49 protein-coding genes are annotated in these 51,330 nt (G+C 73.4%); 26 read left to right on the top strand and 23 right to left on the bottom strand.

All coding sequences use genetic code 11. From position 1 onward, the window contains the following. Positions 1-521 precede the first annotated feature (521 nt). Entirely contained in the window at positions 522-686 is a 165-nt protein-coding gene (locus tag ACF073_RS14305) for a hypothetical protein (RefSeq protein WP_392069679.1), read from the top strand. A gap of 59 nt (positions 687-745) precedes the next feature. On the opposite strand, the gene ACF073_RS14300 is transcribed toward ACF073_RS14305, so the two are convergent. The 3 genes from ACF073_RS14300 to ACF073_RS14290 are packed head-to-tail and all read right to left on the bottom strand — an operon-like array spanning position 746 to position 3,699. Continuing rightward, a complete protein-coding gene (locus ACF073_RS14300) occupies positions 746-1,684 on the bottom strand; it encodes a 3-oxoacyl-ACP reductase (RefSeq protein WP_392069999.1) in 939 nt (312 codons plus the stop codon). Positions 1,685-1,709: 25 nt separating this feature from the next. Further along, positions 1,710-2,786: a Zn-dependent alcohol dehydrogenase gene (locus tag ACF073_RS14295; protein WP_392069677.1), complete on the bottom strand. Its 1,077-nt coding sequence runs from the start codon at positions 2,784-2,786 to the stop codon at positions 1,710-1,712. Between the two features lie 37 nt (positions 2,787-2,823). Beyond that, positions 2,824-3,699, bottom strand: a complete 876-nt coding sequence (locus ACF073_RS14290; RefSeq protein WP_392069676.1) for a MaoC/PaaZ C-terminal domain-containing protein — start codon at positions 3,697-3,699, stop codon at positions 2,824-2,826. A 405-nt stretch (positions 3,700-4,104) separates the two neighbouring features. Here ACF073_RS14290 and ACF073_RS14285 point away from each other — a divergent pair, with 405 nt between their 5' ends. Beyond that, positions 4,105-5,382, top strand: a complete 1,278-nt coding sequence (locus tag ACF073_RS14285; RefSeq protein WP_392069675.1) for a sensor histidine kinase — start codon at positions 4,105-4,107, stop codon at positions 5,380-5,382. Positions 5,383-5,495: 113 nt separating this feature from the next. After that, positions 5,496-6,137 carry a response regulator gene (locus ACF073_RS14280; protein ID WP_392069673.1) on the top strand — a complete coding sequence of 214 codons (642 nt, stop codon included), beginning with the start codon at positions 5,496-5,498 and terminating at the stop codon, positions 6,135-6,137. 1 nt (position 6,138) lies between these two features. Here ACF073_RS14280 and ACF073_RS14275 read toward each other — a convergent pair whose 3' ends face one another. The 3 genes from ACF073_RS14275 to ACF073_RS14265 all read right to left on the bottom strand — a co-directional run bounded on the left by ACF073_RS14275 (position 6,139) and on the right by ACF073_RS14265 (position 8,860). Beyond that, positions 6,139-6,903, bottom strand: coding sequence for a hypothetical protein (locus ACF073_RS14275; RefSeq protein WP_392069671.1), 765 nt, complete (start codon positions 6,901-6,903; stop codon positions 6,139-6,141). After that, the gene (locus ACF073_RS14270) at positions 6,903-7,442 is read right to left on the bottom strand and encodes a SigE family RNA polymerase sigma factor (RefSeq protein WP_392069670.1); all 540 of its coding nucleotides are present in this window, start codon (positions 7,440-7,442) and stop codon (positions 6,903-6,905) included. The genes ACF073_RS14275 and ACF073_RS14270 overlap by 1 nt, the downstream gene beginning before the upstream one ends. A 230-nt stretch (positions 7,443-7,672) precedes the next feature. Further along, positions 7,673-8,860: a beta-ketoacyl synthase N-terminal-like domain-containing protein gene (locus ACF073_RS14265; protein WP_392069668.1), complete on the bottom strand. Its 1,188-nt coding sequence runs from the start codon at positions 8,858-8,860 to the stop codon at positions 7,673-7,675. A 185-nt stretch (positions 8,861-9,045) separates the two neighbouring features. Between ACF073_RS14265 and ACF073_RS14260 the strand changes: the two genes are divergently transcribed. The 5 genes from ACF073_RS14260 (at position 9,046) to ACF073_RS14240 (ending at position 14,958) form a co-directional block, all read left to right on the top strand. Further along, complete coding sequence (locus tag ACF073_RS14260) at positions 9,046-10,788, top strand: MFS transporter (protein WP_392069666.1); 1,743 nt, start codon at positions 9,046-9,048, stop codon at positions 10,786-10,788. Positions 10,789-10,939: 151 nt separating this feature from the next. Beyond that, positions 10,940-11,593, top strand: coding sequence for a class I SAM-dependent methyltransferase (locus ACF073_RS14255; protein WP_392069664.1), 654 nt, complete (start codon positions 10,940-10,942; stop codon positions 11,591-11,593). Between the two features lie 440 nt (positions 11,594-12,033). Next, complete coding sequence (locus ACF073_RS14250; protein ID WP_392069662.1) at positions 12,034-12,963, top strand: N-acetylmuramoyl-L-alanine amidase; 930 nt, start codon at positions 12,034-12,036, stop codon at positions 12,961-12,963. A 115-nt stretch (positions 12,964-13,078) separates the two neighbouring features. Beyond that, positions 13,079-13,843 (top strand): DUF5336 domain-containing protein, encoded by a 765-nt coding sequence (locus ACF073_RS14245; protein WP_392069660.1) that lies wholly within the window; start codon positions 13,079-13,081, stop codon positions 13,841-13,843. Positions 13,844-13,947: 104 nt separating this feature from the next. Further along, complete coding sequence (locus ACF073_RS14240) at positions 13,948-14,958, top strand: LLM class F420-dependent oxidoreductase (RefSeq protein WP_392069658.1); 1,011 nt, start codon at positions 13,948-13,950, stop codon at positions 14,956-14,958. Here ACF073_RS14240 and ACF073_RS14235 read toward each other — a convergent pair. Then, positions 14,955-15,527, bottom strand: coding sequence for a hypothetical protein (locus ACF073_RS14235; protein ID WP_392069657.1), 573 nt, complete (start codon positions 15,525-15,527; stop codon positions 14,955-14,957). The genes ACF073_RS14240 and ACF073_RS14235 overlap by 4 nt on opposite strands. Before the next feature lie 140 nt (positions 15,528-15,667). On the opposite strand from ACF073_RS14235, the gene ACF073_RS14230 reads away from it, so the two are divergent. Then, on the top strand, positions 15,668-15,958 hold the full coding sequence (locus tag ACF073_RS14230; protein ID WP_392069655.1) for a hypothetical protein: 291 nt from the start codon (positions 15,668-15,670) through the stop codon (positions 15,956-15,958). 20 nt (positions 15,959-15,978) lie between these two features. Here the strand turns inward: ACF073_RS14230 and ACF073_RS14225 are convergent, their stop codons facing one another. From ACF073_RS14225 to ACF073_RS14215, 3 genes are read right to left on the bottom strand one after another with little or no spacing between them, the layout of a single operon-like run. Then, positions 15,979-17,049: a prenyltransferase gene (locus ACF073_RS14225; protein ID WP_392069653.1), complete on the bottom strand. Its 1,071-nt coding sequence runs from the start codon at positions 17,047-17,049 to the stop codon at positions 15,979-15,981. Further along, the gene (locus ACF073_RS14220; RefSeq protein WP_392069651.1) at positions 17,046-17,792 is read right to left on the bottom strand and encodes a class I SAM-dependent methyltransferase; all 747 of its coding nucleotides are present in this window, start codon (positions 17,790-17,792) and stop codon (positions 17,046-17,048) included. The genes ACF073_RS14225 and ACF073_RS14220 overlap by 4 nt, the downstream gene beginning before the upstream one ends. Beyond that, positions 17,786-19,168 (bottom strand): glycosyltransferase family 4 protein, encoded by a 1,383-nt coding sequence (locus ACF073_RS14215; RefSeq protein ID WP_392069649.1) that lies wholly within the window; start codon positions 19,166-19,168, stop codon positions 17,786-17,788. Before ACF073_RS14215 ends, ACF073_RS14220 begins: the two co-directional genes overlap by 7 nt. Positions 19,169-19,389: 221 nt before the next feature. On the opposite strand from ACF073_RS14215, the gene ACF073_RS14210 reads away from it, so the two are divergent. Continuing rightward, positions 19,390-20,019, top strand: a complete 630-nt coding sequence (locus ACF073_RS14210) for a TetR family transcriptional regulator (RefSeq protein ID WP_392069648.1) — start codon at positions 19,390-19,392, stop codon at positions 20,017-20,019. A gap of 286 nt (positions 20,020-20,305) precedes the next feature. On the opposite strand, the gene ACF073_RS14205 is transcribed toward ACF073_RS14210, so the two are convergent. After that, the gene (locus tag ACF073_RS14205; protein ID WP_392069646.1) at positions 20,306-20,539 is read right to left on the bottom strand and encodes a ferredoxin; all 234 of its coding nucleotides are present in this window, start codon (positions 20,537-20,539) and stop codon (positions 20,306-20,308) included. Between the two features lie 3 nt (positions 20,540-20,542). Beyond that, a complete protein-coding gene (locus tag ACF073_RS14200; protein ID WP_392069644.1) occupies positions 20,543-21,994 on the bottom strand; it encodes an aldehyde dehydrogenase in 1,452 nt (483 codons plus the stop codon). A gap of 128 nt (positions 21,995-22,122) precedes the next feature. Here ACF073_RS14200 and ACF073_RS14195 point away from each other — a divergent pair, with 128 nt between their 5' ends. Continuing rightward, positions 22,123-23,148, top strand: a complete 1,026-nt coding sequence (locus tag ACF073_RS14195) for an MBL fold metallo-hydrolase (RefSeq protein ID WP_392069642.1) — start codon at positions 22,123-22,125, stop codon at positions 23,146-23,148. Between the two features lie 66 nt (positions 23,149-23,214). On the opposite strand, the gene ACF073_RS14190 is transcribed toward ACF073_RS14195, so the two are convergent. The 3 genes from ACF073_RS14190 to ACF073_RS14180 all read right to left on the bottom strand — a co-directional run bounded on the left by ACF073_RS14190 (position 23,215) and on the right by ACF073_RS14180 (position 25,644). Continuing rightward, entirely contained in the window at positions 23,215-24,423 is a 1,209-nt protein-coding gene (locus ACF073_RS14190) for an MAB_1171c family putative transporter (protein ID WP_392069641.1), read from the bottom strand. Further along, positions 24,423-24,950, bottom strand: a complete 528-nt coding sequence (locus ACF073_RS14185) for a hypothetical protein (protein WP_392069640.1) — start codon at positions 24,948-24,950, stop codon at positions 24,423-24,425. Before ACF073_RS14185 ends, ACF073_RS14190 begins: the two co-directional genes overlap by 1 nt. A 100-nt stretch (positions 24,951-25,050) precedes the next feature. Then, positions 25,051-25,644 carry an XRE family transcriptional regulator gene (locus tag ACF073_RS14180; protein ID WP_392069639.1) on the bottom strand — a complete coding sequence of 198 codons (594 nt, stop codon included), beginning with the start codon at positions 25,642-25,644 and terminating at the stop codon, positions 25,051-25,053. Positions 25,645-25,890: 246 nt separating this feature from the next. On the opposite strand from ACF073_RS14180, the gene ACF073_RS14175 reads away from it, so the two are divergent. From ACF073_RS14175 to ACF073_RS14145, 7 genes are all read left to right on the top strand, one after another. Then, positions 25,891-26,946: a hypothetical protein gene (locus tag ACF073_RS14175; RefSeq protein ID WP_392069638.1), complete on the top strand. Its 1,056-nt coding sequence runs from the start codon at positions 25,891-25,893 to the stop codon at positions 26,944-26,946. Positions 26,947-27,968: 1,022 nt separating this feature from the next. After that, the gene (locus tag ACF073_RS14170; protein ID WP_392069997.1) at positions 27,969-29,180 is read left to right on the top strand and encodes a prenyltransferase/squalene oxidase repeat-containing protein; all 1,212 of its coding nucleotides are present in this window, start codon (positions 27,969-27,971) and stop codon (positions 29,178-29,180) included. Continuing rightward, positions 29,177-29,857, top strand: coding sequence for an SCO2322 family protein (locus ACF073_RS14165; RefSeq protein ID WP_392069637.1), 681 nt, complete (start codon positions 29,177-29,179; stop codon positions 29,855-29,857). The genes ACF073_RS14170 and ACF073_RS14165 overlap by 4 nt, the downstream gene beginning before the upstream one ends. A gap of 319 nt (positions 29,858-30,176) precedes the next feature. Further along, the gene (locus ACF073_RS14160) at positions 30,177-31,265 is read left to right on the top strand and encodes an energy-coupling factor transporter transmembrane component T (RefSeq protein WP_392069636.1); all 1,089 of its coding nucleotides are present in this window, start codon (positions 30,177-30,179) and stop codon (positions 31,263-31,265) included. Then, positions 31,262-32,971: an ABC transporter ATP-binding protein gene (locus ACF073_RS14155; protein WP_392069635.1), complete on the top strand. Its 1,710-nt coding sequence runs from the start codon at positions 31,262-31,264 to the stop codon at positions 32,969-32,971. Before ACF073_RS14160 ends, ACF073_RS14155 begins: the two co-directional genes overlap by 4 nt. Then, a complete protein-coding gene (locus ACF073_RS14150) occupies positions 32,968-33,795 on the top strand; it encodes an ECF transporter S component (RefSeq protein WP_392069634.1) in 828 nt (275 codons plus the stop codon). Before ACF073_RS14155 ends, ACF073_RS14150 begins: the two co-directional genes overlap by 4 nt. A 333-nt stretch (positions 33,796-34,128) precedes the next feature. Continuing rightward, positions 34,129-34,536 (top strand): transglycosylase SLT domain-containing protein, encoded by a 408-nt coding sequence (locus ACF073_RS14145; protein WP_392069633.1) that lies wholly within the window; start codon positions 34,129-34,131, stop codon positions 34,534-34,536. Between the two features lie 5 nt (positions 34,537-34,541). On the opposite strand, the gene ACF073_RS14140 is transcribed toward ACF073_RS14145, so the two are convergent. Next, complete coding sequence (locus ACF073_RS14140; protein WP_392069632.1) at positions 34,542-35,798, bottom strand: alpha/beta hydrolase; 1,257 nt, start codon at positions 35,796-35,798, stop codon at positions 34,542-34,544. Between the two features lie 158 nt (positions 35,799-35,956). On the opposite strand from ACF073_RS14140, the gene ACF073_RS14135 reads away from it, so the two are divergent. Then, positions 35,957-36,658, top strand: a complete 702-nt coding sequence (locus ACF073_RS14135; RefSeq protein WP_392069631.1) for a YoaK family protein — start codon at positions 35,957-35,959, stop codon at positions 36,656-36,658. A gap of 27 nt (positions 36,659-36,685) precedes the next feature. Here ACF073_RS14135 and ACF073_RS14130 read toward each other — a convergent pair whose 3' ends face one another. After that, positions 36,686-37,921, bottom strand: a complete 1,236-nt coding sequence (locus ACF073_RS14130; RefSeq protein WP_392069629.1) for a cytochrome P450 — start codon at positions 37,919-37,921, stop codon at positions 36,686-36,688. A gap of 230 nt (positions 37,922-38,151) precedes the next feature. On the opposite strand from ACF073_RS14130, the gene ACF073_RS14125 reads away from it, so the two are divergent. Continuing rightward, a complete protein-coding gene (locus tag ACF073_RS14125) occupies positions 38,152-39,321 on the top strand; it encodes a steroid 3-ketoacyl-CoA thiolase (RefSeq protein ID WP_392069627.1) in 1,170 nt (389 codons plus the stop codon). Here the strand turns inward: ACF073_RS14125 and ACF073_RS14120 are convergent. Further along, positions 39,305-39,565 (bottom strand): DUF397 domain-containing protein, encoded by a 261-nt coding sequence (locus tag ACF073_RS14120; RefSeq protein ID WP_392069625.1) that lies wholly within the window; start codon positions 39,563-39,565, stop codon positions 39,305-39,307. The two genes, ACF073_RS14125 and ACF073_RS14120, sit on opposite strands and share 17 nt — an antisense overlap. Continuing rightward, on the bottom strand, positions 39,546-40,373 hold the full coding sequence (locus ACF073_RS14115) for a helix-turn-helix domain-containing protein (protein WP_392069623.1): 828 nt from the start codon (positions 40,371-40,373) through the stop codon (positions 39,546-39,548). The genes ACF073_RS14120 and ACF073_RS14115 overlap by 20 nt, the downstream gene beginning before the upstream one ends. A 108-nt stretch (positions 40,374-40,481) precedes the next feature. Here ACF073_RS14115 and ACF073_RS14110 point away from each other — a divergent pair, with 108 nt between their 5' ends. Continuing rightward, positions 40,482-40,847: an ATP-binding protein gene (locus ACF073_RS14110; RefSeq protein WP_392069995.1), complete on the top strand. Its 366-nt coding sequence runs from the start codon at positions 40,482-40,484 to the stop codon at positions 40,845-40,847. Here ACF073_RS14110 and ACF073_RS14105 read toward each other — a convergent pair. Next, positions 40,794-42,833: a bifunctional glycosyltransferase 87/phosphatase PAP2 family protein gene (locus tag ACF073_RS14105; protein ID WP_392069621.1), complete on the bottom strand. Its 2,040-nt coding sequence runs from the start codon at positions 42,831-42,833 to the stop codon at positions 40,794-40,796. The two genes, ACF073_RS14110 and ACF073_RS14105, sit on opposite strands and share 54 nt — an antisense overlap. A gap of 392 nt (positions 42,834-43,225) precedes the next feature. On the opposite strand from ACF073_RS14105, the gene proP reads away from it, so the two are divergent. From proP to ACF073_RS14090, 3 genes are all read left to right on the top strand, one after another. Continuing rightward, the gene (gene proP, locus ACF073_RS14100) at positions 43,226-44,602 is read left to right on the top strand and encodes a glycine betaine/L-proline transporter ProP (RefSeq protein ID WP_392069619.1); all 1,377 of its coding nucleotides are present in this window, start codon (positions 43,226-43,228) and stop codon (positions 44,600-44,602) included. 222 nt (positions 44,603-44,824) lie between these two features. Beyond that, positions 44,825-45,865 (top strand): DUF2330 domain-containing protein, encoded by a 1,041-nt coding sequence (locus tag ACF073_RS14095; protein ID WP_392069617.1) that lies wholly within the window; start codon positions 44,825-44,827, stop codon positions 45,863-45,865. A 49-nt stretch (positions 45,866-45,914) separates the two neighbouring features. Continuing rightward, a complete protein-coding gene (locus ACF073_RS14090) occupies positions 45,915-46,589 on the top strand; it encodes an O-methyltransferase (protein WP_392069615.1) in 675 nt (224 codons plus the stop codon). A 14-nt stretch (positions 46,590-46,603) separates the two neighbouring features. On the opposite strand, the gene ACF073_RS14085 is transcribed toward ACF073_RS14090, so the two are convergent. Next, positions 46,604-46,996: a hypothetical protein gene (locus ACF073_RS14085; protein ID WP_392069613.1), complete on the bottom strand. Its 393-nt coding sequence runs from the start codon at positions 46,994-46,996 to the stop codon at positions 46,604-46,606. A gap of 114 nt (positions 46,997-47,110) precedes the next feature. Here ACF073_RS14085 and ACF073_RS14080 point away from each other — a divergent pair, with 114 nt between their 5' ends. Beyond that, positions 47,111-47,545: a DUF1992 domain-containing protein gene (locus ACF073_RS14080; protein ID WP_392069611.1), complete on the top strand. Its 435-nt coding sequence runs from the start codon at positions 47,111-47,113 to the stop codon at positions 47,543-47,545. A 9-nt stretch (positions 47,546-47,554) separates the two neighbouring features. On the opposite strand, the gene ACF073_RS14075 is transcribed toward ACF073_RS14080, so the two are convergent. After that, positions 47,555-48,091 carry a hypothetical protein gene (locus ACF073_RS14075; protein ID WP_392069609.1) on the bottom strand — a complete coding sequence of 179 codons (537 nt, stop codon included), beginning with the start codon at positions 48,089-48,091 and terminating at the stop codon, positions 47,555-47,557. Positions 48,092-48,273: 182 nt separating this feature from the next. Between ACF073_RS14075 and ACF073_RS14070 the strand changes: the two genes are divergently transcribed. Then, positions 48,274-48,810 (top strand): GNAT family N-acetyltransferase, encoded by a 537-nt coding sequence (locus ACF073_RS14070; protein ID WP_392069607.1) that lies wholly within the window; start codon positions 48,274-48,276, stop codon positions 48,808-48,810. Here the strand turns inward: ACF073_RS14070 and ACF073_RS14065 are convergent. Further along, the gene (locus ACF073_RS14065) at positions 48,803-50,845 is read right to left on the bottom strand and encodes a DHA2 family efflux MFS transporter permease subunit (protein WP_392069605.1); all 2,043 of its coding nucleotides are present in this window, start codon (positions 50,843-50,845) and stop codon (positions 48,803-48,805) included. The two genes, ACF073_RS14070 and ACF073_RS14065, sit on opposite strands and share 8 nt — an antisense overlap. Positions 50,846-51,330 lie beyond the last annotated feature (485 nt).

Genomic DNA, 51,330 nt, shown 5'->3' with positions numbered 1-51,330 from the left:
GGACAGACGGGGCGGCTGGGACAGGCGGGGCGGCCGAGGCAGGCGGGCTGGCTGGGACGGCCGGGACAGACGGGGCGGCTGGGACAGGCGGGGCGGCCGAGGCAGGCGGGGCGGCTGGGGCGGCCACGGCACCCTGCGCGTCGAAGGACTCCAACCCATCGGAGACTTCGGGCACGCCCACCGCATCCGACGTATCCGCGCCGTCCGACGTGCCCGCGCCGTCCGACGTATCCGCGCCGTTCAACGCATCCGAGCCGTCCGACGCGTCCGAGCCGTCCGACGCGTCCACAACGCTTACGACTCCCAGGGCATTTGAGGTGTCCCCGGCGTTCCGGACGGTGGCGGAATCGGGTCCTCCGGAGCCCGTGGTGACGCGTCCGGTGCCCTTGCAACAGGCGCCTCTGGCACGTCTTGTAACGAACTAGTGCCGGTTGGCGTGTGCGCCTGGATTCGGCCCGTGGTGCGCCGGTTACACTCCTCCGGCTGTACGAAAGATCATGTTGACGGGGTGAATACGTCCGATGAGCGACACCAGCACCACTGACCAGCTGTCTGCCGACTCTTCCGAGACCGCCGGCCACGGCCGGCACCGGGGCCCGGTCGCGGCCCAGGAGAGCGAGACGGATCCGCACGGCCGGCATCGCAAGCCGGGCCAGACGACGGCCGAGGCCGCGGCCTGGCGGTAGGAGTGAAGAAGAAGAGGGGGGTGCCCGACGGGCGCCCCCCTCTTCTCTGTTGCCGGGACTCAGCCCCGTTTGAGTCCCAGAACCTCCGCCGCCGCGAAGGTCTCCCCGGTCGGCCGGTCCGCGTAGTGCGGGGTGAGCAGCGCGTCGAGTTCGTCGTAGCTGAACGCGTCCCGCTCGCTGTCGAACTTCGCCCGCACCCGGGGCCGTTCCATCACGGCCACCATGCCGCCGTGCACGACGAGCAGCTGGCCGTTGATCCGGGCGGCGGCCGGCGAGGCCAGATAGCCGACGAGCGGGGCGACATGCTCCGGAGCGAGCGGGTCGAGGCCCTCCTCCGGTTTCCCGAAGCCGGCGAAGACGTCCTCGGTCATCCGGGTCCGGGCGCGCGGGCAGATGGCGTTGGCCGTGACACCGTACTTGGCCAGGGCGAGGGCGGTGGAGGTGGTCAGGCCGACGATCCCGCCTTTCGCCGCCGCGTAGTTGGGCTGGCCGGCCGATCCGGCGAGGAACGCCTCCGACGAGGTGTTCACGATCCGCCCGTACACCGCTGCCCCGGCCTCCTTGGACCGCTCCCGCCAGTGCGCGGCGGCGAAGTGGGTGGTGTTGAAGTGTCCCTTGAGGTGGACGCGGATCACGCTGTCCCACTCGTCCTCCGTCATGGAGAAGACCATGCGGTCGCGCAGGATACCGGCGTTGTTGACGAGGATGTCCAGCTTCCCGAACTCGGCGATCGCCGCGCCGACGAGGGCGCCGGCCCCGTGGAAGTCGGCGATGTCCCCGGTGTGCGCGAGGGCCTTGCCCCCGGCCGCGCGGATCTCGGCCGCGACCTCCTCGGCGGGGCCCGCCGACACCTCTCCTGAGCCGTCCCGGCCGGGCCGGCCGTAGTCGTTGACGACGACGGCCGCGCCGAGCCGGGCGAGTTCCAGGGCCTCGGCCCGGCCGAGTCCGCGTCCGGCGCCGGTGACGATCGCGGACAGGCCCTCCAGTGGCAGTGACAGTGACATCGCGCGGACCTCGGCTCTCTCAGATCTCGATGCACGTACGCAGGGCGGTCCCGGTACGCATCTGGTCCAGTGCCTCGTTGATCTCCGCGAGCGGCACCCGGTGGGTGATCAGGCCCGCCAGGTCGACCCGGCCGGCCCGCCACAGGGCGATCGCGCGTTCGTAGGAGCGCAGGACGTCGCCTCCGCCGTACATGGACGGCAGGATGCGCTTCTCGTCGAAGAACAGCTCGAACATGTTGAGCTGGAGGAAGTCGTCCATGGCGCCGGCACCGACGACGACGAGGGTGCCGCCGCGCCGGGTGTTCTCGTAGGCGGTGCGGGCGGTGGCGGACCGGCCGACGACCTCGAAGACGTAGTCGAAGCCCTCGCCGCCGGTGACCTGCTGCTTGGCGTCGGCCAGCTCCTCGGGTGACACGGCCCTGGTGGCGCCGAACCGGAGGGCGGACTCGCGCCGGGAGGCGACCGGGTCGACGGCGACGATCTCGGCGGCGCCCTTCAGCCGGGCCCCCTGCACCGCCGAGATGCCGACGCCTCCGCAGCCGATGACGGCGACCGACGAACCGGCCGCCACGTCGGCGGTGTTGAGGGCGGCGCCGAGCCCGGTCGTCACCCCGCAGCCGATCAGGGCGGCGATGTCGAAGGGCACGTCCTCCGGGAGGGGCACCGCGCAGCCGGCGTCGACCACGACCTCCTCCGCGAAGGTGCCGGTGCCCGCGAATCCGAAGAGATCGCCGCCGGAGCGGCGGAAGTTGGGGGTGCCCGCGTTCATGAACCCGGCCAGGCAGAGCTGGCTCTGCCCGCGTGTGCAGGCCGGACAGTCACCGCAGGCCGGCAGCCAGCACAGCACGACCCGGTCGCCGGGCTTCAGGTGCCGTACGCCGTCCCCCACTTCGAGGATCTCGCCGGCGCCCTCGTGGCCGGGCACGAAGGGGGCCGGCTGGGGCAGCACCCCGGTCATCGCGGACAGGTCCGAGTGGCACAGCCCGGTGGCGCGGATCCGGACCCTGACCTTGCCCGGGCCGAAGCCCACGGCCTCGATGTCGTCGAGGACCTCCAGCTTTTCCTGGCCGATCTCGTGCAGTACGGCTGCGCGCATGGTGCGGCTCCCCTCGGAGGCTGATTCCGGCGTGCTGTCAGGAGTGCTGTACGACGGTGTCGGCGAGCACCGAAGCGCCGTCCCGCTCCACGGCGCCCACCGTGACCCGCACCCGCCCGTCCTCGCGCCACATGCGGATGCGCAGGGTCTCCCCCGGGAACACGACCCCGGTGAAGCGGGTGCCGTAGCCGCGCACCCGGGTCACATCGCCGCCGAGCAGGGTGTCGACGACCGCCTTGAGCGTGATGCCGTAGGTGCACAGCCCGTGCAGGATCGGCTTGTCGAAGCCGGCCACCTTGGCGAACTCGGGGTCGGCGTGCAGGGGGTTGTAGTCACCGGAGAGGCGGTAGAGGAGGGCCTGGTCGGCGCGGACGGGCCGGTCGACGGTCCGGTCGGGGTCACCGGCGGGCGGGTCGAGGCGGACGGAGGGGCCGCGGTCACCGCCGAAGCCGCCCTCGCCGCGTACGAAGATCTGCGCGTCGTTGGTCCACAGCGGGCCCTCGGCGTCGGCGACCTCGGTGCGCATGACCAGGACGGCGGCCTTGCCCTTGTCGTGGACGGCCGCGATCCGGCTGGTGGCGGTGGCGGTGCCGGCGGCCGGGAGGGGCCGGTGCAGGGTCAGGCTCTGGCCGCCGTGCAGGACCTTGGCGAGGTCGACGTCGATGCCCGGCATGGAGAGGCCGCTGATCACGCCGGGTGAGCCGGCGCCCGCCACGGTGGCGAAGCTCGGCAGCACGTGCAGCCGGGACTCCAGGGTGTAGCGCAGCTCGTCCGGGTCGGTGGCGGGACTCTCCTTGTCCGGGTTGGCGCCCGCGCCGATACCGAGGTGGTAGAGCTGGACGTCCTTGGCGGTCCAGCTGATCTCGCCGGAGCGGGGTTCGGCGGCGAGGGCCAGGGCTGCGTCGATGGGCATGGGGCTCCTGACGTGACGGCGGATCGGCGGGGCGCGGATCGGCGGGGCGGCGCGGGTCTGCGGGGGGGGGCGCGGAACTCCGCAGGCGGCTGACCGCGCTGCCGGGCGGACCGCGCCGGCGGCGGGAAGACCCCGGCGCGGACGTCCGCACCGTCGCCCGCACCGGGGTCGCTGCGGGCCGATCTAGAACGCGTTCCAGTCCGGCGCCCCCTGTATAGCCCAGCGCTCCACAGTTGTGAAGGCTCCTGACACCCCGTCAGCCGACGGAGCGTCCGTGACATTTGTACTGCCCGAATCCGTACATGCGCATCTGCCGGGGCGGGGGTCCGGATTCGTAGGGTTCGATTCGTACGCTGTGCGGTCGTACCGCCGCGCGGCGGGGACGGACTGATCGGGGGAAAAGGGATGACATGGCGGGACCGAGTGCGGTGCCGGGCACGGACCTGGCAGGCGGCACGGCGGGAGTGGAAGGCGGAGCAGGAGCGTTACAAGGCCGCGCGGCGGGCCGCCGGGCGCAAGAACGAGTTCCCCGACGTCGACCATCCGGGACCGCCCCCGACCGGCTTCGCCCTGCTGCCCTGGCTGCTGATGGGCCTGGGGTCCTTCTCCAATCTGCTGCAGGGCCGCACCGCCGACCCGTGGGTCGGCGGCCTGGGCCTGCTGACCTTCAACTCGCTGTACATCTACGTCACCTTCCGCTCCTTCGACCGGGCCAAGCGCGCGTCGGTGTCCACCCGGGTGGCGCTGGTGCTCATGGGCCTGCTGACCACGGGCCTCGCCCTCGGGTACGGCGGCGACTGGCTGACGTTCTTCCCGCTGCTGGGACTCGCGGCGGGCGCCGCCCTGCGCGGCCCCTGGCTGGGGCGGACGGGGCTGCTGCTCGCGGCGTACGCGGGTGCCGTCTCCTATGTCCGCGGCGGCTGGGGCGACGCGTCCGGCATCGGCTACGCCACCTTCCTCTCCAGCATGGTGACCGCCGCGATCCTCGGCCTGTCCGAGGCGGTGCGGGAACTGCGGTCCGCCCGGGAGGAGCTGGCCCGGCGGGCGGTGGAGAAGGAGCGGCTGCGCTTCTCGCGTGATCTGCACGATCTGCTCGGTCACACCCTCTCGGTGATCGTGGTGAAGTCGGAGGCGGCCCGGCGGCTGGCCGGGCGCGATCTGGACGCGGCGCTGACGCAGATCGGCGACATCGAGTCGGTGGGCCGGCAGGCGCTCACCGAGATCCGCGAGGCGGTGACCGGCTACCGCGAGGGCAGCCTGGCCACCGAGCTGACCCGGGCCCGCTCGGCGCTGTCCGCCACGAGCATCGAGCCGGTGGTGCGCCAGAGCGGTTCGCCGCTGGCGCCGCAGACCGAGGCGCTGCTCGGCTGGGTGGTGCGCGAGGCGGTCACCAACGTCGTCCGGCACAGCGACGCCACCCGCTGCGACATCGGCGTCGAGAGCGCCGCCGACCGGGTACGGCTCACCGTCACCGACAACGGCACCGGGAAGGCCGTCACGCGTCCGGCCGAGGGCATCGGCGGCACCGGCCTGAAGGGGCTGACCGAGCGCCTGGCCGCCGCGGGCGGCTCGCTGCGGGCCGGCCGGTCGCCGCGCGGCGGCTTCACGGTCACCGCCGAACTCCCGCAGGAGCCGGCGGAGCCGGCCGCCCAGGATCCGGCCCTGGCGCCCAGGGCCGGCTGACCGGAATCGCCTCGCCGCTCCCCGTGGTGGCGCTGTCCCAGGGTCGGCGCGGGCGTCGGCGCCGCCGGTGCGCACCATGCCGCCGGTCACCCCCGGCGCCGTAATCTGGCCGCATGAACGAGATGCCCCCGGGCCGCCGGCCCGCCAAGTGCATCCGGGTGCTGCTCGCCGAGGACCAGGGCATGATGCGCGGCGCGCTCGCCCTGCTGCTCGGCATGGAGCGGGACATCGAGGTCGTGGGCCAGCTCGGCGCGGGGGACGGGATCGTGGACGCCGTGCTCGCGCAGCGCCCCGACGTGGCCCTGCTGGACATCGAGCTGCCGGGCATGAGCGGCCTCGACGCGGCGGCCGAGCTTCGGGTCCAGGCACCCGACTGCCGGGTGCTGATCCTGACCACCTTCGGCCGGCCGGGCTATCTGCGCCGGGCCATGGAGGCCGGTGCGGCCGGCTTCCTCGTCAAGGACGGTCCGGTGGAGGAGCTGGCCGAGGCGATCCGGCGGGTGCTCTCCGGGGAGACCGTGGTGGACCCGGCACTGGCCGCCGCCGCGCTCAGCGCCGGACCGAGTCCGCTGACGGCCCGCGAGTGCGAGGTGCTGAAGGCGTCGGTGGACGGGGCGACCGTCGCCGACATCGCCGTGCGGCTCCGGCTGTCCGAGTCCACCGTCCGCAACTACCTCTCCTCCGCGATCGGCAAGACCGGTACCCGCAACCGGGCCGAGGCGGTGCGGGAGGCCCGGCAGCAGGGGTGGCTGTGACCTACGGGATCACCCTCGCGTCCGCGTAGCGGGTTCCCTCCGGGGCCGCGCACACGAACCAGTTCACGGGGGAGCCCGCGGCCGGGACGGGCACGGCCACGATGCTGTCGCCGTTCTTCCAGGTGCAGCTGACATGCCGGGCGGAGGTGGGGACCGTGCCCACCACGAGCCGCTCGGGTCCCTCGCCGTTCTCCTCGGCCAGGGGGATCGCCGCCGCCAGCATGTCGGTCCCGGCCAGCTCCTCCCACTTCTTGACGGTGTTGAACATGATGGGCCGCGGGCGGCTGTCGCCGTAGTGGAGGATCGCGTAGTACGACGTCTTGCCGACCAGATCCGCGAGCCGGGGCTCCGCGCCGCCGTCGATGCCGTATCCCTTCATGGCGGTCAGCTGCCTGACGGCCTCCGCCCGGTCCCGGGGCGCCGCCCACACCTCGGCCACGACGCTCCATTTCCTGCCTCGGTCGGTGCCCCGCGCCAGCTCGGTGGTCCGAGGCTTCTCCACGTCCCTCCCGTGGGTCGCCACGTTCGCCCCCCGGTCCCCGTGCCCGCCCCCGGGCAGCCCCGTCACCGCGAGGGCGCCCGTCGACCCCGCCAGTACCAGCGTCGTGGCCGCCGCCACCGCCCAGCGCCGGGCTCTGCGCCGCCTGCCGCCGCGGATGACGGCCTGTACCGGGGCTATGCCGATCTCGACCTCGTCCGCCGCGTCCGCGAGCAGGAAGGCGATGTCCGTCTGCGTCATCTCGTGGTTCTCCCGGTCCGCGCTCATCACTTCCGCCCTCCGTGCGTCACCGTCTCGGCCAGTCCCGGTATGGCGCGGAGTTTCGCGATCCCCTTGGCCGCGTTGCTCTTCACCGTGCCGACCGAGCAGCCCATCGCCTCGGCCGTCTGCGTCTCCGTCAGGTCCTCCCAGTAGCGCAGGACGACCGCCTCCCGCTGCCGCGCCGGCAGTTGCGCGAGCGCCTTGAGCAGGGCGCCGCGGTCGTCGGCCTGGGCGATCCGGTCCCCCGTGTCGGCCACCTCGCGCACCAGGCCGGAGTCGTCCTTCGGCGCCAGGAACTCCCTGAGCCTCCTGCGGTGTCTGCGCGCGTGCGCGTTGATCATCACCCGTCGTACGTACGCCTCCGGGTCGTCGGCGGCGCCGACCCGGCGCCAGGCCACGAAGACCTGTTCCAGCGTCGACTGGACCAGGTCCTCCGCGGCGTGCTGCTCCCCCGTGAGGAGAAATGCCGTACGCATCAGCCGCGGCCAGCGGCCGACCATGAAGCTCTGGAACTCCTCGTTCCGTGTCTGCTTCCCGTCCCCCATGAGCACCTCCTAGATGTCAAAAGGAGTCCATGGGCCGCCCCGACCGTTGCCTCCCCCGCGAAACTCGCGGAGATTCTCCACCGCCTCCCCGAGCACTCAGGCCCCCGCCTCCCCGGACCCCCCGGGCCGCCGCCCCCCAACCCCCGGGCCCCCGCCTCCCCGGACCCCCGAGCCCCCGCCTCCTCCAACCCCCGACTCACCGCCTGTCCGGCCGCCCCCGAGGCGAGCCCCTAAGCCGCGCGCAGCACCGTCACCACCGCGGCGCCGCCGAGGCCGATGTTGTGCGCGAGCCCCACCCGGGCCCCCGGCACCTGCCGCGGCCCCGCCGTGCCGCGCAGCTGCCACACCAGCTCGGCCGTCTGCGCCAGACCGGTCGCGCCCAGCGGATGCCCCTTGGAGATCAGCCCGCCGGAGGGGTTCACCACCCACCGCCCGCCGTACGTCGTCGCGCCCGACTCGGCCAGCGGGCCCGACTCCCCCGGCGCGCACATGCCGAGCGCCTCGTACGTCAGCAGCTCGTTGACGGAGAAGCAGTCGTGCAGCTCGATCACGTCGACGTCCTCGATGCCGAGCCCGGACCGCTCGTACGCCTGGCGGGCCGCCTCGCGGGACATCGGCTGCCCGACGACGTCGACGCAGGAGCCGGAGGCGAAGCACTCCTCGGTGTCGGTGGTCATGGCCTGCCCGGCGATCTCGGCCAGGCCGGTCAGCGACCGCGCCCGCGCGAACCGCTCCGAGACGACCACGGCCGCCGCGGCGCCGTCCGAGGTCGGCGAGCACTGGAGCTTGGTGAGCGGGCGGTGCACTGGGCGCGCGGCCAGGATGTCCCCGACCTCGTACACGTCCCGGAACTGGGCGTAGGGGTTGTGCGCGGAGTGCCGGTGGTTCTTGGCGGCGACGGCGGCGAGCTGCGCCTCGGTGGTGCCGTACCGCTCCATGTGCTCGCGGGCCGCGTCCCCGAAGATCTGCGCGGTCGGCGGGGTCGTCTCGAAGCCGTGCCGGGCGGCCATGACCCCGTAGTGCCGGGCCACGGGCGAGGTGGCGAAGTCGCCGCCGTCGGCGCCGCCGCCGAGCGCGCCCTTCTTCATCTTCTCGAAGCCGAGCGCCAGCACGCAGTCGCAGACCCCGCCCTCGACCAGCTGCCGGGCCAGCATGAGCGCGGTCGCGCCGGTGGCGCAGTTGTTGTTGACGTTGTAGACGGGGATGCCGGTCAGGCCGAGTTCGTAGACGGCGCGCTGACCGGCGGTCGAGGGCTGGAAGCAGTAGCCGATGGGAACCTGTTCCACATCGCCGTACGCGATCCCGGCGTCCGCGAGCGCCGCCTCGCCCGCCTCCCGCACCATGTCCCAGTACTGCCATTCACGGGTCTCGGGCTTCTCGAACCTGGTCATCCCGACCCCGGCGACATAGGCCTTCATGGCGCGCAGACTAGAACGTGTTCCATCAACTGGCCAGCCCTGTGACGACCCGCGGGGCGGCCCATGACGCCGCATCAGAAACCCATGGCTCGGTCAAGGATCCATTAGAGGCCCGAAGCAACGGAATAGTTGCCTGTGCATACGAGGTTTACCCGGCACTTATGACACGCGGAAGGCCTCACCCCATGACAGAAGCCACGACCGACCAGCCCACCCGGAGAGCGGGCGGCGCCGTGGTCCCGGTGCTCGCCTTCGCGGGCATCGTGGTCGCGGTGATGCAGACGCTGCTCGTGCCGGTCATCAAGGACCTGCCGCAGCTCCTGGACACCGCCCCGACCAACGCCACCTGGGTCCTCACCTCCACCCTCCTGTCCGGCGCCGTCGCCACCCCGATCATGGGCCGGCTCGGCGACCTCTCCGGCAAGCGCCGCATGCTGATCTTCAGCCTCGCCGTGATGGTGGTCGGCGCCCTGATCAGCGCGCTCACCAGCCAGCTGATCGTCATGATCGTGGGCCGTGCCCTGCAGGGCTTCGCCATGGGCGCCATTCCGCTCGGCATCGGCCTGATGCGCGACATGCTGCCGCGCGAGAAGCTCGGCTCGGCCATGGCCCTGATGAGTTCCTCCATAGGCGTGGGCGGCGGCCTGGCGCTGCCCGCCGCCGCCCTGGTCGCGCAGCACGCGGACTGGCACGCCCTGTTCTACGGCGCCGCCGGCCTCGGAGTGCTCGCCATCGTCCTCACCCTCCTCGTCGTGCCGGAGTCCCCGATGCGCGCCGAGGGCACCTTCGACCTGCTCGGCGCGCTGGGCCTGTCCACCGGTCTGGTGCTGCTCCTGCTGCCCATCACCAAGGGCAGCGACTGGGGCTGGTCCTCGGGCACGACGCTCGGCCTGTTCGCCGCGTCCGTCGCCGTCCTGCTGCTGTGGGGCCTGTACGAGCTGCGCGTGCAGGCGCCCCTGGTGGACCTGCGCACCACCGCCCGCCGCGAGGTGCTGCTCACCAACCTCGCCTCGATCATGGTCGGCGTCAGCTTCTACGTCGTCTCGCTCGTCCTGCCCCAGCTGCTCCAGCTGCCGAAGGCGACCGGCTACGGGCTCGGCCAGTCCATGGTCGTCGCCGGCCTGTGCGTGGCCCCGCTGGGCCTGACGATGATGTTCACGGCGCCGGTCTACGCCCGTCTCTCCGCCCGCTACGGCCCGAAGACCACCCTCATCCTCGGCATGCTGATCATCGCCGCCGGCTACGGCGGCGGCCTCGGCCTGATGGACGCGGCGTGGCAGACGATCATCACGTCCGTGGTGCTCGGCGCCGGCATCGGCCTCGCCTACTCCTCGCTGCCCGCGCTGATCATCGGCGCGGTCCCGGCCTCGGAGACCGGCGCGGCCAACGGTCTGAACACCCTGATGCGGTCCATCGGCACGTCGGTGTCGAGCGCCGTCATCGGCATGGTGCTGGCCAACACCGCGAACGACGTGGGCGGCCTCGCGATCCCGACCATGCACGGCTTCCGGGTCTCCTTCCTGATCGCCACGGCCGCGGTGGCCGTCGGCGTGCTGCTGGCGCTGTTCCTGCCGAAGGCCGGCCGGCCCGCCCAGCACACCCGGCTGCGGGCGAGCAGCGAGGAGGACGCCGTCCTCGAACAGGCCGAAGAGGTGCTGCGCGGCTTCCGGGGCCGGGTCCTCGGCGCCGACGGCGCCCCGGTCGCCCGGGCCAAGGTCACGCTGATCGACCGGCGGGGGCGGCAGGCGGGTTCGACGTTCTCCGAGGAGGACGGCAGCTATGCCCTCGCGGTCCCGGCCGAAGGCGCGTACGTGCTGGCCGCACGGGCCGCCGGGCACGGCCCGCTGGCCTCCTCCGCCACGCATTCCGGGGAGGAGCGGCCGGTGGACCTGGATCTCTCGCTGCCCGGGGAGGTCGTGAGCGCGTAGCGCCCGGGGACCGCTCCCGCCGGGCCGCAGCGGCTCGTCGCACGTTGTCCCAGGCCCTTCACCGCGTTGCCCGCACCCCCGGTCGAACAGTCGGCCGGGGGTGCGGCAGCATGTGGAGGTCCGCAGAGTCGTACGAGCCGGAAGGCGCCCCATGGCCACCGCCCCCAAGCCCGAGATCCTCGCCGCGTTCGAGGCGGCCAAGGGATTCATGCCCGTGGACGAGGGGCTGGCCCTGTACGCGGCCGCCGCCGAGGCCGGCCGGCTGGGGCTGCCGCTGCTGGAGGTCGGCACCTACTGCGGACGCTCGACGATCCTGCTCGCGGACGCGGCCCGCGCGGCCGGTGTCACCGCGCTCACCGTCGACCACCACCGGGGCAGCGAGGAGCAGCAGCCGGGCTGGGACTACCACGACCCGGAGACCGTCGACCCCGAGGTCGGCCTGATGGACACGCTGCCGACGTTCCGCCGGACCCTGCACCGGGCGGGCCTCGAAGACCATGTGGTGGCGCTCGTCGGCCGCTCCCCGCAGATCGCGGCGGTCTGGAACTCCCCGCTCGGTCTCGTCTTCGTCGACGGCGGCCACACCGACGAGCACGCGGGCGCCGACTACGAGGGCTGGGCACCGCATGTCGCGGAGGGCGGGTACCTCGTCATCCACGACGTCTTCCCGCACCCCGAGGACGAGTTCACCGGCCAGGCCCCCTACCGGGTCTACCTCCGCGCCCTCGGCTCCGGCGCCTTCGCGGAGGTGTCGGTCACCGGTTCGCTGCGCGTCCTGCGGCGCACGTCCGGGCCGGCGCTCTGACCGGTCCTTTCCGGTACCGGCGGTCCCGGTACCGCCCCGCGCATCACCCGGGAGCAGCAGGCGGCCCCGCCCGGTCCGGCGAACCGGCCGGGGCCCCGCCGCGGACGGCCACCGCTCCGCCGGCCCGGCGCAGCGGGCGGCCTCCGCGTCCCTCACGGCCGGCGGCTGCCACGAACGCCTCTTAGCGCGCGCCGGACATGCGGGCGAGTGCGCTGAAGGCCGCGCCGGCCCGGAGCAGTTGACAGCGGCGGGGGTCCGGGGCGGCGGCGGGCCGGCACTCCCCCGGACGGGTGCGGGTGTCGCCCGGCCGGCGCCCTCCCCGCCGCCGGCTTCCCCCGGCGACCGCGGCCCGGAACCACGGGCCCGGGGCCGCCGGACGCGCCCCGGCGGACGCCCGGGGGCCCCTGCGGACTCGCCGGGCTCCCCGTAAGGTGGCACCCGTGTCGAACGTAGGCCCGGACTTCGAACCCCCGCAGCCCCGCCGGCCCCGGCGCGGGCCGCTGACCGTCGCGCTCGCCGCACTGGTACCCGGTGCGCTGCTGGGCTGGCTGCTGTACGAGGGGGTGGGCGGGTCCGGCGGACCGGACACCGCGCACGCCTCGGCGGGCAGAGCCGGGTCCCGGACGGCGGCACCGGGCGACGACGCCAAGCGGGCGAGCCCGACGCCCACCGCGTCCGCCGCCGGCTCCGGCTCCCTCAAGGGCAAGGTCGTCGTCATCGACCCGGGCCACAACCCCGGCAACTTCCGGCACACGACCGAGATCAACCGCCCCGTGGACATCGGCACGAACGAGAAGGAGTGCGACACCACCGGCACGTCCACCAACGCGGGCTACACGGAGGCCCGGTTCACGCTGGACGTCTCCCTCCGGCTGCGGACGCTCCTGGAGCGGCAGGGCGCCACGGTGAAGCTGACGCACGACGGCGACTCCCCGCCCTGGGGCCCGTGCGTCGACGAGCGGGCCCGGATCGGGAACGAGGCGCACGCGGACGCGGCGATCTCCGTGCACGCCGACGGTTCGGCGGAGGGCAACCGCGGCTTCCACGTCATCCTGCCCGGGTCCGTGCACGCCGGTGGCGCCGACACCCGCCCCATCGTCGGCCCGTCGCACGATCTCGGGGTGCGGATCGCGGGCGACTACCTGCGCGAGACCGGAGAAGCGCCCTCCAACTACCTCGGCGACGGTACCGGTCTCGTCACGCGCACGGACCTGGGCGGTCTCAATCTGTCAACGGTTCCCAAGGTCTTCCTCGAGTGCGGCAACATGCGCGATAGCAAGGACGCGGCACTGCTCACCAGCGGCGCCTGGCGGCAGCGGGCGGCGCAGGGGATCTCTGAGGGAATCGTGAGTTTCCTGCGCGGGTCGTGACGGCGGGCGGAACCGGCCGGACAGCCGGATCTTGCGGACGATAGTGTCTACCGACGACGAGACGACCTACGAAGGACCTGAAGTGAATATCCGCTCCCTCACTAGAGGCGATGGCGTGGTGATCGGAGCAGCGGTGGTGCTGTTCATCGCGTCGTTCCTCGATCTCTACAGCTACTCCGGCTTCGGCGGCGACATCAGCCGGAACGCGTGGGACAACCTGGGCACGGGCCTCGGCACCTACATGGGCGCGGTGATCGGTGCCGTTCTCATCGTCGTCAACCGCTGCCTGCCGCAGCCGCGCAAGATCGCCGGGCTCGACCTCGGCGCGGCCGGCACCGCGTTCGCGGTCCTGGCCGCCTGGACGCTGCTGTGGACGCTGATCGACCTGGACGGCGTGGACGCGGGAGCCGGTCTGGTCCTCGGATTCATCGCCGCTCTCGTCCTGTCGGCCGCCGCCATCGCCACCCCGCTGCTGCCCGCCCTCCAGGCTCCGCTGATGCCGGCCCCCAAGCCGGTCGCCCCGCAGCCCTACGGCGCCCAGCCGCCCGGTGGTTACGGCTACCCGGGCGCCCAGCCGCAGCAGCCCTACGGCGCCCAGCCGCAGCCGGGCCAGCCGTTCGGCCAGCAGCCGCCGGCCCCGCAGACCGCTCAGCCCGCCCCGGCGCCGCAGCAGCCGGCCGGGGACTTCTCGCCGTTCTGGTTCGCCGTGCCGGTGGCCCGCCCGCTGTTCGCGGAGGACGGCTCGGCCGCCCCGATCGCCGAACTGGCGCCGGGCACCTGGTACTTGGCGGTCGAGCAGCGCGGTGCCGCGCTGGTCGCGCAGACCCAGGACGGCCGCCGCGGTGTCCTTCAGGACACCTCCGGCATCCAGCGCGGCTGATCCGCGCCGCCGCAGCGCACCGGCCCCTCGCCCTTCCGGGCGGGGGGCCGTTGTCGTACAGTCGCCACCGGCTGATATCTGACGGAGCGTCAGGAGGCAGGCGTATGCGGCTCGGTCTCGCACTCGGCTACTGGGGACGCGGCCCGGACGCCGGCCAGGTGCCGCTCGCCCAGGAGGCGGAGCGGCTCGGCTACCACTCCGTGTGGACGGCCGAGTCCTGGGGCTCGGACGCCTTCACCCCGCTGACCTGGATCGCCGCGCGGACGTCGACGATCAGGCTGGGTACGGCGGTTGCCCAGATGGCGGCCCGCACCCCGACGGCGACCGCCATGCACGCGCTCACCCTGGACCACCTCTCGGGCGGCCGGATGCTGCTCGGCCTCGGGCTCTCCGGACCGCAGGTGGTGGAGGGCTGGTACGGCCGCCCGTTCCCGAAGTCGCCGCTGACCGCGACCCGGGAGTACGTGGACGCCGTACGGCAGGTGCTGCGCCGCCAGGGGCCGGTGGCGGTGGACGGCCGGTTCCATCCGCTGCCCTACCGGGGCCCGGAGGGCACCGGCCTCGGCAAGCCGCTGAAGCCGATCACCCATCCCCTGCGGGCCGACCTGCCCGTGCTGCTCGGCGCCGAGGGCCCGAAGAACGTCGCCCAGACCGCCCGGATCGCCGACGGCTGGCTGCCGCTGTACTGGGCGCCGGGCCGCCCCGAGGTGTACGGGGACGTGGTGCGGGAGCTGCCCGAGGGGTTCCTGGTGGCGCCGATGGCCCGGGTGAAGGTGTGCGACGACGTGGCCGAGGGGCTGCTGCCCGTCAAGGCCATGCTCGGCTTCTACATCGGCGGCATGGGGCACGCGGCCCGCAACTTCCACGCCGACCTGATGGCCCGCATGGGGTACGAGAAGGAGGCCCGGCGGATCCAGGAGCTGTTCCGCGCCGGGCGGCGCGAGGAGGCCGTGCTGGCCGTGCCGGACGCCTTCGCGGACGAGATCTCCCTGGTCGGCCCCCGTGAACGCGTCGCCGAGCGGCTGGAGTTGTGGCGCGCGGGCCCGGTCACGGACCTGCTGGCCCTGTCACCGGACCCGCACACGCTACGGGTGCTGGCGGAGCTGAACGCCTAGCCCTTGAGCAGCTGGGAGCCGGACGGCACCTGGTTCTTGACCGGGGCGCCCGCGCTCTGCCCCGCGCCCTTGACCTGGTTGATGATGTCGTCGAACGAACCGGCCGCGTTCTCGTCGCCCTTGCGCAGCTTGGACGGCAGGTTCTTCAGGGCGTCGATGCCGGCGCCGAGCGGCGCGAGGGCCTTGGCGAGCGTCGGATCGCCCTGGGCGTTCTTCTGGGCCGCCTTCAGCCGGTTGTAGGCGAAGGCGCCGGCGAGACCGGCCTTGATCAGAGCCGTTCTGCGGCCCTTGGCGCCCTTCTTGAACTTGCCGGCCTTCCAGGGCTTCACGATCCACTGGTAGGTGGCGCCGGCGGCGAGGGCCGCGTTCGCCACGAACCGGGACTTGGCGAACTTCTGGCGTTCGGCGGACGTGGACGGACTGGGGGTGTCGGCGGCGGGCACCGCGGCCTGGGCCGCCGTGGACTTCTTCGTGCCGCTCTGTTCGCCGCCCGAGCAGGCGGTGGCGCCGGCCACCAGGGCACAGCACAGGGTGAGCGCCACGAAGAGGCGCCGTATCGGTACGGGCACGTGATCCTCCGGACGTGTCCTCCCCGAGCGGTCTGCTTCCTCCGGCAGCCTGCCCCGGGGCGGCCGGTTCCGCCACTCGGGGGATGCCGTCCGGGTGCGCGGCACGGTTTCACGGCGCCGGGAGCGGCAATCCGAAGGGCATGTCTCGATATCGCACTGGAGCGAATCAGGCCGGGACGGTCATCGCGATCGTTGCCGACATCATGGCTCTCATCCTCGGCCTGTGGATACTGATGTACCTGTTGGACGCGAACCGGGCCAACAGCCTGGTCCAGTTCGTCCACGACGCGGCCTCCTGGCTGGCCGGGTGGTCGCACGACCTCTTCACGTTCGACGAGGCCTGGGCCCGGGTGGTCGCCGGATACGGCCTCGCCGCCGTGGTCTACCTCTTCGTCGGCCATGCCCTGGCCAACCGGATGCACCGGCACTGAACCGTGCCGGCCGGCGTGGATCAGGCGCAGCAGTCCGGGTCCAGGCCGGCCGGCAGGAGTTCGCCGCCGAACACCGCGCAGGTGGCGTCGTGGCCGCCCAGCGCGGCTACGGCGAGGAGCAGCGATCCTGCCGTCCAGGTGGTCAGCTCACGGGGCCATATCGCGTCGTCCTCGAAGACGTAGCCCGTCCAGTACAGGCCGCTCTCCGGGTCCCGCAGATGCTGGATGGACTGGAGGATCTCCAGGGCCCGGTCGGACTCGCCCACCGCCCACAGGGCGAGGGCCAGCTCGCTGGACTCGCCGCCGGTCACCCAGGGGTTGGGCACCACGCAGCGCACGCCGAGGCCGGGGACGACGAACCGGTCCCAGTCCGCCTCGATGCGCTCCTTGGCCTCGGCCCCGGTCAGGGCGCCGCCGAGGACCGGGTAGTACCAGTCCATCGAGTAGCGGCCCTTGTCGAGGAAGCGCTCGGGGTGGCGCCGGATCGCGTGGCGCAGGGCGCCCACCGCCAACTCCCAGTCCGGCTGCGGCTCCTCGCGCTGCTCGGCGATGGCGAGGGCGCAGCGCAGGGCATGGTGGACGGAGGAGCTGCCGGTGAGCAGCGCGTCGGTGGCCGGCGTGCCGTCGTCGTCGCGGCGCCAGCCGATCTGCCCGCCGGGCCGCTGCAGCCGCAGCACCCATTCCACGGCCGCGTAGACGGTCGGCCACATGCGGTCCAGGAACATGTCGTCGCCGGTGGACAGGTAGTGGTGCCAGACGCCGACGGCTATGTAGGCGACGAAGTTGGACTCGCGGGCGCGGTCGGTGACGTCGTCATGGGCGCCGTCCGCGTAGGCGGCGTACCAGGAACCGTCCCCTTCCTGGTGCCGGGCGAGCCAGCCGTACGCGCGCTCGGCGGCCTCGTGCTCGCCGGCCGCGTCCAGGGCCATGGCGGCCTCGGTGTGGTCCCAGGGGTCCAGGTGGTGGCCGCGGAACCAGGGGATCGCGCCGTCCTCCCGCTGCACGGCGAGGATGCCGGCGACGGTCGCGGCGGCCTGCTCCGCGGTGAGGACCCCGGGCAGGACGAGGTGTTCTGTCCGGGGGGTGGTCACTTGGCGGCCGCCCCTTCGGCCAGGCGCGGCAGGTGCGGCTTGGTCGCGTAGACCACGAAGCTCTTGCCGATCAGCGGGTTGAGCGCCTGCTCGGCGAGCCGGGTGGCCAGCGGCTTCTTCATGATGTCCCAGACCAGCAGCTTGTGGTACGCCCGCACCGGCAGCGCCTTGTCGTTGTCGACGCCGAACGCGCACTTCAGCCACCAGTACGGCGAGTGCAGGGCGTGCGCGTGGTGGTTGCCGTACGGCTTCAGGCCCGCCTCGCGGACCTTGGCGATCAGTTCGTCGGCCTTGTAGATGCGGATGTGGCCGCCCTCGACCTCGTGGTAGGCGTCGGACAGCGTCCAGCAGACCTTCTCGGGGCCGTAGCGCGGCACGGTGATCGCGATGCGGCCGCCCGGCTTGAGCACGCGCACCATCTCGGCGAGCACGCCCTTGTCGTCGGGGATGTGCTCCATCACCTCGGAGATGATGACGACGTCGAAGGACTCGTCGGGGAACGGCAGGGCGAGGGCGTCGCCCTCCATGGCCGTGGCGGTGGCGCCCTCCGGTGCCTCGCCGGCCTCCTTCATCGCCGCGAACCACTTGGCGACCTCGCGGATCTCCTCGGCGTTCTGGTCCAGGGCCACGACCTGGGCGCCGCGCCGGTAGCACTCGAAGGCGTGCCGGCCGGCCCCGCAGCCGAGGTCCAGGACACGGTCGCCCGGGGCGAGCGGGAACCGGGAGAAGTCGACGGTCAGCACGTGGCCCTGCTTTCGGTGTAGACGCCGGTGGTGGCCGCCGGGCGGCCCGGGTTCTGCGGCCTGCGGCGCGGGGCGCCGGAGCGGGCGATGGCCTCGCGGTAGTGGGCCACGGTGCCCTCGGCGGCGCGGGCCCAGGTGAAGCGGTCGAGCACCCGTGCGCGGCCCGCGCGGCCGAGCCGGGACCGCAGCTCCGCGTCGCCGAGCAGCCGGCCGAGCGCGGTGGCCAGGGCGCCCGCGTCGCCGGGCGGCACGGCCAGGCAGGTGTCGCCGTCCTCGCCCGCGACCTCGGGGATCGCGCCGCCGGTGGTGGCGACCAGCGGGGTTCCGGTGGCCATGGCCTCGGCGGCGGGCAGCGAGAAGCCCTCGTAGAGGGAGGGCACGCAGGCGAGCTGGGCGGAGCGGATCAGGTCGACGAGTTCGGCGTCGGAGATGCCCTTGACGAAGTCGACGGCGCCGTCGAGGCCGTACCGCTCGATCGCCTGGGCGACCGGGCCCTCCTCGGGGCGCTTGCCGACGACGACGAGATGGGCGGCCGGGTGCTCGGTGCGCACCTTGGCGAGCGCCTCCACGAGGAACACGAGGCCCTTGAGCGGCACATCGGCGCTGGAGGTGGTGACGATCCGGCCCGGCACCTCGGGCACCGCCGGATTCGGCGCGAACAGGTCGGTGTCGGCGCCGATGTGGACGACGTGCACGCGGTCGTCCCGGACGCCGAGGTGGTCCACGATCTCCTGGCGGGAGCTGCCGGAGACGGTGAGGACCGAGGGCAGCCGGCGGGCGACGCGCTTCTGCATCCGGGTGAAGCCGTACCAGCGGCGCACCGAGTAGCGGCGCTTGAGGCCCTCGGCCGCGTCCAGCTCCAGCTGCCGGTCCACGGTGATGGGGTGGTGGATCGTGGTGACCAGGGGGGCGCCGAGGTCGCCGAGCAGGCCGTAGCCGAGCGTCTGGTTGTCGTGGACGACGTCGAACTCGCCGCGCCGGGCGCGCAGATGGTCGCGGGCGCGCAGCGAGAAGGTCAGCGGCTCGGGGAAGCCGCCGGTCCACATGGTCGCGACTTCCAGGGCGTCGATCCAGTCCCGGTACTCGTCCCGCTTCGGGGTGCGGAAGGGGTCGGGCTGGCGGTAGAGGTCGAGGCTGGGCAGCTCGGTGAGGGTGAGCTGCGGGTAGCCCTCGTCGAGGACGGGGTACGGCTGCGAGCCGATGACCTCGACCCGGTGGCCGAGGCGGGCCAGCTCGCGGGAGAGGTGGCGTACGTAGACACCCTGGCCGCCGCAGAACGGGTTCCCTTTATAGGTGAGAAGCGCGATGTCGAGCGGCCGCTCGCCGTCTGCCGCGAGGTCCGGTCGGGGCCCCGCCTGACTGGCCTCAGCGCTCACCCTGGGCCCCCTTCTGCCTGCACTGTCCCGCGGAGACTACGACGGGACGCTAATCTAGAACAAGTTTCAGACTTGATCGTTCAGGAGGCTCCGAATCTACCGGCAGGTAGGGGCGCTGTGAGCAGTGGATCAGGTGATTCACGCCACGGCGCGGACCCCCTCCGTGCAGGATGATCACAAGCCCTACAGACACCCTCACCGACCGTCACGGAGCGGGACCCATGCCTGCGGAAACCAAGCTGGAAGCCGGGAGCGTCCGGCCCCCTTCGGCACCGCTGACCGAGCGGCAGGAAGCCCGCCGCCGCCGGATCCTGCACGCGAGCGCACAGCTGGCCAGCCGGGGCGGTTTCGACGCCGTGCAGATGCGCGAGGTCGCCGAGTCGTCCCAGGTGGCCCTCGGCACGCTGTACCGCTACTTCCCGTCCAAGGTGCATCTGCTGGTCGCCACCATGCAGGACCAGCTGGAGCACATGCACGGCACGCTGCGCAAGAAGCCGCCGACGGGGGACTCGCCCGCCGAGCGGGTCGCCGAGACGCTGATGCGGGCGTTCCGCGCCCTGCAGCGCGAGCCGCACCTGGCCGACGCGATGGTCCGCGCGCTCACCTTCGCCGACCGCAGCGTCTCGCCCGAGGTCGACCAGGTCTCCCGCCAGACCACGGCGATCATCCTGGACGCGGTCGGCCTCGCGGACCCCACCCCCGAGCAGCTCTCCGCGGTCCGCGTCATCGAGCACACCTGGCACTCGGCGCTGATCACCTGGCTCTCGGGCCGCGCCTCCATCGCCCAGGTGAAGATCGACATCGAGACGGTCTGCCGCCTGATCGACCTGACGGACCCGGACCGCCCCTGACGGACCCGGCCGCCCGGGCCGCTCGCGGCACAGAGAGAACCTACGAGACGGGTTCCCTTCGCCGGTATGGTCCGGATCAGGTTCTGGGGGTCGCCGTCCGGCCTGACCGCTGCCTTCCGACCTCTCAGCCCTACCGTCGCTGTCGGCCCGGGCGGATGCCTGTGCGTCGCGCCTGAGTCGGCTACTGCGGTCGGACTCCCTCACTCGCCTCGTAGGCTGATACCAGCATAGAACGGCCAGAGCTGACGGAACCCGCCAATTCCCACCATTTACCACCAGGACGGGCCTACTCCTCCGGCGGGAACACCGCCTCTCCGCTGGTCAGCAGGGTGAGTGCGATGGCCTCCACCGGGCAGCTCTCGGCCGCCGCCAGGATCGGTTCGCTCGCGTCCGCGTCCGGTTCCACGGGGTGGGACTGGCGGGCCGCGTCGAGGCGGAAGGCGTCCGGGGCGTGGTGGCGGCACTGGGCCGAGCCGATGCACACCGACCGGTCGACCTCGATGCGCCAGCGGTCGCCCATGGGCTACGCCCCCGCCGGGAGGTGGATCATCTTGTGCTCCAGGTACTCGCCGTAGCCCTCGGGACCGAACTCCCGCCCCAGGCCCGAGTTCTTGTAGCCGCCGAACGGGCCGAGCATGTCCAGGCTGAAGGTGTTGACGGAGTAGGTGCCGGTGCGGACCTGCCGGGCGATGTCGATGCCGCGCTCGACGTCCGCCGTCCACACGCTGCCGGACAGGCCGTAGTCGGAGTCGTCGGCGATCCGTACGGCCTCCCGCTCGTCGCCGTAGGGCAGCAGGCAGACGACCGGGCCGAAGATCTCCTCGCGGGCGACGCGCATGGAGTTGTCGACGTCGCCGAAGAGGGTCGGCTCGACGTACCAGCCGCGCTCCAGGCCCGCCGGACGGCCGCCGCCGGCGAGGACCTTGGCGCCCTCCTCCTGGCCGATGCGGATGTAGTCGAGGTTGCGGCGCCGCTGCCGCTCGGCGACCAGCGGGCCGACCTGGGTCGCGGGGTCCAGCGGGTCGCCGACCTTCAGGGCGCCGGCGGCCTGGGCGAAGGCTTCGGCGAACTCGCCGTAGCGGGCGCGCGGGACGAGGATGCGGGTCTGGGCGACGCAGGCCTGGCCGTTGTTCATCCAGGCCGCCGGGACGATCCCGGAGACGGCCGTCTCCAGGTCCGCGTCCGGCAGCACGACCGCCGCCGACTTGCCGCCCAGCTCCAGGGTGACCCGGGTGAGGTTGCCGGCGGCGACCTCCATCACGCGCTTGCCCGCGGCGACCGAGCCAGTGAAGGAGACCTTGTCGACACCGGGGTGCCCGACCAGGTACTCGCTGACCTCCCGGTCGGCGGGGAGGATGGAGAGCACGCCCTCGGGCAGGCCGGCCCGGCGGGCGATGTCGCCGAGGAGGTAGGCGTCCAGCGGGGACTCGGGGGACGGCTTGAGGACGACCGCGCAGCCGGTCAGCAGCGCGGGCGCGAGCTTGGCGGCGGCGACGAACTGCGGGACGTTCCAGGGGACGACGGCGGCCACGACACCGACCGGTTCGCGGCGGACCAGTACCGGGCCGAGGGCCCCGTCCCGCCGCTCCTCGTAGGTGAAGTCCCGGGCGACCCGGATCGCCGCGTCCCACACCATCATCGCGCCGAGCGCCTGGGCGAGGACGCTCCAGGAGTACGGGGAGCCGTTCTGCGAGGAGATCACCCGGGCGATCTCCTCGTGCCGTGCGGCGATGGCGTCCTTGATCCGGGTGACGACCTCGATCCGCTCCTCCAGCGTGGCCCGGGACCAGGGCCCTTCGTCGAAGGCGCGGCGCGCGGCGGCCACGGCACGGTCGACGTCCGCCCGGGAGGCGTGCGGCACCCGGCCGATGACCTCCTCGGTGTGCGGCGAGATCACCTCGATGACGTCCTTGCCCAGCGGGTCGGTCAACTCCCCGCCGATGAACAGCTGTCCGTGTTCCACGAGCTCCGTCATGGCCGACCGCCTCCCGCCGTAACGCGGCGCATCCATCGTCTCCGGCACCGTTTCTGACACTCTTTCAGAACTGATATCAGTTCTAGTTATAGTGGGCAATGGCCGTGCGGCTCAGGGGCGGAGGTCCGATGGTGACGACGTTCGATCACGGCGGGGGCGTACGGTCCGTCCAGGTGCCCATCCCGGACAATCCACTGGGGTACACGCTGGTGTACGTGGTGGACACCGACCGTGGGCCGGTGCTGGTGGACACCGGCTGGGACGATCCCGGGTCCTGGGACGCGCTGGGGGCGGGGCTGGCCGCCTGCGGGACGGCGGTTCCGGAGGTGTACGGCGTCGTCGTCACGCACCACCACCCGGACCACCACGGGCTTTCGGCACGGGTGCGCGAGGTCTCCGGCGCCTGGGTGGCGCTGCACGCGGCCGACGCGGCGATCGTGCGCCGGGCCCGGGAGAGCCGGCCGGAGCGCTGGTTCTCGTACATGGCGGCCAAACTGGCGGCGGCCGGGGCGCCCGAGGAGCATGTGGCGCCGTTGCGGCTCTCCCGCGGCCGGACGCTGCCCGGCCTCTCCCCCGCGCTGCCCGACCGGGAGATCGTCCCCGGTGAACTCCTCGACCTGCCGGGCCGCCGGCTGCGCGCGGTCTGGACCCCGGGGCACACGCCCGGCCATGTCTGCCTGCACCTGGAGGAGGAGCATCCTGCCCGGCTGCCGGGGCACGGGCGCCTGTTCAGCGGGGACCACCTGCTGCCCGGGATCACCCCGCACATCGGTCTGTACGAGGACCCCGACGACGCGACCGTCACGGATCCCCTGGGCGACTATCTGGACTCCCTCGAACGGATCGGCCGGCTCGGCCCCGCCGAGGTCCTCCCGGCCCATCAGCACGCCTTCAGCGACGCCCCGGGGCGGGTGCGGGCGCTGCTCGACCACCACGAGAGCCGCCTGTCCAACCTCCTCGGTCTCCTCGCCGAGCCCCTCACGCCGTGGCAGCTCGCCGAGCGCATGGACTGGAACCGCCCCTGGGCGGACATCCCGTACGGCTCCCGCACCATCGCGGTCTCGGAGGCCGAGTCCCATCTGCGCCGCCTGGTGAAGCTGGGCCGCGCGGAGCCGGTGGCGGGGAGCGAACCGGTGGCGTACGTGGCGGTGTGAGGGCGGGGCGGCGAGGGCCGGGAGGCGCGAGGCCGGGGCGGTCGGGTCGGGCTGCCGGGGCGGGGGTCAGTGCGGGGCGGTGAGTCCGTCCTCGGCCAGCTCCTGCAGGCGCAGTCGCTCCACGGCCGTCACATGGGACCGCAACGCCCGGGCGATGCACTCCAGTTCGCTGTCGGGGATGCAGCCGGACCCGAACTGCTCCGCCGGCGCCGGACGGCCGTGGCCGTCCGGCGCGTGCCGCGCCTCGGCCGCGACGAGGATGTCCACCGCCGCCGCGATGGCCCGCGCGTCGGAGTCCGGGTGCCCCGTCGCCGTCGCCGCCCGCCGGATCCGCTCGCGCCGGGCCGCGCTGAGGTGCGGGGCCAGCTTCAGGAGGGCGTCGTTGATGGCGGCCCGGCGCAGTTCCAGACGGAGGGCGGCACCGCTGACCCGGCCGGTCGCGGGCGCCGCCGGCGCTGCGACGGTCAGCACCGCCTGCCACAGCGGCTTAAGGCGCCGGTGGGTGCGCACCAGCCGCCGGCGCTCCGCCACCAGCGGGCCGGCCTGTCCGACGAGGAAGGCCACGGCCACCAGGCCCGCCTCGGCGATGGCGAACGGCGGGGCGACGTACGTGGAGAGCCAGTCCCAGTCCCGGCCGCTCCAGCGGGCGCCGATCGCGGTGAGTTTGGCGGAGTCGTAGACGAGTCCGAGGGCGTACGCCTCCTGGAGGAAGATCACCGCGCGGCGCAGCCAGCGGTCCTCGACCTCCCGGTACCAGGCCCACAGCATGCCCGCCGCGACCAGCGCGGACACCAGGTGCGCGGCGAGATAGAGGAGCACGAACTCGCGCATCCAGGGCGTGTCGGCGTAGTAGGTGTCGAGATCGCGCAGCCGCTCCACCCCGTGCTCGCCGAGCAGGAACGTCGTCCACAGGCCGGCGATGACGGCGGTGTACACCATCCAGACCAGGCGGGTGCGCCGGCGCCGCACGGCGGACGGCGGCTCGCGCCAGGTGATGATGAGCCACAGGCAGGCGCCGCAGTACACGGTCAGCAGGGAGTACACCCACAGGCCGGCGAAGTTGGGGGTGCCGGCGAGCACGTTGATGCGGTGCAGGTTGGCCGGCGGCAGCGAGGCGCAGACGATCGTGCCGATGCCGAGCAGCAGGGCGGTGGCCCGCAGGATCGGGTCCTGCCAGGCCCGGCGCAGCAGCGGCAGCTTGATCGCGAACGCCACGGCGAACATGGCGGCGGGTACGGCGTAGGCGGCGTAGTGAGCGGCGAGGTCTCCGCGCATCAGGGCCCGCCGATGTTGCCCAGCGAGGACGACAGCCGGTCGGTGAGGGTGTCCTGGGTCATCCGGCCGGCCGCGCCGGGCCCGACGACCTTGGAGAACTTCGCGGCCAGGCGCAGCCCGCACTCCTCGGCCTCCCACTCGGCCTCGGCCGCGGCGGCGGCGGGCGAGCGGGCGGCCATGGCGACCACCTGGTCCCAGGGGATGTCGTCCTCGGCGCGGGCGAGCAGCCGGCGGGCGGCGGCGGGCAGGCAGGCGGGGTAGTGCACGTCCAGCGTGCCGTAGTGGATGTGGCCGATCTCGTGCCCGGCGATGACGAACTTGTGCGGGTCCGGGGCCCGTTCCTCGACGACGACCAGGTACTCCTCCTCGCGCGCCAGGGTGACCCCGGAGACGTCCAGGCCCGGCGGGAAGGCGAGGAACCGCAGCCGGACCGGGCGGTCGAGCCGCGGGGTCAGTGTGGCGCACAGGGCGTGCAGGAACGTCTCCGGCGCGGTCGGCGGGGTCAGGGTGCGGACGGTGTCGCGCACGAGCCGGTCCAGGAAGCGCTTCGGGGAACCCGGCTGCCTCGGGAACCCCGGCCGCCTCGGGGGCGCGGCGGACCGCGGACGCGCGCGGTCGTCCGTCCGGTCAGCCACGCCCGGTGTCCCCCGCCCGCTCCGAGGCGATGATCATCTCGGCCAGGTCGGCCAGGGTGGCGAGTTGCCGGGCGTTCATCTGCGGGGCCCGGGCCGCCAGCCGGATCAGCCCGCTCTCGCGCAGCCGCCGCAGCGGGTCCGCCTCGGCCTCCAGGTCCTGGAGCACGGGTTGCAGCGCTTCGCACAGCGCCTCGGGCTCGTCCGCCGTGAAGAAGCCGGCCGGCAGGCCGAAGAAGCGGCGCAGCCGGTCGGCGTGTTCCAGGCTCGGCATCCCGCTCTTGCGCCACACGCTCAGCCACTGTCTGCTGGTGCCGGCGATCCTGGCCAGCTCGTCCAGCGAGTACCGCTTGCCGTCCGGTCTGCGCCGGCTCTCCCGGATGAAGTCCAGGCGCTGGCGCACGCGTTGGTCGAGGGTGGCCTCGGCGGCCCGGCCTCCGCAGAGCAGGTCGACGACGACGCCGACGGGGATCCCGGTGCGGTAGGAGAGGCCCGCCACGTCGAGCGTCTCCGGCAGCCGGCCCGGCCTGCAGGTCAGTTCGCCCAGCCGGCCGAGGACTTCGGCCAGTGAGGCGTAGGTGTCACTCACCGAGGTCCCCCCTGGGCGCATCATTCGTTCGGTGGCTTGGCGCGAGGCTACCCGGTCGCCCGTTATGCAACCAGACATGACAACGGTCCCTGCGGAATTACGCAGCTATCGTTGACAGTTGAGGGCGCTGTGGGTGAGGATCACCGCACGGAGAGCAAGATCCGACCCGCCTCGGGTGCCGCCTATGGGGGAGCGGCATCCGGGGTGTTTCCGTCCGCCTTGCCCCCGTGGAAGGTCCAGGCACCCATGGCGCAGCCCGTCGTCCTTCTGGGGACCGGCGGCCTGGACGCCGGTGGCGACTTCCCGCTGGCACGCGTAGCGGCGGTCCGCCCGGTGGTCCTGGCCGACCCGGATCCGCCTCGCTGGAGCCGTCCCTATCTGGCCGCGTCCCTCGCGGCCGACCCGGCCCGGGAGACGCAGACGGCCGAGGCGGTGCTGCGGTACGCGGCCGGTGCCCCGGTCGCCGGTGTGCTCACCTGGACCGCGGAGTATCTGGCCACCGCCGCGCGGATCGCCGCGGACCTGCGGTTACCGGGCCTGCCGTACGAGACGGCGGCGGCCTGCGCCGACCCGGCGGCCCTGCGGGCGCTGCTGCGTCGGCACACGGTCCCGACGGCCGAACCCGGGAACCCCGAGAGCACGGAGGGGCCGCTGGTGTCCGCCGAGGCGGTCGTCCTGGACGACGAGGTCCGTATCGTCGCGCTCACCCGTACGACCCCGGGTCCGCCGCCGGCCCGCCGCCCGCTGCGGCACAGCGTCCACGCCCATGACGGGCTGCTGCACAACCGGTTCCTGCGCCAGTGCGTCGAGCGGGCCGTACGCGCCCTGGGGCTCGGCCACGCGGTCGCGCATCTCACCCTGCGGCTGACCGCGCGCGGCCCGCGCGTCCTCGGCGTCGCCCCGCATCTGCCGGGCGACCTGATCCCGCTGCTGGTGGAGCGGGCCACCGGGGTCGACCTGGCGCAGGCCGCCGCCGCGCTGGCCACGGGCGGGGTCCCGGACCTGACCCCGACCCGGCAGCGGGCCGCCGCCGTCCAGTTCGCCTACCCGGCCGCGTCCGGCCGGCTGACCGAGCTGCACCTGGACCCGGCCGCGGGGCACGAACCGGCCGCCGAGCGCATGCTCCTCACCCGGCGGCCCGGCGACCCGGTGACGGCGGCCCCGCACGCGCAGATCACCGACCGGCTCGCCCACTGGGTGGTGACGGGCGAGGACGCCGAGGAGTGCACGGCGACACTGCGCCGCATGGCCCGCCACCTGACCGCCACGGTCACACCGCCGACCGGCACGTACGCGGCCTAGCGGCGACGTCTCGCGGCGGGCGCGGACCGGGGACGGGCACCTCGCGGGAGCGGCCCGGAGACGTACGCCCGCACTTCTGCCGTCGCGCGGCGGGCACGGCCGGGCGGCGGGCCCGGCCCCGGGGACGAGCTCCTCGCGAGCGCGCGCGGGGCGCGGTGCGCTGCGGCCCGCCACGGTCACGCCGGCGACCGGCACATACGGGGCCCCAGCGGCGACGGCTCGCGGCGGGCGCGGACCGGAGACGTACGTCCGCGCTCTGCCCTCGCGCGGCGGGCGCGGACCGGGGACGGGCGCCCGCGCTTCTGCCGTCGCACGGCGGGCACCGCCCCGGGGACGGGCGCCCTGCGGGTGTGCGCGGTGCGCTACGGCCCCGGACACCGCGACCGTGCGCCCACGGCCGCCCCTCGGCCCGCGCCGTGCCGAGGCACGCATGGCGACGCCGCCCCGCATCGCCCGCAACGGTCACACCGGCAACCGGCACATGCGCGGCCTGACGGCAGCGGCTCGCGGCGGGCGCGGCCGGGCGGCGAGCGCGGACCGGGGACGAGCACCTCGCGGGTGTGCGCGGTGCGCTACGGCCCGCCGCGGTGACACCGGCGACCGGCGTACGCGGCCCAGCGGCAGCGGCTCGCGGCGGGCACGGCCCGGGGACGACCGCCTCGCGGGTGTGCGCGGGGTGCTGTGGCTCCGGTCACCGCGGCCGTGTGCCCATGGCCACCCCTCGGGCCGGGCGGGGCGGCCGGTAGGGTAGCGGGGTCGTCATCGCACCCGTACGGGGGGAAGCCGGTGCAATTCCGGTATCGGCCCCTCCCCGAGTTCTCGGCTTCGCTCGGATCTCGAACAGGGACACCCACTCCGCGAGCCGCCCCGAGCGGTGCGCGGGACCGGCCCGGGCGGGTCGTTGACCGGCTCGCGTGCGACGGCGGCCCGCCGCGCACGGCACCGTCGAGATCTACGGAGCCGAGCGGCCCGGGGGGACCCCTGCGCTGCCCGGCTCCCCGCAGGAGAGGCAGTCGCCGACCATGAACGTCCGCCGCAGTGCCGCGGCTCTCGCCGCCGTAGGCGTGCTCGCCGCGGCCGCGCCCGCCACGGCCGCCGACCCGTCCCCGTCCGCCCCGAAGGTGACGGTCCCCTCCGGGCTGTACGGCAAGGGCGACCCGACGTACGACGGTGTGTGGCGCCAGTCGATGACGCTGCTCGCCCAGCGGACGCTCGGCTACCGGCCGGCCGCCGCCGCGGTGGACTGGCTCACCGGGCAGCAGTGCGCGAACGGCTCCTTCGCCGCCTTCCGCGCCGCCCCCGCCAAGGGCTGCGACGACAAGCTCAAGGTCGACAGCAACAGCACGGCCGCCGCGGTCCAGGCGCTGGCCGCGACCGGCGGTCACGGCGGTGCCGTGAGCAAGGCCGTGGACTGGCTGAAGTCCGTGCAGAACAAGGACGGCGGCTGGAGCTACTACCCGGGCGACGGCAGCGACGCCAACTCCACCTCCGTCGTCATCGGCGCGCTGGCCGCCGCCGGCACCGACCCGGCGGACGTCCGCAAGGCCGGCAAGTCCCCCTACGACGCGCTGCCCGCCTGGTCCGTCCCGTGCGACCAGGACGGCGGCGGCGCCCTCGCCTTCCAGCAGGACCCGAAGGGCAAGCTGGCCGCCAATGCGGACGCGACGGCGGCCGGCGTGCTCGGCGCGCTCGGCAAGGGGTTCGTGACGGAGGCCGGCAAGGCCCCTGCGAACGAGAGCTGCGTCAAGGCCGCCCGCCTCACCCGCGCCCAGGTCGCCGACAACGGGGGCGCCTATCTGGCGGCGGCCGTCGCGAAGAGCGGCCATCTGATGTCCGCCCTGGCCGGCGCCAAGGACCAGCCCGACTTCGGCAACACCGCGGACACCGTCGTCGCGCTCGCCGCCGACGGCCGCACCGAGCCGGCGAAGAAGGCGTACGCCTGGCTGGAGAAGAACGCGGGCCCGTGGGCGCGGCAGAGCGGCCCGGCGGCGTACGCGCAGCTGATCCTCGCCGCGCACGCGATCGGCGAGCAGCCGGGCGACTTCAACGGCACCAGCCTGGTCCACTCGCTCAATGAGCTGGGCCCGGCCCCGCGGACGGACTCCGCCGCGCACAAGCCCGCGGCGGAGGAGAAGGACTCGAAGACCGGCGTCTGGTGGACCATCGGCCTCGGCCTCGTCGCGGGTATCGGCATCGGCTTCCTGCTGAGCGCCCGGAAGAAGCGCCAGCCGTGACCGCGGTCCGCCGTGCCGTACCGGTGCTGGTCGCCGCGCTGACGCTGCTGCTCGGCTCCGCCGGGCAGGCGGGCGCGGCCGGCTACCGCTACTGGTCCTTCTGGGAGCGCGCCGGCGGCCACTGGGCGTACGCCACGCAGGGGCCGTCGATGGTCCGGCCGGTCGACGGCGCGGTCCAGGGGTTCCGGTTCGCGGTGAGCGCGGACTCCGCGGACGCGACCCGGCCGCGCGGTACGGCGGACTTCGACACGATCTGCGCGGATACGGCGGTGAAGTCCGGGACGAAGCGGGTGGCACTGGTCCTGGACTTCGGTACGTCAGCGGACGCGCCGTCCGGCGAGACGCCGCCGGGGCGCCGTACGGCGTGTGCGCGGGTGTCGCCGGACGCGACGAGCGCGGATGCGCTGGCCGCTGTGGCCAAGCCGCTGCGGTACGACACCAACGCGCTGTTGTGCGCGATCGCCGGGTATCCGGAGCGGGGGTGCGGCGAGCAGGTCTCGGCGGAGGGGGCTGCGGCGGGGCGGGGCGGGGCGAAGGCCGAGGGTAAGAAGGGCGGTGCGGACGGGGGGTCGGACAGCGGTCCCTCTCTCGGCCTGCCGATCGGTGTGGGCGTGGTCGCTCTGCTGGCGGGGGCGGCGGTGTGGCAGGCACGTCGGCGGCGCGATGACTCCGTGTGAGTGCGGGCCGTCGTGCGGGTGCGGGGCCGTCGTGGCTGAGCGCGCAGTTCCCCGCGCCCCTTACGGAGTTGCCCGCGGCGGCACCGGGCAGGCGCCCTGCGCGTGCGAGAACGACTGCGTCTGCGGGGCCGTCGTGGCCGGTCGCGCAGTTCCCCGCGCCCCTTACGGGGCCGGTCGCGGCGGCACCGGGCAGGCGCCCTGCGCGTGCGGGACGGCATGCGAGTGCGGGGCCGTCGTGGCCGAGCGCGCAGTTCCCCGCGCCCCTTACGGAGTTGCCCGCGGCGGCACCGGGCAGGGGCCCTGCGCGTGCCGGGGCGTCGTGGCCGAGCGGGGCGTTTCCCGCGTCCCTTACGGGGTGGTGCATCCCGGGGCCTGGTGGGTGTGGGCGCTCTCGCTCGGGACCGCGGCCACCCGGACCACCAATCCGCTGCTTCTCGCCCTTCTCATAGCCGCCTCCGCCTATGTCGTGGCGACGCACCGCTCCCCCGCGCCCTGGGCCCGCGCGTACCCCGCGTTCCTCAAGCTCGCCCTCACCGTGCTCCTCGTGCGCGTGCTCTTCGCGGTGGTGCTCGGCTCCCCCATCCCCGGCTCCCACACCCTTCTCACCCTCCCCGAAGTCCCGCTCCCGCACTGGGCGCAGGGCATCCGGCTGGGCGGCAGGGTCACCGCCGAGTCGGTCGTGTTCGCCGCCTACGACGGGCTGAAGCTGGCCGCCCTGCTCATCTGCGTCGGCGCGGCGAACGCCCTCGCCAGCCCCACCCGCCTGCTCAAGTCCCTGCCCGGCGCGCTCTACGAGACGGGCGTCGCCGTGGTCGTCGCCCTCACCTTCGCGCCGCATCTGATCGCCGACGTCCAGCGGCTGCGCGCCGCCCGCAGGCTGCGCGGCCGTCCGGACCGGGGCGTGCGGGGCCTGCTCCAGGTCGGGCTGCCGGTGCTGGAGGGCGCCCTGGAGCGCTCGGTCTCGCTCGCCGCCGCGATGGAGGCCCGCGGCTACGGCCGTACCGCCGAGGTCCCCGCCCCCGTCCGCCGTACGACGGCCGCGCTGACCCTCGGCGGTCTGCTCGGCGTGTGCGCGGGCACGTACGGGCTGCTGACGGCCGAGGGCGGCACGTACGGGCTTCCCCTGACGCTCGCCGGGGTCGTCGCCGCGCTCGCGGGGCTGCGGCTCGGCGGCCGGCGCTCGCTGCGGACCCGGTACCGCCCGGACCGGTGGGGCCCCGGCGCCTGGCTGGTCACGGGCTCGGGCGTCGCGGTGGCCGCGCTGCTGGCGCTCGCCTCGGCCCGTGATCCCGGGGCGCTGCACCCCGGGGTCGTCCCGCTCGTCGCCCCCGCGCTCCCGCTCTGGCCCGCCGCGGCCGTCCTGCTGGCCCTGCTGCCCGCCTTCGTCGTGCCCAAGGAGCACTCGTGATCCGCTTCGAGGATGTCAGCGTGACGTACGAGGGCGCCGGCGAACCGACCGTCAAGGGCGTCGACTTCACGGTGCCCGAGGGTGAGCTGGTGCTGCTCGCCGGTCCTTCCGGGGTCGGCAAGTCGACCGTGCTGGGCGCGGTCAGCGGTCTCGTCCCGCACTTCACCGGCGGCACCCTGCGCGGACGCGTGACGGTGGCCGGCCGGGACACCCGTACCCATCAGCCGAGGGAACTCGCCGACGTGGTCGGCACGGTGGGCCAGGATCCGCTCGCGCACTTCGTGACCGACACCGTGGAGGACGAACTCGCCTACGGCATGGAGTCGCTGGGGCTCGCCCCGGAGGTGATGCGCCGCCGGGTGGAGGAGACCCTGGACCTGCTGGGCCTCGCCGGGCTGCGGCACCGCCCGATCGCCACGCTCTCCGGCGGGCAGCGCCAGCGGGTCGCGATCGGCTCGGTCCTCACCCCGCATCCGCAGGTGCTGGTCCTGGACGAGCCGACCTCGGCGCTCGACCCGGCCGCCGCCGAGGAGGTGCTGGCCGTGCTGCAACGGCTGGTGCACGACCTGGGCACGACGGTCCTGATGGCCGAGCACCGCCTGGAGCGGGTGATCCCGTACGCCGACCGGGTCGTCTTGCTGCCCGCCCCCGGAGCGGCGCCGGTCATCGGCTCCCCGGCCGAGGTGATGGCCGTCTCCCCGGTGTATCCGCCGATGGTGGCGCTCGGCCGGCTGGCCGGCTGGTCCCCGCTGCCGTTGACGGTCCGGGACGCCCGCCGCCGGGCCGGCGCCCTGCGCGAGCGGCTGGCCGCGGCGGCACCGGACGGCCGGGCCGGCGGTCGGGTGCCCGGCGCGCGCCGGCCCGCGGAGCCGCCGGTGCCCGGGGCCGGCCGCCGTGGCTGGTTCCGGCGCCGCCCCGCCCCGCTTCCCGCCCGGCCGGCGGACCCCGGGCCCGGGCGGACCGCCGAGATCCGCTCCCTCTCCGTGCGCCGCGACCGCGTCCAGGCCCTGCGCCACATCGACCTGACCGTCACCCCGGGCGAGACCGTCGCCCTCATGGGCCGCAACGGCGCGGGCAAGTCCACCCTGCTCTCCTCCCTCGTCGGCCTCCTGCCCCCGTCGGCCGGGACGGTCCGGGTCGGCGGTCTGACCCCGCACCGCACCCCGCCCCCCGAGCTGGTCCGCCGGGTCGGCCTCGTCCCCCAGGAACCCCGCGACCTGCTGTACGCGGACACGGTCGCCGCCGAGTGCGCCGCCGCCGACCGGGACGCGGGCGCGGAGCCCGGCACCTGCCGTGCGCTGGTGTCCGAGCTGCTGCCGGGGGTGGCGGACGATACGCATCCCCGGGATCTGTCGGAGGGCCAGTGCCTGGCGCTCGCGCTGGCCGTGGTGCTGGCCGCCCGCCCGCCTCTCCTCCTGCTGGACGAGCCGACCCGCGGCCTCGACTACGCGGCCAAGGCCCGCCTGGCCGGCATCCTGCGCGGCCTGGCGGCCGAGGGACACGCGCTCGTGCTGGCCACGCACGACGTTGAGCTGGCCGCGGAGATCGCGCACCGGGTGGTGCTGCTGGCGGAGGGCGAGGTGATCGCGGACGGGCCGATGGCCGAGATCGTGGTGTCCTCCCCCTCCTTCGCACCGCAGGTGGCGAAGATCCTGGCCCCGCAGCGCTGGCTGACGGTGGCCGAGGTGCGGGAGGCGCTGGCATGAGCCGTCCCGGCACCCGGGTGCGCGCCGTCCGGCTGCGCCCCCGCTCGCTCGCCGCGCTGGCAGCGGCCAGTGCGGTCGGGGTGGTCGCCTTCGGCTGGCCCTTCCTCGCCCCGCCCGGCTCCCAGCTGACCGCGCACGCCCAGGACGCGCCCTGGCTCTTCGCCGGTCTGCTGGTGCTGCTGGTGGCGGTCGTCGCGGCGACGATCTCGGAGTCGGATCTCGGGCCGAAGGCCGTGGCCATGCTGGGCGTGCTGGCCGCGACGGGCGCCGCGCTGCGCCCGATCGGCGCGGGTACGGCGGGCATCGAGCCGATGTTCTTCCTGATGGTGCTCAGCGGTCGGGTGCTCGGGCCGGGCTTCGGGTTCGCCCTCGGCTCGGTGACCATGTTCGCGTCCGCGCTGCTCACGGGCGGGGTCGGGCCGTGGCTGCCGTTCCAGATGCTGTCGATGGGCTGGTTCACCATGGGCGCCGGGCTGCTGCCGGGGGCCGGCCGGCTGCGCGGCCGGCTGGAGCTGGTGCTGCTCGCCGGGTACGGCTTCCTCGCGGCCTTCGCCTACGGGACGCTCATGAATCTGGCCGGCTGGCCCTTCCTGGGCGCCATGGCCTCGAACATCTCCTTCGACGGGGACGCGCCGATCGCCGTGAACCTGGCCCATTTCGTCGCGTACTGCCTGGCCACCTCGCTCGGCTGGGACCTGGGCCGGGCCGTCTGCACGGTCGTGTTGACCCTCGTCCTCGGCCCCGCGGTGCTGCGGGCCCTGCGCCGGGCCACACGGCGGGCCGCTTTCGAGACCGCGGTCACATTCGACGCTCCCCCTGGGTGAGGCACCGGCCGCGGAGGGTGAGCGGAGCGGTGAAGCACCCCACATGACGCACGTCACCTACGAGGCGGAGCCGTAGACCGCCCTGTCCGATTTGTCCGCTCGTGCACCCCTTCTGACCTGCGGATTGCGACCCAGGTCACAGAGGCGACGATTCATGGCGATCCGGCCACAACTAGTAAAAGGGGTCATTGCGGACCGGTTCCGGGCCTGCTTGTCTGGACGACGTCGCCAGGCGCCACGAGCCCACCCGGGCCGCGGCGCCGACGCATACGGCCACAGCACGTGGTCCATCCATGCGAGCGACCCCCATGTCCCCGAGGTAAGAGGTTCTCCGTGTCCGTGTCCTTCATCCGCCGCATCGCTTCCCCGAAGAAGGCCCTCACCACCGCCGCCGTGGCCGTCGCCACCGCCGGTATGGCTCTGACCGCGGCTCCCGCTCACGCCGCCCCCGCCTCCTCCGCCCAGTCGGTCGCGCACCAGATGATCCCGGACGCCGCGCAGTTCAACGCCTTCAGCAAGATCGTCGAGCACGAGAGCGGCTGGAACCCCAGCGCCACCAACAGCTCCTCCGGCGCCTACGGCCTGGTCCAGGCCCTGCCGGGCTCGAAGATGGCGTCCGCCGGCGCCGACTGGAAGACCAACCCGGCCACCCAGATCAAGTGGGGCCTGGACTACATGAACTCCCGCTACGGCAGCCCGGTCAAGGCCTGGAGCTTCTGGCAGGCCAACGGCTGGTACTGAGCCGGTCATCCCTCGGCCGCTCCCGCGCTGAACCAGCGCGCGATCCCGGCCAGCGCGGCCCGGTCCGAACCGAAGTGATCGACCGGGCCCACGTCGAGCACCCGCACCCTCGCCCCCCGCTGGGCGAGGGTGCTCGCGCATGTCCGGGTGTTGCCGATCGGCACGTCGGTGTCGTTGCGCCCCGCGTACAGCCGGACCGGCACCTCGGGCTTCCAGTCGCAGGCGTGCCCGCCCGCGCGCAGCGCCTCCAGCATCCCGCCGGCCGGCTTGCCCAGCTCCCGGTAGAAGCGATCGGTGAGCAGCTGCCGCACGGTCGGCGCGAGCCGGCGCACGATGTCCTCGTCCTTGTGCCGTCCGTCGAAGAGCCGCTCGACCCGCCCGGCGTAGGGCTGCCGGAACACCTCGGCGGGGTCCTTGTAGATCGGGTGCAGCCGGTTCTGGGCGACGAGGAAGTAGGAGAGGTAGAACACTCCGCTGGTGTCGTTGACCCGGCCGTCGGTGAGCGCCCGCTGCTCGGTGCCCTGGATGTCGTACGGCCCGGCCACCGGGGCGACGGCCTTCAGCCGGAATCCGGCGGCGTCCCCGCCCTGCACCGCCTTGGCCAGGGCCATCGCCACCTGGCCGCCTTGTGAGAACCCGGTCACATACAGGTCCCGGGTGAGCGAGCGGCCCAGCAGGCCGGCCGCCGTCCGGGCCGCGTGCAGCATGTCCACGGAGGCGGTCACCGCCGACCGGGTGTCCATGTAGGGGTGCGCCCCCGGCCCTTCGCCGAGCCCCAGGTAGTCGGGGGCGGCCACCGCCCGGCCCGTGGCGGCGAACAGGTACGACTGGGTCCGCGCGTCCTCGCCGACGGAGGGCGCGTAGGCCCGGTTCGCCATGGTGCCGTGCGTGTCGGAGACCAGCCCGAGGCGGTGGCCGCCGCCGGACGGGAGGGTGAGCAGGCCGGTGGCGGTGGTGGGCCGCCCGTGCGGATCCACCGTGCGGTACGTCACCCGGTAGGCGAGGACGCCGTAGCGCAGCGGGGCGGTGCCGATGTGCTGCGCGCGCAGCACCCGGGCGACCTCGGCCCGGCTGTGCGCGGCGACCGGTACGACGGACACGACCTCCCCGCGCTCGCCGGGCGCCGGTGCGTCCTTGCCCGGCACCCCGGGCACCACCCCGGTGACACCGACGAGCGCCAGCGCGCCGAGGGTGAGGGCCGGGCCCTTGCGGATGGGCCGACCGGGCTGCTTTGCCGCCGTCTTTCGCGTGTCCTGTGTCATGACCTGAAAGCTACGGACGCAGGCTTCGCCGGGACATCCGAGAGCCCCCCGGACCTCGGGTGGACTTCTTTCGCGCGGCGGGTGGACTTCTTTCCACCCCCTTTCCCCCTTGTCCGGCCGCCGCCGCGTCCCGCCGCCCGCTGCCCCACGGAGGAACGATGACGACGCCGGAGCCGACGCCACCGGTACGGGGCCCCGCGGCGCGCGGGCTGCGGCTGGTGCCCGTGCTGCTGATCCTGACCGTGGTCAGCGGTCTGATCGACGCGGTCAGCTATCTGGGCCTCGGCCGGGTCTTCACCTCCAACATGACCGGCAACGTGGTTGTCCTGGGCTTCGCGGCGGCCGGCGCCCCCGGCTTCTCGGTGTCGCACACGGCGACGTCCCTCGTCTGCTTCCTGCTGGGCGCGGTGGCCGGAGGCAGGCTGACGGCCCGGCGGGGTGCCCGCCCGCGCCGCACCTGGACCCGGCTGACCCTGGCGGGAGAGGCGGTGCTGGTCGCCGTGTCGGCGGTGGTGGCCTTCGTGCTGGCGGACGACGGGGCCACCGGCGGCACCCGGTACGCGCTGATCGGCATCACCGCCGTCGCGATGGGCATGCGCAACGCGACCGTGCGCAAGCTGAACGTGCCGGATCTGACCACCACGGTGGTCACCAGGACCCTGACCGGACTGGCCGCCGAGTCCCTGCTCGGCGACGGCACCGGCCACCGCTCCCCGCGCCGCCTGGCCGCCGTCCTCGCGATGGCCGGCGGCGCCTGGCTGGGCGGGTGGCTGGTCCTGCACCACGGCCTCGGCATCGCGCTGCTGATCGCCGCGCTGGTCTCGGGGGCGCTGGCGGTGGTGGCGTCGGGACGGGAGTGACCCGGCGCACCCGTGGGGCGGGCCCGGTCAGCCGGCGCTGACCCGGAGTTCCTTCACCCCGTTGATCCACGCCGAGCGCAGCCGGCGCGGATCGCTCTCCAGGCGCAGGTCCGGCATCGCCTCGGCCAGCGCGTTGAAGATCAGGTCGATCTCCAGGACGGCCAGCGACTTGCCGAGGCAGAAGTGCGGACCGCCGCCGCCGAAGCCCAGGTGGGGGTTGGGGTCGCGGGTGATGTCGAAGGCGTCGGGGTCGGCGAAGACCTCGGGGTCGTGGTTGGCGGAGGCGTAGAACAGGCCGACCCGGTCGCCCTTCCTGATCCGCGCGCCCCCCAGCTCGGTGTCCTGTGTCGCCGTGCGCTGGAAGGCGTTGACCGGAGTCGCCCAGCGGACGATCTCCTCGGCCGTGGTCGAGGGCCGCTCACGCTTGAACAGGTCCCACTGGCCGGGGTGGGTGAGGAACGCGTGCATGCCGTGCGTGATGGCGTTGCGTGTGGTCTCGTTGCCCGCCACGGCCAGCATCAGCACGAAGAAGCCGAACTCGTCGGAGTTCAGGTTGCCCTCGTCCTCGGCCGCCACCAGCGTCGTCACGATGTCCCGCGCCGGGCACCGCTTCCGCTCGGCGGCCATGTTCATCGCGTAGGCGATGATCTCGACGGCCGACTGGGCGCCGACCTCCTCGGTGATGGCGTACTCGGGGTCGTCGTAGGCGATCATCTTGTTCGACCAGTCGAAGATCTTGGAACGGTCCTCCTGCGGGACGCCGATCAGCTCGGCGATGGCCTGGAGCGGCAGTTCGCAGGCGACCTCGGTGACGAAGTCGAAGGGCCCCGAGCGGGCGCGGGCGGCGGTGACGATCGACTGGGCCCTGGCGCGCAGCCGCTCCTCCAGCGCGCGGATGGAGCGTGGCGTGAACCCGCGCTGCACTATCTGCCGCACCCGCGTATGTTCCGGGGGATCCATGTTGAGCAGGATGAACCGTTGCGCGTCGATGGCATCGCGCTGGATGTGCTCGTTGAAGCGGATGATCGCGGTGTTGAGGTAGGAGGAGAAGAGCTCCGGGTGCGTGGACACGTACTTCACGTCGGCATGCCGGGTCACGGCCCAGTAGCCGGAGTCGGCGAAGCCCGCGAGGCCGTGCGGCTGCGGGATCCAGCGGACCGGCTCGGCACGGCGCAGCTCGGCGAACTCCGGGAAGGGCACACGGTGGTGCAGCAGGTCGGGATCGGTGAGGTCGAACCCGTCGGGCAGCGCTGGACAGGGCATCGGCGTCTCCGTGCGTCTGACGGTCCATCAGCGAGTGCCGAGAACGTAGTAACGGGTTCTAGAAGTAGCAAGAGGCGTGACACAGCCAATCCGTGCGGAAGTCGAGCAGATCGCGCCCTCGGCACCTGCAAGACCCTTGCGGTGATGGACATCACGTCAGCAGACTGCTGGGCAGAACTAGAACGCGTACTAGTTCTGGAGGAGAGCCCTCTCGGAGAGGACCCGCACCCATGGCCGCCGAACCCGTGATCGTCGAAGCCGTCCGCACCCCGATCGGCAAGCGCGGCGGCGCGCTCGCCAATCTGCACCCCGCCTATCTGCTGGGCGAGACCTACCGTGAACTCCTGGGCCGTACCGGCATCCCCGCCGACGCGGTCGAGCAGATCGTCGGCGGCACGGTGACACACGCCGGCGAGCAGTCCATGAACCCCGCGCGCACGGCCTGGCTGACCATGGGACTGCCGTACGAGACGGCGGCCACCACGGTCGACTGTCAGTGCGGCTCCTCGCAGCAGGCCTCGCACATGGTGGCCAACATGGTCGCCGCCGGCGTGATCGACGTCGGCATCAGCTGCGGTGTCGAGGCGATGTCCCGGGTCCCGCTGGGCTCCGGCTCCAAGCACGGCCCCGGCAAGCCGTTCCCCGACGAGTGGAACGTCGACCTGCCCAACCAGTTCGAGGCGGCCGAGCGCATCGCCCGGCACCGGGGTCTGACGCGGGCGGACGTCGACGGCCTGGGGCTGCTCTCCCAGGAGCGGGCCGCGCTCGCCTGGGCGGAGGAACGCTTCAAGCGGGAGACGTTCGCCGTGCAGGTCCCGACGACCGAGGAGGAGCAGTACGCCGGGCAGGGCATGTGGCGCCTCGTGGACAAGGACGAGGGTCTGCGCGACACGTCCCCGGAGGCGCTGGCGGGCCTGAAGCCGGTGATGCCGAAGGCGGTGCACACGGCCGGGAACTCGTCGCAGATCTCCGACGGCGCGGCGGCCATCATGTGGGCCTCGAAGCGGATGGCGCGTGCGCTGAAGCTGAAGCCGAGGGCCAGGATCGTCGCCCAGGCGCTGGTCGGCGCCGACCCGCACTTCCATCTGGACGGCCCGATCGACGCGACGCGCGCGGTGCTGGGCAAGGCGGGCATGTCCTTGAAGGACATCGACCTCGTGGAGATCAACGAGGCTTTCGCGTCAGTGGTGTTGAGCTGGGCTCAGGTCTTCGAGCAGGACCTGGCGAAGGTCAACGTCAACGGCGGGGCGATCGCCATGGGCCACCCGGTGGGAGCGACGGGCGCCCGCCTGATCACCACCGCCCTGCACGAACTGGAGCGCGCCGACAAGGAGTTCGCGCTCGTCACGATGTGCGCGGGCGGTGGGCTGGCGACCGGAACGATCATTCAGCGGCTGTAGCCGACGTCCAGGAGACGAAGGCGGAGAACGCGGCGGGGTCGACCGTGAGGATCGGTCCCGCCGGGGTCTTGGAGTCGCGGATGGCGAGGGTGGCGGTGGGGGTTTCGGCGATCTCTATGCAGTCACCGCCTTGGTCGCCGCTGTACGAGGACTTTCGCCAGGCGAGACCGCCGAGGGGGGCGCACTCGACACACGAGCCGCCCTGGTCGCCGCTGTAGCTCGACTTACGCCACTTGCTCTCCATAGCGGTCCTCCATCACCCGTCGGATCAGATCCGCCGAGTCTTTGATCGAGAGCGCGGCGGCTCGCAGATGATCGTAACGGAGCGAGCAGTCCTTGACGGTGTCCGGGTTCGCGCTCGGATGCCCACTGCTGTAGCCCTCGGTGTACACGATGGGCGGGTCACCGGCGAAGCGGTAGACGTTGAACGAGCCTTGCAGTCCCGCGTGTTCACCGGCCGAGTACGGCAAGACCTGTACGTTGATCCGGGGATCGTCCTCGAACGTCAACAGGTGGGTGAGTTGTTCGCGCATGACGTCGGAGCCGCCGATCTCCTGGTTCAGCGCAGCCTCGCTGAGAACCATCCAGAAGACCGGCGGATCGCCCTTCTCGAAGATGCGCTGGCGAGCGAGCCGAGCAGCGGCGCGGTCCCCAAGCTTGTCCTGATCCAGCACTCCGAGCACGGCGCACACATAGGACGGGGACTGGAGCAATCCATGGACCATGTGGGTCTGAAACGTACAGATCTCCACCGCCCTAGCCTCCAGCTCAGCCACCTGCTGGAACCACGCCGGGAGCTGACTGCGCATCACCAGCGGCACGAGTCGTGTCAGTAACCCACCCGTCCCGAGCGCCGCGTCCACGCGCTCGCTGAACTCGGGCGTCGGCAACTTACGGGCCGTCTCCACTTGGCCGACGAGCGACCCCGTGTAATTGACGATGTCCCCCAACTGCCGCTGCGTCAGCCCCGCCGCCTCCCGGTGCCGCCGCAGCTCGAACCCGTAGTAGTCGAGCGGTGAGGCGCCCGGGTCGAGGGTGTTGATGTTCACCATGACAAGTCCCCTCCCGGACCCGTTGTGTTCATCTCATAGCCCAGCGTAGTGACGCCAGGTCAGCCTCGTCCTGTGAACCTCAACTTTCCCCACACCCCCCAGTACCGCATGCAGCTCACCGCCGGCGACCACTCCGTCCGCCACATCCGCCGTATCGTCCGCTCGCTGCTGCACGAGTGGCAGCTGCCGGCGCTGGCCTTCGCCGTGGAGCTGGGCGTGAGCGAGCTGGTCACCAACGTCGTACGGCACGTGCCCGACCGCCGCTGCACACTCGTGGTGACGCGGCAGACGGCCGGTGTGCGGGCCGAGGTCAGCGACGGGCACGCCCCGCTCCCCCGCCTGGAGACCGAGGTCGATCAGGACTCGGAGCGGGGGCGGGGGCTGGCGCTGCTCGACGCCGTGGTCGACAAGTGGGGGGTGTCACCGGGCCCCGGCGGCGGGAAGACGGTCTGGTTCGAGTGCGGGACGGGCTGAGGCCGCGGCGGCCACGGCGGCGCGGGGGCCCTGGAGCAGGTAGGACAGGCCGAACCCGGCGGACACCACCGCCGCGCCGCCGACCGCGTCCAGCACCCAGTGGTTGCCGGTCGCGACGATCGCGGACACGGTGAACAGCGGGTGCAGCAGGCCCAGCGCCTTCATCCACCACTTCGGCGCGATCACCGCGATGACGACACCGCACCACAGGGACCAGCCGAAGTGCAGCGAGGGCATCGCCGCGTACTGGTTGGTGAGGGCGGTCAGGGTGCCGTAGTCCGGCTTGGAGAAGTCCTGGACGCCGTGCACGGTGTCGATCATCCCGAGGGCGGGCATCAGGCGCGGCGGGGCGAGCGGGAAGAGCCAGAAGCCGACCAGGGCGAGCAGGGTGGCGAAGCCGAGGGAGACGCGGGCCCAGCGGTAGTCGGCCGGGCGGCGCCAGTAGAGGACGGCGAGGACGGTCAGCGGGACGACGAAGTGGAAGGACTCGTAGTAGAAGTCGAAGAAGTTCCGCAGCCAGCCGATCTTCACCACGGCGTGGTTGACCGCATGCTCGATGTCGATGTGCAGGAAGCGTTCGAGGTCGAGGACCAGCTGCCCGTGGTGCTCGGCCGTCGCCCGGCCCCCGGAGTTGGTGCCGCCGGTCGCGGCGAGGCGGACCTGCTGGTAGGCCGCGTAGGTGACGCGGATGAGGAGCAGCTCCAGCAGCAGGTTGGGGCGGGTGAGGACGCGGCGCAGGAAGGGCAGCAGCGGGACGCGGCGGAAGCGGGCCGGGGCCTGCGGGGCGTACTCGGCCGGGACCGGTGTCCGGTAGTGCGGCGAGGTCCGGGACAGGAAGGGGACGGCCGTGGCGGCGGCCAGCGCGGCGAGCAGCACGAGGTTGTCCCGCAGCGGGTACACCACCGGCATGTTCGGCAGCATCATCGCCGCCGGGAGGGTGGTCACGAGGATCACCGCGACCGGCCAGACGTAGCGGTCCGAGGTCCGTTTGCCGGCCCGGCCGACCACCGCGAGCAGCAGCCACAGCAGCTGGTGCTGCCAGGTGGTGGGCGAGACGGCGACGGCCGCGCAGCCGGTGACGGCGACCGCGAGCAGGAGCTGGCCGTCGCGGGCGTAGCGCACCGCGCGGCGCAGGGCGAGCGCGGCGACGGCGGCGCCCAGGGCGAGGAAGAGGGCGATCTCCAGCGGGCCGGTGCAGCCGAGGCGCAGCAGGGCGCCGTGCAGGGACTGGTTGGCGAGGGCGTCGGCCTGGCCGCCGAGGCCCGCGCCGCCCAGGTGGTGCACCCAGTAGGTGTGCGAGTCGTGCGGGAGGGCCGCCCAGGCGAGCGCGGTGGAGACGGCGAAGGTGCCGGCCGCGGTGAGCGCGGCCCGGCGGCGGCCGGTGAACCACAGCAGCGGGACGAAGAGCAGCACGGTCGGCTGGAGGGCGGCGGCCAGCCCTGTGCACAGGCCGCTCGCCCGCTCCCCGCGCACGGTGAAGCAGCCGAGCAGGACCAGCAGCACCGGGATGATGCTGGTCTGGCCGAGCCACAGGGCGTTGCGCACCGGCAGCGACAGCATGAGGAGGCTGATGGCGACCGGGGTGGCCAGCAGGGAGGTGCGCCGGCTGACCGGCTCGGGCAGCGCGCGGGCGGCGATCACGCCGAGGGCGACGACCAGGAGCAGGGTGCCGAAGGTCCAGCCCCAGCCGAGGGCGTCCTCAGCGGCGCGGGTGAGGGGTCTGAGGACGAGGCCGCTGAACGGGGTTCCGGTGAACCGGGTCGAGTCGTAGATCGAGCCCTTCACATGCAGGACGCCCTCGGGGCCGACCCAGGTCTCCAGGTCGGTGAGGCGCTCCCCGCTCGGGGTGGTCAGGACGACGGCCATCTGCCGTACGGCGAGTATGGCCGCCACCGCCCACAGGGCGAGCCGGGTGGCGCGCAGCCGCGCCCCGACCTCGGTTCCGAAAGCCTCTGCCGGTCCTCCGCCGTGCTCCACGTTCGCCACGCCTCGTGTGCCTCCCGCCCCATTCATCCCGGCTGCCCCGGTGCGCCAGGTTCCTTCTGCGCTCCTACGAGGCTCGCAGACCCCCGGGAGAGGGACGCAGGCAACCCCCATTTCACCTGACATCCGTCTCGATGTGTTCGGGCGACGACAGCCCCGGCGCCCCGCGGTTCCGCCTCCTGGGGGCGACAAGGATCACACTGACCTGGCCGAATACCGCCGGGCGAGGGGGCAGACGTACCTGCGTAGGCATGCTTTCACTGCACAGCGCAGCGAGGTGCATACACCGCGTAAGGGGCACAAGTCCCTCTATGGTCACTTTTCGGCCCGCCGCACGTCATCGCCGACGTCCGGGCCGCGTCCCTGTCCCCGTCGAGAGGTAGGCGAGCCCCGTTTTGGCGACCGTCGCAGCAGTCACCCCGCTCCCGAAGACCCCGCGGGCCGCCGAGGCCCCCGCCGACGTCACCGTCACCGACCCCGCGCTGGTCAAGCGCGCCGTGAAAGCGGCGGCGCTCGGCAACGCGATGGAATGGTTCGACTTCGGTGTCTACAGCTACATCGCGGTCACTCTGGGCAAGGTCTTCTTCCCGTCCGGCAACCCGACCGCCCAGCTGCTGTCGACGTTCGGCGCCTTCGCCGCGGCCTTCCTGGTCCGCCCGCTGGGCGGCATGGTCTTCGGCCCGCTGGGCGACCGCGTGGGCCGCCAGAAGGTCCTCGCCCTCACCATGATCATGATGGCGGCGGGCACGTTCGCGATCGGCCTGATCCCGTCGTACGCCGCGATCGGCGTCGGGGCGCCGATCCTGCTGCTGGCGGCCCGCCTGGTGCAGGGCTTCTCCACCGGCGGCGAGTACGCGGGCGCGTCCACGTTCATCGCCGAGTACGCGCCCGACAAGAAGCGCGGCTTCTTCGGCAGCTGGCTGGAGTTCGGCACGCTCGCCGGCTACATCGGCGGCGCGGGCCTGGTGACGGTGATGACGGCCGTCCTCTCCACGGACGACCTGCTCTCCTGGGGCTGGCGCGTCCCGTTCCTGATCGCCGGTCCGATGGGCATCATCGGCCTCTACCTGCGGATGCGCCTGGAGGAGACCCCGGCGTTCGCCGCCGAGGTCGAGAAGGCGGAGGCCGCCCGGCCGAAGGTGCCGCTGCGCGAGATGATCACGGGGCAGTGGAAGGCGCTGCTGCTGTGCATGGGCCTGGTGCTGGTCTTCAACGTCACCGACTACATGCTGCTGTCGTACATGCCGAGCTACCTCACCAGTGAGCTGAAGTACGACGAGACGCACGGTCTGCTGGTCGTGCTCGCCGTCATGGCCCTGATGATGATCGTCCAGCCGTTCGCCGGCGCGCTGACCGACCGGATCGGCCGCCGCCCGGTGATCGCCGCGGGCTGTGCCGGCTTCCTGTTCCTGTCCGTCCCCGCGCTGCTGCTGATCCGCCAGGGCAGCCTGCTGGCGGTGGGGCTCGGCATGGGCGCGCTGGGCATGCTGCTGGTCTGCTTCACGGCGGCCATGCCGGCCGCGCTGCCCGCGCTCTTCCCGACCCGGGTGCGCTACGGCTCCCTGTCCATCGGCTTCAACGTCTCCGTGTCGCTGTTCGGCGGCACGACCCCGCTGGTCGTGACGGCGCTGATCGGGGCGACGGGCAACATGATGATGCCCGCGTACTACATGATGGGCGCGGCCGTCGTGGGCGGTGTCGCGGTGTGGCTGATGTCGGAGTCGGCGGGCAAGCCGCTTCCGGGCTCCGCACCGGCGGTGGAGGGCCGCTAGGCGCGATGGCCTTGCCGGCCGGGGGGCCGGCCCAGCGCCGCAGGGGTGCGCGGAACGTGCCGGCCGCGGGTTCGCCGTGGCTGACCGCACTGTTCCCCGCGCCCCTTCAGCGCTTTCACGCGGTGGAACCGATCGGGTGCCGGGGCCGTCTGTCGGCCTGTGACACGTGCCCGGACACTCGCTGTCGTACTCGCCCTGCTCGGCGTGCAGCTCGGCTGACTGATGGCCCCGGCCTACGCCTGCGGCTGCGGCGCCATGGTGCCCGACGCCTCGGGCCGGATCTCCGTCTCGGACGAGCGGTCGGTGCTCCGCTGGGACGGCCGGCAGGAGCAGATCGTGATGCGGCTGACGGTCGCCGGTGACGCCGAGCACGCCGCCTGGATCATGCCGGTCCCGCACCGCGCCGCCGTCCGCCTCGGCGACCCCGCCCTCTTCGACCAGCTGGCCGGGGCCACCGCCCCGGTCCACCGCACCCGGTACCACTTCTGGCCGCAGGAGGGCGAGTGGCCCTTCGACGGCCACGACACGGCCGCCGGCGCCCCGCTCCCCGGCTCCGGCACCACCGGCGTCGGCGTCGTCGGCCGCCAGCGGCTCGGCCCCTTCGACGTGGCCCGGCTGACCGCCACCGACCCGGCGGCCCTCCAGGACTGGCTGCACGACCACGGCTTCTCGCTGCCCTCCCGGCTGAGGACCGCCCTGGAGCCGTACGTCGACCGGCACTGGGAGTACGTCGCCGTCCGCCTCGCCCCGGACACCCGCGACACCCCGCTGCACGGCGCCCTCGACCCGCTGCACCTCACCTTCGCCGCCGGCCGCCCGGTCTACCCGATGCGGCTGTCCCGGCTGGCCGCCACCCCGCAGTCGCTCGGCCTGTACGTCCTCGCCGCGCACCGCATGGAGACGAGCGGGACCATCGGCGGCCCCCGGCCCGAGGTGGCGTTCGCCGGCCGGCTGGACGCACCGGGCGGCGCCCTCGGAAAGCTGGCCGCCGGCACCCCGTACCTGACCGCGCTCACCCAGTCCTTCCCCGACCCCGCCCGTATCTCCGGCGACCACGAGCTGCGCCGGGCCGCCGCTGACACGCCGGTCCGGCAGGTGGTCCACGACGACGAGCTGCGCCGGATCGCCGGCATCCCGGCCTGGTCGCTGACGGTCGGCGGCGCCCTGGCGGCCGTCGTCGCGGTCGGCGCCCTGATCGCCGTACGGCTCTCGCGGCGGCCGATCAGTCCGAAGGATGTCTCCCCTTCCGCGCCGCTCGGCTGAGATCATCGGAACGGGGCACGACAGACACTCGGGAAAGGCAGCAGGCGCTATGAGCGGGTCGCAGCAGGTCTGGGACGATGTCGACGACTACTTCATCCGCACTCTCTCACCGGACGACGAGGCGCTGAGGGCGGCCCTGCGCGACAGCGAGGCCGCCGGGCTGCCCGCCATCGCCGTCACGGCCGCGCAGGGCAAGTTCCTGCAACTGCTCGCCGAGTTGCAGGGCGCCCAGCACATCCTGGAGATCGGCACGCTCGGCGGGTACAGCACGATCTGGATGGCGCGGGCCCTGCCCGACGACGGCCGGCTGATCTCGCTGGAGTACAGCGCCAAGCACGCCGACGTGGCCGTCCGGAACATCGCCCGCGCGGGCCTCGACCGGATCGTGGAGGTGCGGGTCGGCCCGGCCCTGGAATCGCTGCCCAAGCTCGCCGACGAGAACCCGGCCCCCTTCGACCTGGTCTTCATCGACGCGGACAAGGCCAACAACGTGCACTACGTGGAGTGGGCGCTGCGGCTCACCCGGGCGGGCAGCCTGATCGTCGTGGACAACGTGGTGCGCGGCGGCCAGGTGACCGACGCGAGCAGCAGCGACCCGGGCGTGGTCGGCAGCCGCGGCGCCATCGAGCTGATCGCCGCCCACCCCCGGCTGAGCGGTACGGCGCTCCAGACGGTGGGCGGCAAGGGCTACGACGGCTTCGCGCTGGCCCGGGTGCTCGGCTGAGCCCCCGCCGGGCCTCACACCTCGTGGTAGAAGCCGACGTTGACGCTGCGCGGCGCGGTGCGCTCCTGGACGACGATCTCGCCGGACCCGCCGTACGGCAGCGGTACCGTCCCGCCGTACTCGACGGACCGCGCGTGCGGCCCGTGGGCGAGCCGGACCTCGGACGCCGGGTCGGGCTGGGAGCCGCGCAGCCAGGTCACCTGCCAGGTGCCGTCCGGTCCGCACAGGAACTCCAGGTGGACCCGGGAGACGAACAGCCAGTCCTCGGGGGTGACCAGCCGGCACACCGCCGTGTCGCGGCCGACCCGCAGCACGGCGCCGGGCTCGCTGGGCGCCTCGGCCATCGTCATGCCGGCCGTGGCACCCGCGTCCTCCCCGGAGAGGGTGGCCATGGTGAGTTCGAGCACGAGCGCTCCCCCTGAAACGTCCTTGTGCGGTGGGCGGGTCGCGGCGGGCGAAGGTGCCGTACCGCCGCCGCATGATAAAACGCCCGGCCGGGTCGCGTCCGGCACAATGGGTTCATGACCGAGCGAAAGCCACCCGGTCTGCCGTTCGAGTCCTGGGTGGACCGGCAGATCCGGGACGCGCAGCGGCGCGGGGAGTTCGACGGGCTGACGGGGACGGGGGCGCCGCTGCCCGCCGACCTCGACTCCGCGTACGACGAACTGTGGTGGATCAAGCGGAAGATGGCGCGCGAGGGCCTCGCCCTGCTGCCGCCCGCGCTGGCGCTGCGCAAGGAGGCGGAGGACGCCCTGGAGGCGGCGTGCGCGGCGCCCTCGGAGCGGATCGCCCGGAAGATCATCGAGGATGTCAACGTCCGGATCCGGGACATGATGTTCAAGCCGCCGCCGGGTCCCCCGCTGGGGAAGAAGCCGTACGACGTGGACGAGGTCGTGGCCGAGCGGCGGCGGCGCCGGTCCGCCGCCGAGGGGGACGCGCCGGGGCCGGTCCGCTAGGCGTCCGGGTCAGTCCTCCAGCAGCCGCGCGGCCAGCCGCCGGTAGTCGCGCAGGGCGAGCCGCAGCCGCTCGGTGTCCGCGCCGGCGTCCTCCCAGGACGCCCGCAGCATCCGGCGGCGCTGGGCCAGGGCCTCGCCGAACCGTACGGCGATCTCCGCCAGCGTCAGGTCGGCCTGCTCCACGACCTGCCGGGGGCCTTCCTCGAAGCCCTCGGCCAGCTCCCGCAGCCGCCGCTCCCAGCGCGCGGCGTCCTCCCGGGCCAGCAGCGGCGCACCCGGGGCCGGCCCCGGGGCGCCCGGCCAGGCGTCCGAGCCCGGCGAGTCGCTGGAGCCCGCCTCGCGCAGGGTGGCCTCGCCGGGGGACGGCACGCCGAGCCCGTCGTCGGGCATCCGGCCGTCCTCCACGGCCGCCGACCACTCCGCGCGGTGACTGCCGGTGAACCCTTCGTCCACGGCGGTGCCGGCGGTGCCCAGATCCTCCGTGCCGGGACGCAGCCCTTCCGTGCCGTGCTCCTCGTCGCCGGACGCGCTCGTCCTGTCCTGCATGGTGCTCAGCTCTCCTTCGTCGGCCCCACCCGGCGGCGTTCCCGCAGGTCATCGTGGTGCCCGACCCGGCCCCAGCGGGCCGGTCCCCCTCGGGTGACCCGGTATCCGGCCGCACAAACGACCCCCACCGCACCCGGGGCCGCGTATATCCGGTTGCACCGGGCCCGGTCGTGCTCCGGACAATGGCCGGCATGACGTGGACGATCACCCCGGAGCCGTACGACTCCCCGGCCGCCGCCGAGCTGTGGCGGGCGTACTACACGGAGGTCAGCGACCGCTGGTACCTGCTGCACGAGGGCCGCCGCACCGACCCGGAGGAGCTGGAGCGGGAGATCGCGGCCCACAGCGGATCCGACCTCGCGCCGCCGGGCGGCCGGCTGCTCGTCGGGCGGTACGCGGACCGGCCGTGCGGCTCGGCGGGCATCCGGCTGCTGGATGCGGACACCGCCGAGCTGACCCGGGTGTTCGTGCTGCCGCGGGCGCGCGGCACGAACGGCGGCGCGCTGCTCGTCGCCGCCGCCGAGCTGCACGCCCGCATGCTGGGCGCCCGGCGGGTCATCCTGGACACCCGTGACGACCTGGTCGAGGCCCGCGCCCTGTACGCCCGCCTCGGCTACACGGAGACCGGCCCGCACAACACCGATCCGTACGCCGAGCACTGGTTCCGCAAGGAGCTGGGGACGGGGGCCGAGCCGGACGCGGCGGACCTCGTCAGCTGAACCTGGGGGCCTGGCCCGTGCCCTGCGGGCGCTCGCGTTCGGCGCCGCACAGTTCGCCGGTCAGCTCCCGGACCAGCTGGGTCAGATCGGCCGGGCGGCCGGGCCGCCACCAGTCGCCGAGCAGCTCGGCCAGGGACTCCTCGCGGGCCTTGGCCAGCCGGTCGGCGACCTCGCGGCCGGTGTCGGTCAGCACGAGGTCCAGTCCCTGGCGCTCGACCAGCCGCCGTTCCTCGATCTGGCGCTCGGCGTCCATGATCGTCTGGAGCGGTACGGCGCCGTGCTCGGCCAGCGCCGCCGGTTCGAGGGAGCCGTAGCGGCGGATGCGCAGCAGCATCCAGCCGGCCGCGGGCAGCAGGTCGTACCCGGCGCGCTCGATGATCTTCCGGTAGACCTCCCGGCGGCCCTCCCGGGTGCCCAGCACGGACAGGGCCCGGCACACCTCGTCGTAGGAGGAGCGCTCGACCGGGTTGGGCGGGATGGTCTCGGAGGCGTCCGGCGCGGTGACCGAGCCGCGCAGCCGGTCCTCCTTGAGGAACCAGGCCAGCAGGAAGCCGAGGAGGGCGACGGGCGCGGCGTACAGGAAGACGTCGGTGATGGCGGACGCGTACGCGTGCAGGGCGGCCGGGCGCAGCGCGGGCGGCAGGGCGGCGATGCCCCGCGGGTCGGACTTCAGCGCGTCGGCGGAGGCGCCGGGCGGCAGGCGTACGCCGCGCAGGGCGTCGGCGAGTTTGCCGGCGAGGCGGCTCGCGAAGACCGTGCCGAAGACGGCCACGCCGAAGGAGGCGCCGATGGAGCGGAAGAAGGTGGCGCCGGAGGTGGCGACGCCGAGATCCTCGTAGGAGACGGCGTTCTGCACGATGAGGATCAGGACCTGCATGACCAGGCCGAGTCCGAGACCGAAGACGAAGAAGTAGACGCTCATCTCGGCGGTCGTGCTGTGCTCGTCGAGCCGGTGCAGGAGCAGCAGGCCCACGGTGGTGACGGCGGTGCCGGTGACCGGGAACACCTTCCAGCGGCCGGTGCGGCTGACGATCTGCCCGGAGACCGTGGACGACAGCAGCAGCCCGGCCACCATCGGGAGCATGTGCACCCCGGACAGGGTCGGCGAGATGCCGTGCACGACCTGGAGGAAGGTCGGCAGATAGGTCATCGCGCCGAACATGGCGAAGCCGACGATGAAGCTGATGACCGCGGACAGGGTGAAGGTGCGGATGCCGAACAGGTTGAGCGGCAGCACGGGTTCGGCGGCCCGCCGCTCGACGGCGACGAAGGCCGCGGCCAGCAGGACGCCCAGCACGGCGAGCCCGATGGTCTGCGCCGAGTCCCAGGCCCAGGTCGTACCGCCGAGGGAGGCGACGAGGACCAGGCAGATGGCGACGGCGGCGATCAGGAACGTGCCCAGGTAGTCGATGACATGGCGCTCGGCGCGGCGCGGGATGCGCAGCGCGGCGGCGATCACGGCGAGCGCGATCACGCCCAGGGGCAGATTGACGTAGAACACCCAGCGCCAGCTGAGGTGCTCGGTGAACACGCCGCCGAGCAGCGGTCCGAGCACGCTGGTGGCGCCGAACACGGCACCGAAGAGGCCCTGGTAGCGCCCGCGTTCGCGGGGTGGCACGAGGTCGCCGACGATCGCCATGGACAGCACGATCAGGCCGCCGCCGCCCAGGCCCTGGAGCGCGCGGAAGCCGATCAGCTGGGGCATGTTCTGCGCCATTCCGCACAGCGCGGAGCCGACGAGGAAGATCACGATGGCGGTCTGGAACAGCCGCTTGCGGCCGTACTGGTCGCCGAGCTTGCCCCACAGCGGGGTGGCGGCGGTCGAGGCCAGCAGGTAGGCGGTGACCACCCAGGAGAGGTGGTCGAGGCCGCCGAGATCGCTGACGATCGTCGGCAGCGCGGTCGCCACGATGGTCTGGTCGAGGGCGGCGAGCAGCAGCCCGAGCAGCAGGGCGCCGATCGGGACCAGCACGCCCCCCGGAACGTGCTCGGCGCCCTTCGCGTCCCGCGCCGTACCGTGCGTGTCCAGGGCCATGGAGACCTCCCGGGGCTCGGATGCACCTCCTCCATCGTGATCGGTGTCACCGCCCACGGCCTGTCGAGCCGGGCCCGGCCCCCCGGAACACCCCGGAGAGGAAGCAGCACGGAGCCCCGTCCCGGCGCCCCGGGAGACCTCGGAGAGGAGGTGCGCGGAGCCCGTCCCGGCGCCCCGGAAGACCCCGAGAGGAGGTGCGCGGAGCCCGTCCTGGTCCGCGTCCCTGAACAACGCGGGCCGACACCAGCCGACGCGCAGCCGGACGGCGCCGTCCGCCACGGCCTCGACACACACCCGCGCCAGGCCCCGCACCAGCACGCCGGGCCCCCCACCGGCCGAGTTCTGCCCGCCGATGCCCGCGAAAAGCACCGGCCCGCCCCGGGGGACGCGGGCGTCAGCCGATGTGCAGCCGGATCGTGCCGTCCGCCACGGCCTCGACACACACCCGCGCCAGGCCCCGCACCAGCACGCCGGGCCCCCCACCG

The organism is Streptomyces sp. NPDC015171 (assembly GCF_043079545.1).
Lineage (GTDB): Bacteria > Actinomycetota > Actinomycetes > Streptomycetales > Streptomycetaceae > Streptomyces.
Note: the sequence above shows the minus strand (reverse complement) of the source record. Positions and strands in the feature narration are given on the sequence as shown.

Coding starts and splice junctions, on each gene's coding strand:
- ACF073_RS14305 (WP_392069679.1), top strand. CDS start 522: ATGAGCGACACCAGCACCACTGACCAGCTGTCTGCCGACTCTTCCGAG.
- ACF073_RS14295 (WP_392069677.1), bottom strand. CDS start 2,786: ATGCGCGCAGCCGTACTGCACGAGATCGGCCAGGAAAAGCTGGAGGTC.
- ACF073_RS14290 (WP_392069676.1), bottom strand. CDS start 3,699: ATGCCCATCGACGCAGCCCTGGCCCTCGCCGCCGAACCCCGCTCCGGC.
- ACF073_RS14285 (WP_392069675.1), top strand. CDS start 4,105: ATGACATGGCGGGACCGAGTGCGGTGCCGGGCACGGACCTGGCAGGCG.
- ACF073_RS14280 (WP_392069673.1), top strand. CDS start 5,496: ATGAACGAGATGCCCCCGGGCCGCCGGCCCGCCAAGTGCATCCGGGTG.
- ACF073_RS14275 (WP_392069671.1), bottom strand. CDS start 6,903: ATGAGCGCGGACCGGGAGAACCACGAGATGACGCAGACGGACATCGCC.
- ACF073_RS14270 (WP_392069670.1), bottom strand. CDS start 7,442: ATGGGGGACGGGAAGCAGACACGGAACGAGGAGTTCCAGAGCTTCATG.
- ACF073_RS14265 (WP_392069668.1), bottom strand. CDS start 8,860: ATGAAGGCCTATGTCGCCGGGGTCGGGATGACCAGGTTCGAGAAGCCC.
- ACF073_RS14260 (WP_392069666.1), top strand. CDS start 9,046: ATGACAGAAGCCACGACCGACCAGCCCACCCGGAGAGCGGGCGGCGCC.
- ACF073_RS14255 (WP_392069664.1), top strand. CDS start 10,940: ATGGCCACCGCCCCCAAGCCCGAGATCCTCGCCGCGTTCGAGGCGGCC.
- ACF073_RS14240 (WP_392069658.1), top strand. CDS start 13,948: ATGCGGCTCGGTCTCGCACTCGGCTACTGGGGACGCGGCCCGGACGCC.
- ACF073_RS14230 (WP_392069655.1), top strand. CDS start 15,668: ATGTCTCGATATCGCACTGGAGCGAATCAGGCCGGGACGGTCATCGCG.
- ACF073_RS14210 (WP_392069648.1), top strand. CDS start 19,390: ATGCCTGCGGAAACCAAGCTGGAAGCCGGGAGCGTCCGGCCCCCTTCG.
- ACF073_RS14205 (WP_392069646.1), bottom strand. CDS start 20,539: ATGGGCGACCGCTGGCGCATCGAGGTCGACCGGTCGGTGTGCATCGGC.
- ACF073_RS14200 (WP_392069644.1), bottom strand. CDS start 21,994: ATGACGGAGCTCGTGGAACACGGACAGCTGTTCATCGGCGGGGAGTTG.
- ACF073_RS14195 (WP_392069642.1), top strand. CDS start 22,123: ATGGTGACGACGTTCGATCACGGCGGGGGCGTACGGTCCGTCCAGGTG.
- ACF073_RS14190 (WP_392069641.1), bottom strand. CDS start 24,423: ATGCGCGGAGACCTCGCCGCTCACTACGCCGCCTACGCCGTACCCGCC.
- ACF073_RS14175 (WP_392069638.1), top strand. CDS start 25,891: ATGGCGCAGCCCGTCGTCCTTCTGGGGACCGGCGGCCTGGACGCCGGT.
- ACF073_RS14170 (WP_392069997.1), top strand. CDS start 27,969: ATGAACGTCCGCCGCAGTGCCGCGGCTCTCGCCGCCGTAGGCGTGCTC.
- ACF073_RS14150 (WP_392069634.1), top strand. CDS start 32,968: ATGAGCCGTCCCGGCACCCGGGTGCGCGCCGTCCGGCTGCGCCCCCGC.
- ACF073_RS14140 (WP_392069632.1), bottom strand. CDS start 35,798: ATGACACAGGACACGCGAAAGACGGCGGCAAAGCAGCCCGGTCGGCCC.
- ACF073_RS14135 (WP_392069631.1), top strand. CDS start 35,957: ATGACGACGCCGGAGCCGACGCCACCGGTACGGGGCCCCGCGGCGCGC.
- ACF073_RS14130 (WP_392069629.1), bottom strand. CDS start 37,921: ATGCCCTGTCCAGCGCTGCCCGACGGGTTCGACCTCACCGATCCCGAC.
- ACF073_RS14125 (WP_392069627.1), top strand. CDS start 38,152: ATGGCCGCCGAACCCGTGATCGTCGAAGCCGTCCGCACCCCGATCGGC.
- ACF073_RS14120 (WP_392069625.1), bottom strand. CDS start 39,565: ATGGAGAGCAAGTGGCGTAAGTCGAGCTACAGCGGCGACCAGGGCGGC.
- ACF073_RS14115 (WP_392069623.1), bottom strand. CDS start 40,373: ATGGTGAACATCAACACCCTCGACCCGGGCGCCTCACCGCTCGACTAC.
- ACF073_RS14110 (WP_392069995.1), top strand. CDS start 40,482: ATGCAGCTCACCGCCGGCGACCACTCCGTCCGCCACATCCGCCGTATC.
- ACF073_RS14095 (WP_392069617.1), top strand. CDS start 44,825: ATGGCCCCGGCCTACGCCTGCGGCTGCGGCGCCATGGTGCCCGACGCC.
- ACF073_RS14090 (WP_392069615.1), top strand. CDS start 45,915: ATGAGCGGGTCGCAGCAGGTCTGGGACGATGTCGACGACTACTTCATC.
- ACF073_RS14080 (WP_392069611.1), top strand. CDS start 47,111: ATGACCGAGCGAAAGCCACCCGGTCTGCCGTTCGAGTCCTGGGTGGAC.
- ACF073_RS14075 (WP_392069609.1), bottom strand. CDS start 48,091: ATGCAGGACAGGACGAGCGCGTCCGGCGACGAGGAGCACGGCACGGAA.
- ACF073_RS14070 (WP_392069607.1), top strand. CDS start 48,274: ATGGCCGGCATGACGTGGACGATCACCCCGGAGCCGTACGACTCCCCG.
- ACF073_RS14065 (WP_392069605.1), bottom strand. CDS start 50,845: ATGGCCCTGGACACGCACGGTACGGCGCGGGACGCGAAGGGCGCCGAG.